Origin of the sequence: Staphylococcus sp. HMSC055C03, assembly GCF_001809385.1 — a bacterium.
In the GTDB taxonomy this organism is placed as follows: domain Bacteria; phylum Bacillota; class Bacilli; order Staphylococcales; family Staphylococcaceae; genus Staphylococcus; species Staphylococcus simulans.
The window spans coordinates 1-57,671 of record NZ_KV797493.1 but is presented as its reverse complement, the minus strand read 5'-3'; the positions used below and the strand labels follow the sequence as shown (position 1 = coordinate 57,671).

48 protein-coding genes, 1 pseudogene and 1 riboswitch (1 of these 50 running past the window's edge) are annotated in these 57,671 nt (G+C 36.7%); of the genes and pseudogenes, 31 read left to right on the top strand and 18 right to left on the bottom strand.

The genetic code is table 11. The features are described from left to right. The 5 genes from HMPREF2603_RS07070 to HMPREF2603_RS07050 form a co-directional block, all read left to right on the top strand. Positions 1-233, top strand: the 3' portion of a protein-coding gene (locus HMPREF2603_RS07070) for an acyltransferase family protein (RefSeq protein ID WP_060804418.1). It extends 868 nt beyond the left edge of the window; the window shows 233 of its 1,101 coding nt (coding positions 869-1,101); the start codon falls outside the window, past its left edge; the stop codon is at positions 231-233. Positions 234-769: 536 nt separating this feature from the next. Further along, positions 770-2,092 (top strand): APC family permease, encoded by a 1,323-nt coding sequence (locus tag HMPREF2603_RS07065; protein WP_023015557.1) that lies wholly within the window; start codon positions 770-772, stop codon positions 2,090-2,092. A 161-nt stretch (positions 2,093-2,253) separates the two neighbouring features. After that, positions 2,254-3,189 (top strand): ketopantoate reductase family protein, encoded by a 936-nt coding sequence (locus HMPREF2603_RS07060; RefSeq protein WP_023015556.1) that lies wholly within the window; start codon positions 2,254-2,256, stop codon positions 3,187-3,189. A gap of 201 nt (positions 3,190-3,390) precedes the next feature. Continuing rightward, a complete protein-coding gene (locus HMPREF2603_RS07055; RefSeq protein WP_070502026.1) occupies positions 3,391-4,878 on the top strand; it encodes an aldehyde dehydrogenase family protein in 1,488 nt (495 codons plus the stop codon). A 436-nt stretch (positions 4,879-5,314) separates the two neighbouring features. Continuing rightward, entirely contained in the window at positions 5,315-6,460 is a 1,146-nt protein-coding gene (locus HMPREF2603_RS07050; RefSeq protein WP_060804416.1) for a glycosyltransferase family 2 protein, read from the top strand. Between the two features lie 59 nt (positions 6,461-6,519). Here the strand turns inward: HMPREF2603_RS07050 and HMPREF2603_RS07045 are convergent, their stop codons facing one another. The 4 genes from HMPREF2603_RS07045 to HMPREF2603_RS07030 form a co-directional block, all read right to left on the bottom strand. Further along, a complete protein-coding gene (locus HMPREF2603_RS07045) occupies positions 6,520-6,777 on the bottom strand; it encodes a hypothetical protein (RefSeq protein WP_060804415.1) in 258 nt (85 codons plus the stop codon). A 3-nt stretch (positions 6,778-6,780) separates the two neighbouring features. Beyond that, positions 6,781-7,071, bottom strand: coding sequence for a hypothetical protein (locus HMPREF2603_RS07040; protein ID WP_060804414.1), 291 nt, complete (start codon positions 7,069-7,071; stop codon positions 6,781-6,783). A 112-nt stretch (positions 7,072-7,183) separates the two neighbouring features. Beyond that, positions 7,184-7,441 carry a hypothetical protein gene (locus HMPREF2603_RS07035; RefSeq protein ID WP_002479937.1) on the bottom strand — a complete coding sequence of 86 codons (258 nt, stop codon included), beginning with the start codon at positions 7,439-7,441 and terminating at the stop codon, positions 7,184-7,186. A 146-nt stretch (positions 7,442-7,587) separates the two neighbouring features. Next, entirely contained in the window at positions 7,588-8,955 is a 1,368-nt protein-coding gene (locus HMPREF2603_RS07030) for an FAD-dependent oxidoreductase (protein ID WP_023015553.1), read from the bottom strand. A 242-nt stretch (positions 8,956-9,197) separates the two neighbouring features. Here HMPREF2603_RS07030 and HMPREF2603_RS07025 point away from each other — a divergent pair, with 242 nt between their 5' ends. The 3 genes from HMPREF2603_RS07025 (at position 9,198) to HMPREF2603_RS07015 (ending at position 12,936) form a co-directional block, all read left to right on the top strand. After that, positions 9,198-9,929 carry an ABC transporter ATP-binding protein gene (locus HMPREF2603_RS07025; protein ID WP_023015552.1) on the top strand — a complete coding sequence of 244 codons (732 nt, stop codon included), beginning with the start codon at positions 9,198-9,200 and terminating at the stop codon, positions 9,927-9,929. Then, entirely contained in the window at positions 9,919-11,040 is a 1,122-nt protein-coding gene (locus HMPREF2603_RS07020; RefSeq protein WP_023015551.1) for an ABC transporter permease, read from the top strand. Before HMPREF2603_RS07025 ends, HMPREF2603_RS07020 begins: the two co-directional genes overlap by 11 nt. 300 nt (positions 11,041-11,340) lie before the next feature. After that, a complete protein-coding gene (locus tag HMPREF2603_RS07015; RefSeq protein ID WP_023015550.1) occupies positions 11,341-12,936 on the top strand; it encodes a xylulokinase in 1,596 nt (531 codons plus the stop codon). A 142-nt stretch (positions 12,937-13,078) separates the two neighbouring features. Here HMPREF2603_RS07015 and HMPREF2603_RS07010 read toward each other — a convergent pair whose 3' ends face one another. The 3 genes from HMPREF2603_RS07010 to HMPREF2603_RS07000 all read right to left on the bottom strand — a co-directional run bounded on the left by HMPREF2603_RS07010 (position 13,079) and on the right by HMPREF2603_RS07000 (position 18,454). After that, positions 13,079-15,469, bottom strand: a complete 2,391-nt coding sequence (locus HMPREF2603_RS07010) for a YSIRK-type signal peptide-containing protein (protein WP_070502024.1) — start codon at positions 15,467-15,469, stop codon at positions 13,079-13,081. 358 nt (positions 15,470-15,827) lie between these two features. Beyond that, positions 15,828-17,225, bottom strand: a complete 1,398-nt coding sequence (locus HMPREF2603_RS07005) for a YSIRK-type signal peptide-containing protein (protein ID WP_070502022.1) — start codon at positions 17,223-17,225, stop codon at positions 15,828-15,830. A gap of 344 nt (positions 17,226-17,569) precedes the next feature. Then, entirely contained in the window at positions 17,570-18,454 is an 885-nt protein-coding gene (locus tag HMPREF2603_RS07000; RefSeq protein WP_060804410.1) for a hypothetical protein, read from the bottom strand. Between the two features lie 266 nt (positions 18,455-18,720). Between HMPREF2603_RS07000 and HMPREF2603_RS06995 the strand changes: the two genes are divergently transcribed. The 6 genes from HMPREF2603_RS06995 (at position 18,721) to HMPREF2603_RS06970 (ending at position 26,279) form a co-directional block, all read left to right on the top strand. Further along, positions 18,721-20,100 carry an AMP-binding protein gene (locus HMPREF2603_RS06995; protein WP_070462776.1) on the top strand — a complete coding sequence of 460 codons (1,380 nt, stop codon included), beginning with the start codon at positions 18,721-18,723 and terminating at the stop codon, positions 20,098-20,100. Then, on the top strand, positions 20,097-21,248 hold the full coding sequence (locus HMPREF2603_RS06990; protein WP_060804408.1) for a thiolase family protein: 1,152 nt from the start codon (positions 20,097-20,099) through the stop codon (positions 21,246-21,248). The genes HMPREF2603_RS06995 and HMPREF2603_RS06990 overlap by 4 nt, the downstream gene beginning before the upstream one ends. Beyond that, a complete protein-coding gene (locus tag HMPREF2603_RS06985; protein ID WP_060804407.1) occupies positions 21,249-21,953 on the top strand; it encodes a hypothetical protein in 705 nt (234 codons plus the stop codon). It begins immediately after the preceding gene. Between the two features lie 486 nt (positions 21,954-22,439). Then, positions 22,440-23,675 carry an arginine deiminase gene (arcA, locus tag HMPREF2603_RS06980; protein WP_002479926.1) on the top strand — a complete coding sequence of 412 codons (1,236 nt, stop codon included), beginning with the start codon at positions 22,440-22,442 and terminating at the stop codon, positions 23,673-23,675. Between the two features lie 267 nt (positions 23,676-23,942). Continuing rightward, positions 23,943-25,367 carry an arginine-ornithine antiporter gene (gene arcD / locus HMPREF2603_RS06975; RefSeq protein ID WP_002479925.1) on the top strand — a complete coding sequence of 475 codons (1,425 nt, stop codon included), beginning with the start codon at positions 23,943-23,945 and terminating at the stop codon, positions 25,365-25,367. Positions 25,368-25,607: 240 nt separating this feature from the next. Then, positions 25,608-26,279 carry a Crp/Fnr family transcriptional regulator gene (locus tag HMPREF2603_RS06970; RefSeq protein ID WP_002479924.1) on the top strand — a complete coding sequence of 224 codons (672 nt, stop codon included), beginning with the start codon at positions 25,608-25,610 and terminating at the stop codon, positions 26,277-26,279. 81 nt (positions 26,280-26,360) lie between these two features. Here the strand turns inward: HMPREF2603_RS06970 and HMPREF2603_RS06965 are convergent, their stop codons facing one another. The 6 genes from HMPREF2603_RS06965 to HMPREF2603_RS06940 form a co-directional block, all read right to left on the bottom strand. Continuing rightward, positions 26,361-26,813 carry an arginine repressor gene (locus tag HMPREF2603_RS06965; protein WP_002479923.1) on the bottom strand — a complete coding sequence of 151 codons (453 nt, stop codon included), beginning with the start codon at positions 26,811-26,813 and terminating at the stop codon, positions 26,361-26,363. A gap of 248 nt (positions 26,814-27,061) precedes the next feature. Beyond that, positions 27,062-28,090 (bottom strand): ThiF family adenylyltransferase, encoded by a 1,029-nt coding sequence (locus HMPREF2603_RS06960; RefSeq protein WP_060804406.1) that lies wholly within the window; start codon positions 28,088-28,090, stop codon positions 27,062-27,064. Then, the gene (locus tag HMPREF2603_RS06955; protein ID WP_002479921.1) at positions 28,090-28,857 is read right to left on the bottom strand and encodes a thiazole synthase; all 768 of its coding nucleotides are present in this window, start codon (positions 28,855-28,857) and stop codon (positions 28,090-28,092) included. The genes HMPREF2603_RS06960 and HMPREF2603_RS06955 overlap by 1 nt, the downstream gene beginning before the upstream one ends. 1 nt (position 28,858) lies before the next feature. Further along, positions 28,859-29,059, bottom strand: a complete 201-nt coding sequence (thiS, locus tag HMPREF2603_RS06950) for a sulfur carrier protein ThiS (protein WP_002479920.1) — start codon at positions 29,057-29,059, stop codon at positions 28,859-28,861. Further along, positions 29,043-30,176, bottom strand: coding sequence for an NAD(P)/FAD-dependent oxidoreductase (locus HMPREF2603_RS06945; RefSeq protein ID WP_060804405.1), 1,134 nt, complete (start codon positions 30,174-30,176; stop codon positions 29,043-29,045). Before HMPREF2603_RS06945 ends, thiS begins: the two co-directional genes overlap by 17 nt. Then, the gene (locus HMPREF2603_RS06940; protein ID WP_261676374.1) at positions 30,169-30,672 is read right to left on the bottom strand and encodes a thiamine phosphate synthase; all 504 of its coding nucleotides are present in this window, start codon (positions 30,670-30,672) and stop codon (positions 30,169-30,171) included. The genes HMPREF2603_RS06945 and HMPREF2603_RS06940 overlap by 8 nt, the downstream gene beginning before the upstream one ends. A gap of 154 nt (positions 30,673-30,826) precedes the next feature. After that, a riboswitch (TPP riboswitch) is annotated at positions 30,827-30,938 on the bottom strand. Between the two features lie 275 nt (positions 30,939-31,213). On the opposite strand from HMPREF2603_RS06940, the gene HMPREF2603_RS06935 reads away from it, so the two are divergent. The 5 genes from HMPREF2603_RS06935 (at position 31,214) to HMPREF2603_RS06915 (ending at position 37,280) form a co-directional block, all read left to right on the top strand. Continuing rightward, positions 31,214-32,047 (top strand): trypsin-like serine peptidase, encoded by an 834-nt coding sequence (locus HMPREF2603_RS06935; RefSeq protein ID WP_060804403.1) that lies wholly within the window; start codon positions 31,214-31,216, stop codon positions 32,045-32,047. A 415-nt stretch (positions 32,048-32,462) separates the two neighbouring features. After that, entirely contained in the window at positions 32,463-33,011 is a 549-nt protein-coding gene (locus tag HMPREF2603_RS06930; protein WP_060804402.1) for a hypothetical protein, read from the top strand. Positions 33,012-33,207: 196 nt separating this feature from the next. After that, positions 33,208-34,362 carry an N-acetylglucosamine-6-phosphate deacetylase gene (gene nagA, locus HMPREF2603_RS06925; protein WP_060804401.1) on the top strand — a complete coding sequence of 385 codons (1,155 nt, stop codon included), beginning with the start codon at positions 33,208-33,210 and terminating at the stop codon, positions 34,360-34,362. A 339-nt stretch (positions 34,363-34,701) separates the two neighbouring features. Beyond that, positions 34,702-36,495, top strand: coding sequence for a purple acid phosphatase family protein (locus HMPREF2603_RS06920; RefSeq protein WP_070462828.1), 1,794 nt, complete (start codon positions 34,702-34,704; stop codon positions 36,493-36,495). Between the two features lie 92 nt (positions 36,496-36,587). Continuing rightward, positions 36,588-37,280, top strand: a complete 693-nt coding sequence (locus HMPREF2603_RS06915; protein ID WP_060804400.1) for a putative periplasmic lipoprotein — start codon at positions 36,588-36,590, stop codon at positions 37,278-37,280. A gap of 173 nt (positions 37,281-37,453) precedes the next feature. Here the strand turns inward: HMPREF2603_RS06915 and HMPREF2603_RS06910 are convergent, their stop codons facing one another. Next, positions 37,454-38,386, bottom strand: coding sequence for an NAD-dependent epimerase/dehydratase family protein (locus HMPREF2603_RS06910; protein WP_060804399.1), 933 nt, complete (start codon positions 38,384-38,386; stop codon positions 37,454-37,456). Between the two features lie 275 nt (positions 38,387-38,661). On the opposite strand from HMPREF2603_RS06910, the gene HMPREF2603_RS06905 reads away from it, so the two are divergent. From HMPREF2603_RS06905 to HMPREF2603_RS06895, 3 genes are read left to right on the top strand one after another with little or no spacing between them, the layout of a single operon-like run. Then, positions 38,662-39,384 carry a MerR family transcriptional regulator gene (locus HMPREF2603_RS06905; protein WP_060804398.1) on the top strand — a complete coding sequence of 241 codons (723 nt, stop codon included), beginning with the start codon at positions 38,662-38,664 and terminating at the stop codon, positions 39,382-39,384. A gap of 16 nt (positions 39,385-39,400) precedes the next feature. Beyond that, positions 39,401-40,327, top strand: coding sequence for an ABC transporter ATP-binding protein (locus HMPREF2603_RS06900; protein WP_060804397.1), 927 nt, complete (start codon positions 39,401-39,403; stop codon positions 40,325-40,327). Between the two features lies 1 nt (position 40,328). Then, positions 40,329-41,138: an ABC transporter permease subunit gene (locus tag HMPREF2603_RS06895; RefSeq protein WP_023015529.1), complete on the top strand. Its 810-nt coding sequence runs from the start codon at positions 40,329-40,331 to the stop codon at positions 41,136-41,138. Between the two features lie 72 nt (positions 41,139-41,210). Here the strand turns inward: HMPREF2603_RS06895 and HMPREF2603_RS06890 are convergent, their stop codons facing one another. From HMPREF2603_RS06890 to HMPREF2603_RS06880, 3 genes are all read right to left on the bottom strand, one after another. Next, positions 41,211-42,383: an ImmA/IrrE family metallo-endopeptidase gene (locus HMPREF2603_RS06890; RefSeq protein WP_060804396.1), complete on the bottom strand. Its 1,173-nt coding sequence runs from the start codon at positions 42,381-42,383 to the stop codon at positions 41,211-41,213. 165 nt (positions 42,384-42,548) lie between these two features. Then, a complete protein-coding gene (locus HMPREF2603_RS06885; protein ID WP_070462784.1) occupies positions 42,549-43,796 on the bottom strand; it encodes a Zn-dependent hydrolase in 1,248 nt (415 codons plus the stop codon). A 47-nt stretch (positions 43,797-43,843) separates the two neighbouring features. Beyond that, complete coding sequence (locus HMPREF2603_RS06880) at positions 43,844-45,469, bottom strand: PucR family transcriptional regulator (protein ID WP_023015526.1); 1,626 nt, start codon at positions 45,467-45,469, stop codon at positions 43,844-43,846. Between the two features lie 192 nt (positions 45,470-45,661). On the opposite strand from HMPREF2603_RS06880, the gene HMPREF2603_RS06875 reads away from it, so the two are divergent. Then, positions 45,662-47,155 (top strand): allantoin permease, encoded by a 1,494-nt coding sequence (locus tag HMPREF2603_RS06875; RefSeq protein ID WP_002479904.1) that lies wholly within the window; start codon positions 45,662-45,664, stop codon positions 47,153-47,155. Then, positions 47,145-48,506, top strand: coding sequence for an allantoinase AllB (allB, locus tag HMPREF2603_RS06870; RefSeq protein ID WP_060804394.1), 1,362 nt, complete (start codon positions 47,145-47,147; stop codon positions 48,504-48,506). Before HMPREF2603_RS06875 ends, allB begins: the two co-directional genes overlap by 11 nt. A gap of 96 nt (positions 48,507-48,602) precedes the next feature. Here the strand turns inward: allB and HMPREF2603_RS06865 are convergent, their stop codons facing one another. Then, positions 48,603-49,418: an alpha/beta hydrolase gene (locus HMPREF2603_RS06865; RefSeq protein ID WP_070462789.1), complete on the bottom strand. Its 816-nt coding sequence runs from the start codon at positions 49,416-49,418 to the stop codon at positions 48,603-48,605. Positions 49,419-49,612: 194 nt separating this feature from the next. Here HMPREF2603_RS06865 and allC point away from each other — a divergent pair, with 194 nt between their 5' ends. The 7 genes and pseudogenes from allC (at position 49,613) to HMPREF2603_RS06830 (ending at position 57,656) form a co-directional block, all read left to right on the top strand. After that, positions 49,613-50,845, top strand: a complete 1,233-nt coding sequence (gene allC / locus HMPREF2603_RS06860) for an allantoate deiminase (protein ID WP_002479901.1) — start codon at positions 49,613-49,615, stop codon at positions 50,843-50,845. 23 nt (positions 50,846-50,868) lie between these two features. Next, on the top strand, positions 50,869-51,657 hold the full coding sequence (gene allE, locus HMPREF2603_RS06855; RefSeq protein ID WP_060804392.1) for a (S)-ureidoglycine aminohydrolase: 789 nt from the start codon (positions 50,869-50,871) through the stop codon (positions 51,655-51,657). 17 nt (positions 51,658-51,674) lie between these two features. Further along, positions 51,675-52,706 carry an ureidoglycolate dehydrogenase gene (allD, locus tag HMPREF2603_RS06850; protein WP_070502020.1) on the top strand — a complete coding sequence of 344 codons (1,032 nt, stop codon included), beginning with the start codon at positions 51,675-51,677 and terminating at the stop codon, positions 52,704-52,706. 107 nt (positions 52,707-52,813) lie between these two features. After that, a pseudogene (gene allD, locus HMPREF2603_RS06845) lies at positions 52,814-53,863 on the top strand (ureidoglycolate dehydrogenase). A 15-nt stretch (positions 53,864-53,878) separates the two neighbouring features. After that, positions 53,879-55,630 carry an acyl-CoA synthetase FdrA gene (locus HMPREF2603_RS06840; RefSeq protein ID WP_060804390.1) on the top strand — a complete coding sequence of 584 codons (1,752 nt, stop codon included), beginning with the start codon at positions 53,879-53,881 and terminating at the stop codon, positions 55,628-55,630. Then, positions 55,630-56,895 (top strand): YlbE family protein, encoded by a 1,266-nt coding sequence (locus tag HMPREF2603_RS06835; protein WP_060804389.1) that lies wholly within the window; start codon positions 55,630-55,632, stop codon positions 56,893-56,895. The genes HMPREF2603_RS06840 and HMPREF2603_RS06835 overlap by 1 nt, the downstream gene beginning before the upstream one ends. Further along, positions 56,892-57,656: an oxamate carbamoyltransferase subunit AllH family protein gene (locus tag HMPREF2603_RS06830; RefSeq protein WP_070502017.1), complete on the top strand. Its 765-nt coding sequence runs from the start codon at positions 56,892-56,894 to the stop codon at positions 57,654-57,656. Before HMPREF2603_RS06835 ends, HMPREF2603_RS06830 begins: the two co-directional genes overlap by 4 nt. Positions 57,657-57,671 lie beyond the last annotated feature (15 nt).

The following is a 57,671-nucleotide window of genomic DNA, read 5'->3' as shown; positions in this document are numbered from 1 at the left end:
AAATTATTATCCAACATATTTCTAGAGGACTAGCTTCATTTGTGAAGTATCCTTTCGCATTCTTTACATTAACTACTATATTCACACTAGGTTTTTGTGTAGGCTTAGCTATCATACTATCTTTCTTCCCATACGTAAGAATAGTCGTTGGCAGAAACACACTTTATCCGATGGTGTTGAACAATTATAGTATTAAACCAGAAGAACCTAAGTCTGTTGTGGAAACTAAATAATATCATTTTAAGCATTTGCACTAAGTTGCAAATGCTTTTTTTGAGAAATAAAAGTAAAAAAATGATTTAAAAGAGGGAGAAGCAGGTAATAGAAATAAGTATGATTGATTGGGGTTATTCAGATATTTTAAGTTTGGTTTAACTACCTCAAATAAATAACAGTTTTCTTTAATACATTCAAAACACCTTTTCAAAGTTTGTTCATAAATTGTGTATATATTAAAAGAAAATGTTATTGCCCATTATGCGAGCGTGCGTTAAACTGTAACAGGAAGCTATGATTAACATTATCAAAAGGGATAAAAGTAACAGAGACAAATAAAAAGTTATTTTTTTCAGTATGTAAGCGCATTCAATAAGGAAGGGTTAAAGAAGCGGCTGAACAGTACGACAAATACAAAGATTTTTAAAATCCATGTATGTGTTGTGCGGTATGGTCTTTTATTTTTGTAATAATATTGAATGATACTGTTTTAATAATGTATAGCGTCTCTCTACTTGCTTATCACGTATGAGTAAATGGAGGATAGATAGAAATGAGTAATCAAAATGAGCTTAAACGTAATTTAGGTTTCTTCTCAGCCATTTCCATAGTTATGGGAACGGTAATCGGCGCTGGCGTATTCTTTAAAGTTTCCAGTGTCGCAGAAGTAACGGGCTCTACAAGTATGGCAATGTTGGTATGGCTGTTAGGTGGTTTAGTAACAATCTGTGCAGGATTGACTGCAGCCGAACTTGCCGCCGCAATTCCAGAGACAGGCGGACTTGTTAAATATATTGAATATACTTACGGTAACTTCTGGGGTTACTTATCAGGATGGGCGCAAGCATTTATTTATTTCCCAGCAAACGTTGCTGCTTTAGCAATTGTCTTTGCGACGCAATTTACTAACTTATTCCATATTAAAGCACATTGGATTTTGTTGATTGCATTAATAACTGCCCTAACTGTATACTTTATCAACTGCTTAGGATCTAAAGCAGGAGGTATGCTTCAGTCTATTACATTAGTAATTAAACTGATTCCAATTATCTTAATTGTAGCCGTCGGCTTCTTTGCACCTAGTAATGTAGAATTCTCACTATTCCCAATTCAATCAGGTGAGCAGCAAGGCTTCTTTACAGCCTTAGGTGCAGGTTTACTTGCGACTATGTTCGCTTATGATGGTTGGATGCACGTTGGTACAATTGCTGGTGAGTTGAAGAATCCAAAACGTGACTTACCAGGTGCAATCACTATCGGTTTAGGTGCTGTAATGGTTGTTTACCTTTTAATCAACGCAGTATTCTTAATGACATTACCAATTTCAGAAATCAGTGGTAACTTGAACGCAGCAAGTGAAGCTTCTGTTAAAATCTTCGGTAATGGCGGAGGTAAAATTGTCACAATTGGTATCATGGTATCTGTATATGGTGCTTTAAATGGTTATATGATGACAGGTATGCGTGTACCATATGCGATGGCTGAACGTGGCGGTTTACCATTCAAGAACTTCTTCTTGAAATTGACACCAGGACAAGCACCATGGGCAAGTGGTTTGGTTCAAATCGTTATTGCTTTCGTTATGATGTCTTTAGGTGCATTCGATACAATTACAAATATGTTGATCTTTGTTATCTGGACATTCTACACAATGGCTTTCGTAGCAGTAATGATTCTTAGACGTAGAGAACCAGAAATGGAACGTCCTTATAAAGTACCGCTTTATCCAATCGTACCATTAATTGCGATTGTGTCAGGTGTGTTCGTATTAATTAATACATTGTTCACTCAAACATTACTCGCATCAATTGGTATTATCATTACTTTATTAGGTATTCCAATCTATTATTATACAAAGAGAAAAGAAGCTAAATAATCTCAATCATTACGATTAGCCGGCAAAATTGCCGGCTAATTTTTCAATATAAGTTATCTCAATATTCAAAAATAACAGAATTAAGCGTTATAATATAAACAGATACAACTTTAGATACGGTAATAACTTACCGCAATACAAACATAAGGAGTACGATGAATATGAAAATTGCAGTTGCTGGTGCCGGCGCTATGGGCGGCCGTGTAGGCACACAAATTCAAAAAGCAGGTTACGACGTTACATTTATTGATAGTTGGTTACCTCACGTTGAGGCTGTACAAAAACATGGTTTTGAAATTCAAACAGAAACTGAGACTTATCAAGTAGATGCGACAATGATTAAACCTGAAGAAGTGAATGATCAATATGATTTAGTCATCATTCTTACAAAAGCAATGCAATCTGTAGAAATGTTGCAAAAGCTGAAAGATAAAGGGGCTATTACAAAAGACACAGCAGTATTGACAATGATGAACGGTTTGGGTCATGACGAACGTTTTAAACAAGTCGTACCTGAGGAACAAATATATCTTGCTGTTACAATGTGGACAGCTGGTTTAAGAGGACCGGGTAAACTATTACTTGAAGGTGTAGGTACTGTAGACTTCCAACGTGTTGATGGTAAAGAAAGTGAAAGAACAAGAGAAATTAATCAAGTCTTTGAAGACGCAGGTTTGAATCCAACAATCAGTAATCAAATTATGCAAACAGTTTGGTTAAAAGCAGCACTTAATAGTGTAGTTAATCCACTTTGTACAATTTTAGATAAACGTATCGTTGATTTTGCAGCATACGAAAATTCACGCGAAATGATTACACCAATCATACGTGAAATCGTAGAAGTAGCAGCTGCTAAAGGCGTTGAAGTAGATTTTGACACAATCGTGCATAAAATCGAAGGATCTTATCCTGTTGAAACACAAGGTTTACATCATCCTTCAATGCACCAAGACTTATATAGCGGTCGTTTAACAGAGGTTGATTACCTAAACGGTCAAGTTGAAGAATATGGTCAAGAATTTGGTATTCCAACACCAAACAATACAATGTTGAAACATTTAGTACACCAATTAGAAATGACACATGTAAAAGCATAATTAAGACTTTAAAAAGCTCTGCATGATGCAGGGCTTTTTTCATTTGAATGGATTCATAAGCACATTGTATGACTAACTTATTTAATTATGTGATAATTAATATACAACTGAAAACGCTTCACAATAGGTTTTAACAAGGTTTCTAAGCTTTTCATAAACCTTGAGCAATAAATAAATTAGCTTTAAAGGAGGCTTTTAATCATGAGTGTAAATGTAAGAGACTATATCCAAGACAGTTATGATTTATTTATTAATGGTGAGTTTGTATCGAGCGAATCAGGAGAAACAATTGACGTTTCAAACCCAGCAACAGGTGAGGTTATCACTAAAGTAGCTAAAGCAAGCGAAAAAGATGTTGATAAAGCTGTTCAAGCAGCACAAGCAGCATTCGACAGCTGGAGTAAAACACCTAAAGCAGAGCGCGTGAAATTATTACGCGAAATTGGTGACAAATTATTAGAACAAAAAGATCGTTTCGCAGTTATCGAAACATTAAATAATGGTAAACCGATTCGTGAAACATCCACAATCGATATTCCATTATCAGCACGTCATTATGAATACTTCGCAAGTGTAATTGACACAGATGAAGGTACAGTTAATGACATGAGTGAAGATGTTATGAGTATTGTACGTCATGAACCAATTGGTGTTGTAGGTGCCGTAGTAGCATGGAACTTCCCAATGTTATTATCAGCTTGGAAATTAGCACCAGCACTTGCGGCTGGTAACACAGTAGTCATCCAACCATCATCATCTACACCAGTCAGCTTAATTGAATTAGCTAAAATCTTCCAAGAAGTATTACCTAATGGTGTAGTAAACATCTTAACAGGTAAAGGTTCTGAATCAGGTAATGCAATCTTCAATCACGAAGGTGTAGATAAATTATCATTCACTGGTTCAACAGAAGTAGGTTATCAAGTTGCTGATGCTGCAGTGAAACGCTTAGTTCCTGCAACACTAGAACTTGGGGGTAAATCAGCTAACATCATCTTAGATGATGCAAACTTAGATGTTGCGGTTGAAGGAATCCAACTTGGTATCTTATTCAACCAAGGTGAAGTCTGCAGTGCTGGTTCACGCTTACTTGTACAAGAAGATATCTATGATAAATTAATGGATCGCTTAAAAGATGCATTCAGCCGTATTAAAGTAGGTGACCCTCTAGATGAAAATATTCAAATGGGTTCACAAACAGGTGAAGCACAATTAGAAAAAATCCAAAATTATGTAGATTATGCTAAAGAATCAGGTGCAGAAATCTTAGTTGGCGGTAACCGCTTAACAGATGGAGAATTATCTAAAGGTTATTTCTTCGAACCAACAATCATTGCAGTAGAAAATAATAAAAACAAACTTGCACAAGAAGAAATCTTCGGTCCTGTCTTAACAGTTATTAAAGTTAAAGATGAAGACGAAGCAATTCAAATCGCAAATGATTCTGAATATGGTTTAGCAGGTGGCGTTTTCTCTGAAAACATCAACCGTGCATTGAAAGTTGCACGTGAAGTTAGAACAGGCCGTATCTGGGTTAACACTTATAACCAAGTACCAGAAGGCGCTCCATTTGGCGGCTACAAAAAATCTGGTATTGGCCGTGAAACTTACAAAGCAGCTATCCAAAACTATCAACAAGTAAAAAACATCTATATTGATACAAGCAACCAAACTAAAGGTCTATATTAATTTAAAGCATTTAGCTTTAATAGATTATAAAGCACTTTAAAAATCAACCGCTCATTTCAAGCAGTGTCTTGGAATGGGTGGTTTTTCTATTTTGGTTACAATATTGGATTGTCTTGAATGAAAAACAGTGAAGCAACTTAGTACAATTGAATTTCATAAATTATATGGTTGTATTAGACCATATTTAAAATACAATGTATAATTATAAATGACTATGACTCAAGTTATAAGACATCATCAATGTGTAAGAATTATTTAGATTTTGTAAAGATGGCCGGTTTTATTGGAGTATGTAAAGTGAAGTATGTATAATCAAGGACAAACTTTACTTGAACATTATACAAGGTAAGTGACTGGCCATAAAAATGGGTATATATAAAGACTAACCTTTTGTTTTATTAAATCAGTAATTTTAAACATAGAACGGAGCTATAAAATGGTTAAAGTAAGAATGTTAATCCCATGTTTCAATGAAGAAGATGTTATCAATTACACATATAAAGAATTAACAAAAGTATTGGAAACTGACTCAAAGTTGCAAGGCTATGATTATGATTTGCTATTTATAGATGATGGCAGTAGTGATCAAACCATTCATCTAGTTAAGCAATATGCTTTAAAAGACTCACACGTAAAATACATTGAATTCAGTAGAAACTTTGGTAAAGAAGCTGCAATGTATGCTGGACTGGATCAAAGTAGAGATGTAGATGCAGTGATTATTTTAGATGGTGATCTACAACATCCACCTGAATTAATTCCACAAATGATTGAGAAGTATTTAGAAAATGGTACAGACCAAGTTATTGCTAAACGTAATCGTGAAGGTGAAAAAGCTACACGTAAATTTATGACGCATTGTTATTATAAGTTGGTCAATCGCTTTGTCGATGTACCAATTGAAGATGGTGTAGGTGATTTCCGTTTATTAAGTCAACGTGTCGTACGTACACTTGCTGATTTAGGAGAGACACAAAGATTCTCTAAAGGATTATTTTCTTGGGTAGGTTATAAGACAGAAACGATTGAATACGAAAACCAAGAACGCATAGCTGGGGACTCTAAGTGGTCGTTCTTTAAATTATTAGATTACGGTGTAGACGGTGTAATTTCGTTTAACAACAAGCCGTTACGTACAATTATGTACTTTGGTATGGGGATTTTTGGTATTAGTTTATTATACTTGTTAATCAATTTCTTAATGATTATCTTTAACGGTATTGACGCACCAGGTTATTTCACTACAATTTTTGCGATTTTATTCTTAGGTAGTATTCAGTTGATTTCATTAGGAGTTATTGGTGAATATATTGGACGTATTTATTATGAAGTGAAGAATCGTCCGAAATATCTTCAACAAGATTCAAATTTAAAAGAACAGTCAGCAGAAAAGAAGAAAACAGAGGAATTCGAATCAACATCTAATCAACGAGAGAAATATCCTAATATAGAACCCTTGCATCATGCGATACCAAAACCTCAAGAACCTGTATCATACAAAACGAATTTACAAGAACGAGAAGAAAGTGAATTAAAAGAAAAAGAAAAACAAGCACAACGTATCAAACAAATGAATGTATAAAATAAAGCGGCATGTTTAAGAAAGCAAAATCTTTCGTTAAACGTGCCGCTTTTATAATATTAGTCAGTTTCATCATGTGCTTTATCAGATTTGAAACCTTGAAGTACGATGAAGAATTCACCGACTACAATAAAAATAACTGCATGAGCTAATAAGATAATACCTTGCAAATTATACCCGATAATTATAATGAAGAATAAAACAGGAATGATAAACTTAGCTTTGCCACTTGCTTTTGACGCAATTACTTTTTGAAGAAGAATCGCAATAATCAGCGTAACAATCGGTACAATCCAATGCATTAAAAATGGAGACATATTTTATGACACCTCTTTCTTTTTGTCTGCTTCAGAATGTTTCTGTTTATTTTCCTCATGTCGTTTAAGTTGTTGTTCAAGGCCGAAGAGTTGAACTGCGCCTAATATAAAGAAAATAATAAAAGTTGGTAAGTTAATGATATGTGTTAAGAACAACACCAACAAAATGACTGAATATACAATCGGTACTACAAACTTATATTTTTTATTGGTATGACGCAGTATGTAGTGTTGCGTAAATAATGCGGCAATATAAAGAATGACGATACTGATAGTACTTAGAAAAGTAGCCAACGTTGCACCTTCTTTATAATATATTATTGATTATGGTTATAGTTTATCATATTGGTTGAGCTTGTTAAGACAATAAAAAACATACCTAAAATCAATTAGGTATGTGTGTAAGTCAGTCTTTGAAACCTTTAAAGTTTTTGACAGTACCGTGTGTGTATCTATAAACGTGAAACGCAGTCACAAGTACATAAAGAATGTAGACTGGAACGACGATATAGTTTGCGATGAATAAACCTGTCATCACGAGTACAGAAATTACAGGCACGATTAAATTCCAGTCGCTTTTAATACGTTTCATTAAAGAACCTTGAATTAAAATAACCGTCACGAAGAAAATTAATGATAATACCCACATTAAAACTGGAGACATATTAGACGAACCTCCTCATTTATCTATGTTTTTGAGCTTACTTTCATTCTAAAGGCAGTTGGTATGTTAAGCAAATACATGAGAAGCGGGACAGTGCCGTTTTGACACTGCCCCGCACTCTACATGATTATTAATTTAATGAGTTGTTAGAATAATTGATTGTCTTTAGGGAAGACATCATCGCCTAATGCACGTTGTGCCAAGACGTTTAGATAGTTCCATGGACGATCAAAGTTAGGTTGGAAGAAGAAGTCAACTAACGCTAAATCTTCCAATTTCCAACCCGCATTGATTGCGACTGAAATTGTATTGATAGATTCTACTAAGTCTTCTTTACTCATAATTTGACCACCTAAGATACGGTGAGAATCTTCATCATAGATAATTTTCAGATGCACAGTTGTATCATCTTGTCTGAATTTAGGACGTACAGGCACTTCGATATACGTTGCACCTAAATTACCGTCATAATTATCTTTTTCTGATTCGTGTACACCTGTTTGACCAAATTTATAATCGAATAATGATAAGCCAGATGTACCAGAAACTCTAGGCATTTTCATATCATGACCAGCCATGTTGCGTGCTGCGACATAACCTTGACGACGAGAGTTTGTCGCAAGGGCAATATAGCGTTCTTCTTCAATAGGTGCATAAGGAATCATTGTTGCGTCACCACTTGCGTAGATATCTTTTTCAGATGTTTCAAGGTGGTCGTTAATTTCAATAATACCTTTAGTACCTAATTTCACTTTACCATCTAACCATTCTGTCGCAGGTTTAACACCTACAGTAAAGATAACTGTATCGGCTTCAAATTCTCCGTTGTCTGTCACAACGCCAGTTACGTTATTATTATCATCTGCTTTTAATGCTTTCACATTTTCGTTACCTCTGAATTTTAAACCGTGTTCTTTCGCATTCTCTTCGAGAATATCAGTAAATTCTTTGTCTAGGTACGTCTTAATTAAACGATCTCCGTCATCCATCACTGTTGTATCAATACCAGCTTTAACGAAAGCTTCTGCAGCTTCAATACCGATATAACCGCCGCCGACAACGATTGCTTTTTTCGCAGATTTCATGCGTTCTTTGATTTTGCCTGCCCAGTCAGCACCACGCATGAATAACACATTATTATAGTCATTGATGCCATCAATTGGCGGTGCATTTGGTACGCCGCCTGGACTTAGGAATAATTTATCATAATCAACTTTAGATTCATTATTGTCTTTATCTTGAACTGTTACAGTTTTATTTTCAGTATCTAAGTCAGTTACTGTAGTATTCACATGAACTTTAACACCACGATCTTCTAGTGATTCCTCGCTTGCATAGTGTAGTGAATCTAAACTAGGCGCAACATCTTCTAGATAACTTTGAATACCACAGGATAAGAATGAAGGTTTATCTGCACTTTCAAACACTTCAATTTCTGCTTCTGGATCTGAAATTAATAGCGTTTCGATTGCCGCATAACCTGCGTGAGAAGTTCCGACAATTACATATTTCATAAAGAAATAGCCTCCTCTAATATAAGTTGTATTTATATATAAATAGTCTCATTATTATATTTACCCTTAAGGTTAATTGCTAGACTTACATATCAGGCTATTGTTCAAAGTTGATAAAATTGTCATATTTAAAATGTGTAATTAAGGTGTTTTAAAAAGGTGATACGTTGTTCGTAGACCAGAATGGCTTATAATGAAAGTAATATGAATATGCAATAGAGATAGGAAATGGGGGAGAAGTTATGCAAGCTGTCGCACAGTTAACACATGCATCTAAAGCGTTTAATAAGCAAACGGTGCTGGAAGATATTTCGTTGACGCTTCAACAAGGTCAAATTATGGGATTAATCGGACCGAGTGGTTCAGGCAAAACAACAGCTATTAAATGTTGGCTAGGTATGGAACAGTTAGATGGAGGAGAAGCATCTATTTATAATCATTCAATGCCAAATCGTAAAGTATTGAGCCATGTCGGTTATATGGGACAAACACTCGCTTTATATGAGAATTTAAGTGCGAAAGAGAACTTAGTATTCTTTGGTAATTTAAAAGGATTATCCGGCAAGCAATTAAACGAGGATATTAAACGCTATATGAAACTGGTCGATTTAGAAGATAAACAATCGCAAATTGTACATACATTTTCAGGCGGTATGAAACGGCGTTTATCCCTAGCAATTACTTTATTAGGGAGACCAGACTTGCTTATTTTAGATGAACCGACTGTGGGTATTGATCCGAGTCTACGTCAAAAAATCTGGCATGAACTGCGTCAACTAGCTGAACAAGGACAAACTATTTTGATGACAACACATGTCATGGATGAAGCAGAACGTTGTGATCAAGTTGGCTTATTAGTAGACGGTCATATCTTTGCGTTAGGCTCACCAAATGAATTAAAACAACAGTTTAATGCTTCAAGTATTGAAGAGGTATTCTTAAAAGCAGAGGAGGCGAAGGGTCATGAGATTTAAAGCAGTCTTAAAACGTGTCATGATTGATTTAGTTCGTGATAAACGTACGCTCGCTTTAATGTTTATCGTCCCTTTAATCATTTTGACAATTATGTTCTTTTTGTTTAATAGCGATAATGAAGAACACTTAAATATCGGCTTCTCTGAAGATGTCCCTAAATCTTTTGTTAAAGCACTGCCAAAAGATAAAGTGCAGACAGAAACTTATTCTAATTCTGAATCTGTCAAAACCTTAATCGAACAGCATGATTTAGATGCCTATGTTCAAAAAGATGATAAACAATTAGTGGTCACTTATACGAATGAGAACCCAAGTAAAACGACAGCGGTAAAACAAATGCTAGCTGGTACCCTTCAAAAAGATAAAATGCAAGCACTTGCGGGTGAAATGAAAACTATGAAAACAAAACTGGCTGAGATGCCTCAAGCAGGTAAAGCAGCTATGAAAACAAATCAAACATCAGAATTAACCTCACTTGATGCGCATTATTTATATGGAGATGCTAACAGCAGTTATTTTGATAAAATGTTTCCGATTTTAATGGGCTTCTTTGTCTTTTTATTTGTATTCTTAATTTCAGGTATTGCGTTACTAAGAGAAAGAACGACAGGTACTTTAGAACGTATACTTGCGACTTCAATCAAGCGTAGTGAAATTGTGTTCGGTTACTTAGTCGGATACGGTATCTTTGCGGTGATACAAACGTTGATTATTGTACTGTTTTCAATTTACTTATTGAAAGTTGATGTCGCAGGCAATATCTTGTGGGTACTATTAATCAATATACTGATTGCCTTTGCGGCACTTACTATGGGATTATTCGTATCCACGTTTGCGAATTCAGAGTTTCAAATGCTGCAGTTTATTCCGATTGTAGTCGTACCGCAAGTATTATTCTCTGGTATTATTCCGTTGGATAATGTGAATCGCTTTATCGCAAGTATCGGCTATTTGTTCCCATTACGGTATGCAGGGGATGCGTTGACTAAAGTTATGATTAAAGCACAAAGTATTAATACATTCTGGTTTGATATCGGTATTTTAGTTCTCTTTATTGTAATATTTACGATACTGAATATTGTAGGCTTAAAACGTTATAGAAAAGTGTGAGTGATTCATACATTGAGATCTGTTCAAAAAGGACAGGTCTCTTTTTTAGTTTTTATATACTTATCTCAATATTCATAAACATGATACTATTTACTGCGCTCGAAAATACATGAACCACCAAACACTACCAATATTTAGTAAATCACTTGTTAAAGTGTAAGAATAAACCTTAAACGTTTAAGATATTTATTGACAACGCTTTCATTGTGGATTACGATTTATGATAACGGTTACACAGTTGTATATACAACTGTTACATAAATAGAGAAAGTGAATGAATATTAGGAGAAGGTGGAAACTGTGGAAAGGATTAAGGAACAGATTGAAGCTGGAGATATCAGTGTAGGTATAGAACTTGGGTCTACACGAATCAAAACAGTCGCAGTTAATGCACAATGTGAAACAATCGCAACAGGGTCATTTGAATGGGAGAACACATTTAAAGATGGATTTTGGACGTATTCACTTAATGATGTCTGGAACGGTCTTCAAATCAGTTATCAATCGATGACGGATGAAGTAAAAGACAAGTATGGTGTAGCTATTAAACAGTTAAAGTCTTTAGGTATCAGTGGTATGATGCATGGCTATTTAGCGTTTGATGATAAAGACGATTTATTAGTACCATTTCGTACTTGGCGTAATAATAACGCACATGATGCAGCACGTAAGCTGACAGAACATTTTGGGGTGAATATTCCTGAAAGGTGGAGTATTGCGCAGTTATATGATGCGGCGATTCATGATGCACCACATACGCAACACGTTCGATATATGACGACATTATCTGGTTATGTACATTGGTATTTAACAGGTGAACGCGTTTTAGGCGTTGGAGATGCTTCAGGTATGTTTCCAATAGACCCGAAGACGCATCGCTTCAGGGAAGATTTATTAAATCAATTTAATGACCTTTATCACAAAGAAGGTTATACGCAAGATGTGTATGATGTTTTACCGAAAGTGTTGGTAGCTGGAGAAGATGCAGGTTACTTAACAGAAACAGGTGCGAAGTTGATTGATCCAAATCAAGAGTTACAAGCTGGATGCCCGATGTGTGCACCTGAAGGTGATGCGGCAACAGGTATGGTCGCAACGAAAAGTGTCGCGCCAAGAACAGGAAATATTTCTGCAGGGACAAGTATCTTCTCTATGATTGTCTTAGATCATCCATTAGAGAAATTGTATCCAGAAGTTGATTTAGTGACGACACCTGCAGGTGATGAAGTCGCAATGATTCATGCGAATAACTGCACGTCTGATATCAATGCTTGGATGGATTTATTCGCAGAAGTGCTGGATACGATGGGAGCTGCATATACGAAGGAAGACTTATTTACACGGATGTTCGAAAAGGCGCTTGAAGGGGATAAAGAACTTGGTCATTTATTATCTTATGGCTATGTTTCGGGTGAATTTATTACAGATGTGCCAAAAGGTTATCCAATGTTCATTCGCAGTGTAGAAAGCCAGTTTAATTTGGCGAATGTGATGAAAACACATATTTTCAGTGCTTTTAGTACGTTGAAAATCGGTATCGATTTATTGAAACGTAATGAAGCGTTGGAAATCGACAGTATGATTGGTCACGGCGGTATTTTTAAAACAGAAGGCGTAGCACAAAGCTTCTTAGCTGCAGCACTTGAAAGTCCGGTCAGTGTGATGCAGACAGCCAGTGAAGGCGGCGCATGGGGTATTGCGGTGCTTGCCCGTTATCATGTGGACCACCAAGGTCAAAAACTGTCAGATTACTTAGATCATCATGCATTTGGTGATGTCGAAGCATTAGTGCTTGAACCAAAAGCAGAGGATGTAGAGAGTTTCAAACAGTATATTGAGCGGTTTGAAGCGGGATTACCTTTAGAACGTCAAGCAGATACACACTTTAATTCATAAAGATAAACAAAGGAGAATATTGTGCAGACATTAGAGAGAAATAAGTCAAAATCAAAGAAACCCGGTAAGGATAACGGCCATTGACCATTTCCCTACCGGGTTTCAGTATAGGTGTTAATTTTTAGAAAGAATAAGGATTAAATTATTCGTTTTCTTTACGACGACGTGCATTTAATAAGAATAATGTACCAGCACTTGCGAATAATGAACCAGATAATAATCCGAATAATACTTGATCTTGTTCACCAGTTGCAGGTAATTGTTTTTTAGCGTCTTTAGCTTTTTGTTGAGCAGCTGCTTTGTTAGTAGTAGCTGTAGTTTGACCAGCTTTTTGACCAGTTACAACTTTATTATTTTGACCAGCTTTGTTGTCTTTTGCTTGAACTGGAGTAGTTGCAGCTTTTTGAGCAGGTTTAACATCTTTTTTAGCTGGAGCTTGTTTAGCATTTTCAGCTTGAGCTTCTTTAACGATTGCTTCTACTTCATCAGTAGCAGCTTTAGCAATTTTGTTTTTGTATTCATCTTTAGCTTTTTTAGAAAGGTTTCCTAAATTATCAACTAAAGTTTGAGCTTTTTTAATTTGTTCAGTGTGAGCATTTTTAGCTGCTGTAATTTCTTTTTTAGCAGTAACAGCATGAGCATCTTCAGCTTGAGCTTCTTTAACGATTGCTTCTACTTCATCAGTAGCAGCTTTAGCAATTCTGCTGTTGTATTCATCTTTAGCTTCTTTAGAAACATTTTCTAATTTATTAACTAGAGCTTGAGCTTGTTTAATTTGATCAGCGTGAGCTTTTTGAGCTAATTCAATTTCTTTTTTAGCGCCTTCATTATTAGCTGGAGCTTGGTTAGCATTTAATTCTTTAGCTTGAGCAACAACAGTATCAATAGCTTTGGCATCTGTACGTGCAACTTCGTTAAGTTTGCGGTGTGCAGCAGCTTTTTGTTCAGGTTTTAAGTTTTTCAAAGCTTCAACAGTATTGTGAGCTGCTTTAACTTTTTTAGCTACATCTGCTGGAAGATTAGTGTTGGCACCCGCTTCACGAACGTGTTTAGCTTGAGCATTTTCAGCATCTTTTTGTTTAGCAGCAGCAACGATGTCATTAATTTTTTGACCGTTGTTGTTTCCGCTATCTACTAAGATTTGATAGTTGAAATCTTCTTTTTGAGCATCAGTTAAGTTGTGTAAACCGTTAACTGTGTTATAAGCAACTGAAGTTAAAGTATTTAATTCTCTAACAGCTTTGTCTTTTTGTTCAACAGTGCTAGCACCAGCTTCACGAGCATGTTTAGCGTTACCATTTTGTTCGTCTAAAGATTTTGCATTAGCAACGATGTTGTTTAAGTTATGACCGTTGTTGTTACCACTGTCATGTAAGATTTGTTTGTTGAATGCATCTTTTTGTTGATCAGTTAAGTTGTGTAAGCCGTTAACTGTGTTATAAGCAACTTGAGTTAAAGTATTTAATTCTCTTGCAGCTTTTTGTTCAGCTTTAGCTTTTTGTTCTTTATCATAAGCGAATTGAGCATCTAATTGTTTAGCGTCAGCAACGATAACATTGATTCGTTCGCCGTTGTTAGTACCGCTGTCTACTTCAACTTGATGTAAGAAGCTTAATTGTTGTTTGTCAGTGATGTTTTTCAAAGAATTGATTACTTGATAAGCATCAGCAGTTTTTTGGTTTAAAGCTTTAACAGCTTTATCTTTCGCAGCAGCGTCAGCTTTAGCTTTTTGTTCTTTATCATAAGCGAATTGAGCGTCTAATTGTTTAGCGTCAGCAACGATAGCATCGATACGTTCACCGTTGTTAGTGCCGCTGTCTACTTCAACTTGATGTAAGAAGCTTAATTGTTGTTTGTCAGTGATGTTTTTCAAAGAATTGATTACTTGATAAGCATCAGCAGTTTTTTGGTTTAAAGCTTTAACAGCTTTATCTTTCGCAGCAGCGTCAGCTTTAGCTTGTTCTTTACCTGCATTTTTAGCAGTTGCAATTTTAGCATCTTCAGCTTTAGCATTTTGAACTAATCCTGCAATTTCATCAGTAGCTGCTTTAGTGATTTTTGCGCTGTATCTAGCTTTTGTAAAGTTAGAAAGATTTTCTAATTTATAAATTTCAGCTTTAGCATTAGCGATTTTTTGAGCGTGATCTTTTTTAGCTGTTTCAATAGCAACTTTTTTAGCAAGTTCTACTTGTTGGTTAACAGCTTTAGCGTCTTGTTCAGCAGCAACTTTTTTAGCAGTTGCAACTTGAGCATCTTCAGCTTTAGCGCTGTTTACAATGCCTTCAACGTCAGTAAGTTTGTTATTGCCAGCTGCAGCAGTGATTTTTGCGATATAAGCATCTTTTGTTTTGTCAGAAATATTTGGTAAATTATTTACCACGTTATAAGCGTTTTGTGTAATAGTTGTAGCATCTGGAGCATTGTCTTGAGCATTGACAGCTTGAGCTCCGCTTAAAAATACTACTGTTCCTAAAGATACAGATGCGATACCGACTGATAATTTACGTAAAGAAAATAGTTGTTTTTTCTTCATGGTGTATTTCTCCTCCTAATGTACTATGCATAGTATTGATGGTAATGTGATGGATAATATATAGATATGAATCTATTTTACACAATGGATATAGACAGCATGGTTCACTCAATTAAAATTGTTTGAAAATTTTGTAATTAGGTAGTGTAAAGTTTTATATTTATAATGACATATTGTGTCTAACGGAGAGAAAATATAAGATTTTAACGAAATTTAATCACATAATAGAACGCACTTACTATTGAAAAATACCTTCAAGCAAAGCATTTTATTAATGAAAATAAAACAACCCGATAGATATTTCTACCAGGTTGTTTGAGATAGGGGAGTTTTTATAATGTTAGATAGAAGAAAAATATTACTTACTTTCTTTACGACGTGCGTTTAATAAGAATAAAGTACCTGCGCTTGCAAATAAAGAGCCAGATAATAAACCAAATAGTACTTCGTCTGATTCACCAGTTGCTGGTAATTCTTTTGCATCAGCTTTAGGTTTCGCATTTTCTTTCGCAACTATAGCGTCTTCTGCTTTAGCTTCTGTTAAGATTGCTTCGAATTGTGCACCTTTATCTTCTTTAGCTGATTTATCGATTTGTGCGATATAAGCGTCTTTTTGTTTTTGAGTTAGATTTTCTAATTTGTTCACTGCATCATGAGCTACTTTAGTTCTCTCTTTTACTGAAGTTTTTTCATCCGCAGCTTTTTTAATATCTTTCTCTACAGCTTTTTCATCTGTTTTGTTTTCAGGTGTTTTTTCTTCTTTTACTTTACCTTCAGTTTTAGCATCTTCTTTAGGTTGTTCTTTTTGATCAGCTTTCTCTTCAGACTTGTTGTCTTCAGGTTTTGCTTCTTCTTCAGTAGCTTTATCTTCTGATTTTGAATCTTCTTGTTTTTCTTTATCGTCAGCTTTGTCTTCTTCAACTGGTGCTTGTTTAGCATCTAAAGCTTTTGCTTCAGCTAAAATAGCTTCAAATTTTTCTGTGCTGTTTTGACCACTTTCAACTAAGATTTGGTGGTTGAAGTCATCTTTTTGTGCATCTGTTAAATTAGGTAAGTTGTTAATTGTGTTATATGCATCTTGAGTTGCTTTGTTTAACGCTTCTAGTGCTTCAGGTGTTTCTTTAGCAGCTTGAGCATCAGCAGCTTTAGCTTCTGATAAAATTGCATCGAAGTCAGTGCTATTTGTACCTGCAACTTCTAAGATACGCTGATTGTATGCATCTTTTTGAGCATCTGTTAAGTTAGGTAAGTTGTTGATTGTGTTATAAGCCTCTTGAGAAGCTTGGTTGATATTTTGAGCTGCTTGCTCATTTACTTTTTGAGCTTCTGCTAAGATAGCGTCGAAGTTTGTGTTGTTAGCACCAGCTGATTCAAGAATTTGTTGGTTATATGCGTCTTTTTGCGCATCAGTTAAGCTAGGCAAGTTGTTGATAATGTTGTAAGCATCTTGAGAAGCATAGTTAATATCCTCAGCTGCTTGTGTATTATCTTGTTGAGCTTCAGCTAAAATCGCATCAAAGTTTGAGTTGTTTTGTCCGCTTTGTTCTAAGATTTGTTGATTGTACGCATCTTTCTCAGCATCTGTTAAACTCGGTAAGTTATTAATCGTGTTGTAAGCTTCTTGAGTTTTTTGATTTAAATCTTGTGTTTCAGCGCTTACTGTTTGTCCTCCGCCTAAAAAGACTAATGTCCCAAGTGATACTGAAGCAATCCCCACAGATAGCTTACGTAAAGAAAATAGTTGTTTCTTTTTCATTTTCTAATCCTCCTAATAATAAATATGCATATACTTTGATAGACTTACTAAGATGAAAAAAATATATATTGCTTATACATTTATTTTACATAATAGGTGTAGACATAAATTTTCATTTATCAGAAAAATGAATGCGCTTTTCATAAATAAAGCACACGACTTATCCACATTGTATGACACATTATGTCATCTGATGACTATATGTTTAAACGGAAAGTTAAAATGATTAAGAAAAAGTGAAAGCGTGATAGAATAAACAGAAAGTGGCTATTAATATAGGAAGAAACTCATTATAAGTTTCGACAAAAAAGCTGCATGTCCAAATTGAACATACAGCTTTCATGTTAATATTCATTTGCGCTTAGTCGAGTAAATAAGTATGTTTCTTGGAGTTTCAACAATTCTTTCATCACAATTTGATATGTACTTTCAGGTCCGACAAGCCGTGCTTGATTTCGTGCAGTGAAACAGAAGTTAATCGCATCTTCAACACACATTTTAATACGAATGACATAATACTTTTTATTAACTAATTTAATGATTTTGTGTTGGTAACGATGTCGAATCAATTCATAGAGTTCTGGCACGAGTTCAAATGTGACCCATTCTATAGAGTTATAGACGGATTGTGCATGGAAGTGGTTTGGACTGAAAGTGACAACTTTTTGTTTTAAGTCAGTAGAAAGGATTTGATCATGCATCTTATAAATTAGGTTGAATGTAAAGTTATAATATTGAATGCCGATAGGGGTAATCTCTTGGTGGTTATCAGTATATAGCTTTTGAGATTTATTGATTGCACGTGAAGCAGTCACAATATGATTGAGTTCATCGAAACGTTTGCCTACTTTCAACTTAGACAAATGTGAACGTAATTCACTTTCATGTTGCGTATGGAAAGTCGCAATCAGTAATTCTAAATAATTATAAAGATGTTGATCAATATCAGGTGAAACGGTTTCTAACAACGTCAGCAAAAAGTAAAGTGAGACTTCATGGTTTGAACTGGAACTGTCCATTTCATAAGATTCTAACTTATGATTGTAGGTAATCTCTTTACGATAACCATGCCATTCGTCTGTATCGTAAAGAAAATTCCGAATATTATCGATATCTCTTTGTATTCTCCTTGAAGAGACACCCCATTCGTTAGACAGCTCATACTTATTTACAACCTTTTGTTGAAGCAAACGCGTATAAATACTTAAAATTCTGTGAGCTTGTTCCATAAACATGCCCCCTTGTTCTCAAGATGAAAATTCATAGATAGTGAGGAAAGATTCGAGTTTATGTGAGGTTACGAAGGTCGTCCGTCCAAATCTAAACACTGTAAAATCCTCGTTCATAATTAGTATACAATAATTTTGCATACAAAAGAATAATGAATTGGATTGTGTGGTGGATAGATTATAAAGCTAACTCATTCTTTCTCAATAGCACTATGATAAAATTAAACTGCTTTGAAATAAATTTTATTAAAGGAAAGGTGGTCTGTATGTCTGATATCGTCATTCAAACCGAAGCAAGCCGATTAACAAAAGCACAATTAAATGATGTGTTGAACATAGATCGTGGCTACATTGCACAATGGGCAAACCAAACAAAAAGTATTGGTATATTAATTCAAGATCCGGCACAATTCTTGCGTGTTTATCTCGCTGTACAATCTAGCGGTTATTTACCGGTAGTGTTAGATGCGAAGTGGACGTCTGAACAACTACATCAAATTTTAAATCATTATCAGATTACACATGTGATTGCTGATAAGAAGATTGAAGGTGTTAATTCACTACGTCTTGAACAATTAAATGAAGCAGAAACACCTTCCTCACAAAAGGTGACATCACCGCCTGATGATTTATTGCACATCGGTTTTACTTCTGGTACGACAGGCATGCCAAAAGCATATTATCGCAATAGGCACTCTTGGTTAGTCAGTTATGATGCGAATGACGATATCTTAAACGCACCGCCTTCATGCGTAATTGCGCCAGGTCCAATTGCGCATTCACTGACCCTTTATGCCATGATGTATGCGTACCATTCTCATTGTCCGTGTTATATGCAGATGGATTATCATCCTGCGCAATTATTTCATCAGCTTATCGAGCATCCAAAGGCTGTCGTCTTTATTGTACCTTCGGTTTTAGAACAAATTTTACAATTAAACACTAAAAAGTTAAGAGATATCTCTGTGACATTTCTAACGTCAGGTGCGAAATTAGAACCGCATACGATTAAACGCTTTAAAGAAAGGATGCCGAAATCACAAGTTATTGAATTCTTCGGTACAAGTGAAGCGAGTTTTATTTCATATCATCACGTGACAGACTATGCGCCAAAGAATGTCGGGAAACTTTTCAAAGGCGTTAAAGTTATTTTAACTGATGACACTGGACAGAAATTGTTTGACCCTACTCAAATCGGACAGCTTCATGTACAAAGTGATATGGTCTTTTCAGGCTATGTAGATGGAGAAAGCATCTCTAATCAAGACACTATTGCGACAGGTGATTACGCAAAAATGACAGAAGATCAAGAACTGATATTAGAAGGACGCGTCAATAATAAAGTAATTGTGGGCGGAATGAATGTCTATCCTGAAGAAGTGGAACGTGTAATTTTAGAAACGACACCGATCCAACACGTTATGGTGACAGGTGAAAGGCATTATGAGTTAGGAGAAGTGTTGATTGCGTATTACCAAACAAAACAACCTATAACGATTCGAGAGATAAAACGTGATTTACGTCAATATTTAGAACGTTATAAAGTACCGATGCGCTTTATTGAAGTACCAGAAATGTTATGGACGAATAGCGGGAAAATTGCACGTAAAGAGATGGATGAACGCTATGGGAGGAAAGAAAAATGAGAGAAGCAGTCATTATTGAAGCGAAACGAACACCAATAGGCAAGTATGGCGGTATCTTTAAACATATAGAACCTGAAGCTTTACTCAAGCCACTTATCGATGAATTGATACAGCTGCATCCGTCTATCGCTTCAAATATACAAGATGTCATCATTGGTAATACAGTAGGTAACGGCGGTAATCTCGCGCGTAAATCATTACTTCATGCCGGACTCTCTTCTGATATTCCAGGTATGACAATAGATCGCCAATGCGGGTCAGGCTTAGAAGCAATCAACCTGGCATGTCGCATGATTCAAGCTGGTGCAGGAGATATTTATCTTGCAGGAGGAGTGGAATCAACAAGTCGAGCACCTTGGAAAATTCAAAAACCGCAATCGCTGTATGAGAAACACCCGCCAGAAATATATGAACGTGCGCCTTTTACCCCAGAATCTATGGGAGATCCAAGCATGTTAGAAGCAGCTGAAAATGTAGCGCAAGTTTATCAAGTTGCTCGTGAACGTCAAGATGCTTTTGCGGCACGTAGTCATCAAAAATACTTTGAACATTTATCACAAATCCAACGTGAAATCGTACCTTTAACAATCCGTGGTGAACAAGTAACACAAGATGAAGCACCCAAACAAAAGATGTCTGCACAACGTTTAGCACGATTGAAACCGCTATTTGATGCAGGCTCAGTCACTGTCGGCAATGCTTGTCCTAAAAGTGACGGTGCTGCCTTAGCGTTAGTTATGTCACGTGAAAAAGCAGAAGCACTCGGGTTAAAAGATCAATTGAAATTTATAGATGCACAGGTCTCAGGAGTCAATCCCAAATTATTAGGTATTGGACCTGTCCCTGCGACCGAACAACTATTAATGAGACATCGATTATCTATTTCAGATATAGATTGGGTCGCATTTAATGAAGCTTTCAGCTCTCAAGTACTCGCTTCTATGGACTTGCTTGGTATAGAAGAAAAACAAGTGAATCCATTTGGTGGTGCACTCGCTGAAGGACATCCATATGGCGCAAGCGGCGCAAATTTAGTCGCACGACTGATTTCTATTCTTACGTATTTCCCTGGAAATCATGCATTAGCTACAATGGGCATTGGTGGCGGATTAGGTATTACGACTTTATTTGAGAAGGTAGAGCACTAAATGAAACAGACATTTACTTGGAAATTATCGTCGCAATACGCTTCTGTTCCTTTAGATGAGTTTTATTTAACAGATATCTGGCATCGTTTTGAACCCTTTCAAGCATCAGCTGAACATTCTTTTATCTTAAGACAGAAACGTATCCATCGTTATCATTCTTTAATAGAAGGAAAGACTTATACAGCTGAACTTAAATTAATAGATCAACGGGCCCTTAAACACTTTGAGCAATCACGTTATTTACTGACAGTTACCGCAACGGATAGCGCTGATATATGGATAGAGATTGAAACAACGTTTGTTACTATGAAAGAGACATTTCATCAACAGTCCTCATCATCTGAAACACTTAACGTTCAAGAAACATTTTCTTTACCAGCCCAAGCTTTACCGTTAGAAATAAAGTGGGATGATGTTGAAACGTATTTAAAAACAGTCTCTGATTATAATCCTATTCATTGGCAAGAGGATGTGATGCCTGGAGATTTTGTGGTAATGAAAGCATTAGAGGTAGTAGCATCGCGTGATTATGAATTAAAAGATTACCGCAAGTTAGATATTAAATATAAACAGATGATAATGAAAAATGAATGGTTATACATTCAAGTGGATTCAAAAGACAGTTATACGCATATGATTGTATATAATACAGCGCATCAACAATGTATAGAGATTAAAGTAAGATATATAATGGATGATTTATAAGAAATAGGTATGAAGAAAGAGCATATTAGTAAGTGTTGAAAACCACACCGTGGTTTTCTTTTTTTATGCAGTTTGGTAAAATTTTAAAGTTTTGTAAAGAAGCGGTTATTTAATCAAATACGGGTAGAGCCACATAAGGAGGGATTTATATTGGACCTTTATGCTGGTTCTTTTTTTATGTCTCAAAATACTAAGACTGAGATGCATTGTTAAAAGGGCCACACTGACACGGTTTATGAAACATAATGTATATATTCTCTAAAAAATGAATAAAATTTTTTCTTTGGGATTTCAAGCACATTAAATTCGCTTATTATTCATAGTTTATACATGTAAACCCCATATAAATGTATTAAATATACAGAAACATGTAATGAATAAAAAGATAAGTGTGAAAAGTACAACAGTTGTAATGTGATTTAATTCACATGAGTATCGTTTGAAAGGGCTTACAATATAGATAAATAAAACAAGGAGGTTTCACAAATGAATGAACATCCAATTAAAGTAAACAGTGAGATCGGTAAATTAAAAACGGTATTACTTAAACGACCTGGTAAAGAATTAGAAAATTTAGTACCTGAGTATTTAGGAGAATTATTATTTGATGATATTCCGTATTTAAAAGTAGCACAAGAAGAGCATGACAAATTTGCACAAGTGCTACGTGACGAAGGCGTAGAAGTGCTTTATTTAGAAAAATTAGCTGCAGAAGCCATTGAAGATCCAAAAGTACGTGAACAATTTATTGAAGATGTATTAGCGGAATCTGAAGATACATTATTAGGCCATGAAGAAGAAGTAAAAGAGTTATTCGAAACATTAAATAACGAAGACTTAATCGAAAAAGTAATGGCAGGTGTTCGTAAAGAAGAGGTAAGACAAGACCATGCACACTTAGTAGAGTATGTGGACGATTCTTATCCATTCTACATGAACCCAATGCCAAACCTTTACTTCACACGTGACCCACAAGCGTCAGTAGGTAATGGTATGACAGTTAACCGTATGTTCTGGCCAGCACGTCGCAGAGAGTCTATTTTCATCACTTATATCTTAAAACATCACCCAAGATTCAAAGATGCTGATATTCCAGTATGGTTAGACAGAAACTCACCTTACAACATTGAAGGTGGAGACGAATTAGTTCTTTCTGAAGAAGTAATCGCAATCGGTATCTCTGAAAGAACATCAGCACAAGCGATTGAAAAATTAGCGCGTCAAATCTTTGCGAACCCAGACTCAAAAATTAGAAAAGTTGTTGCGATTGAAATCGCGAATACACGTGCATTCATGCACTTAGACACAGTATTCACAATGATTGACTATGATAAATTCACAATCCACTCAGCTATCGAGAAAAAAGGTGAAGACATGAATATCTTCACACTTGAACCAACTGAAGATGGCAAAGATATCACAATCACACGTACACACAACTTAAAAGAAACATTAAAAGACGCGTTGAATTTAGACCACATCGACTTCATTCCGACAGGTGACGGTGACCGCATCGTAGGACCTCGTGAACAATGGAACGACGGATCTAACACATTAACAATCCGTCCAGGTGTCGTTGTTACTTACGACCGTAACTATGTATCTAACCAATTATTACGCGACAAAGGCATTAAAGTTATCGAAGTAACAGGTAGTGAATTAGTTCGCGGACGCGGGGGCCCACGTTGCATGAGCCAACCGTTATACCGTGAAGATATCTAATTCTAAAGTATACAGTGCTTTAAGTGATAAGGATTGCATCAATAGAGGCAGTTTAGCGTCATCACTTAAAGCCTGGCTTTAGATTGAATACTGCTTTGACTTAATTTGATACCTATTCACGGCGACATGTTTGCACATGGCCTATGATTTTGGAAATAGCAAGAGGCGCAGGCCCTTTAAAACAATTAAAGCAGTATAGCGTCAAAAAATAAATAAATTGACAACACATGCTTTGAGAGAGTCTCAAGCATTAAAGGAGTTTTGAAGATGAGCGGAGAACAAAGTAAACTCAGTAAAACGGCTTTAATCGGTCTGGTCGTTGGTTCAATGATCGGCGGCGGCGCCTTTAATATTATCTCTGACATGGGCAGCAATGCCGGCGGATTAGCAATTATCATCGGATGGATCATTACAGCTGTAGGTATGATATCACTCGCATTTGTATTCCAGAACTTAACAAATAAACGTCCTGATTTAGACGGCGGTATTTACAGTTATGCACGTGCCGGTTTCGGTGACTTCGTCGGTTTCTCCAGTGCATGGGGATACTGGTTCGCAGCATTCTTAGGAAACGTTGCATATGCCACGTTGCTGATGTCAGCAGTCGGCAACTTCTTCCCGATATTTAAAGGCGGCAACACACTTCCAAGTATTATCGTAGCCTCCATTTTACTTTGGGGTGTACACTTCCTGATTCTGCGAGGCGTAGAAACAGCAACCCTAATCAACAGTATTGTCACAGTTGCCAAGTTAATTCCTATCTTCCTAGCAATTGTATGTATGATCGTCGCATTTAACTTTGACACGTTTATGGCCGGTTTTGCAGGAATGAAAGGCAACATCGCATTACCAATCAACTTCTCAAACATTATGGAACAAGTGAGAGGTACAATGTTGATTACAGTATGGGTATTCACTGGTATTGAAGGTGCGGTTGTATTCTCAGGCCGTGCGAAAACGAAGAAAGACGTGGGTACAGCTACAGTACTCGGTCTATTGATTGTATTAGTGATTTACTTCTTATTAACTGTACTTGCACAAGGTGTTATCGAACAAAATCAAATCTCTGAATTAAGCAGTCCATCAATGGCAGCCTTACTTGCTCACATCGTCGGCCCATGGGGCTCAGTTGTGACAAACATTGGTTTAATCATCTCAGTACTTGGAGCTTGGTTAGGTTGGACATTGCTTGCTGGTGAGTTACCATTCATCGTCGCAAAAGATAAAATGTTCCCGAAATGGTTTGCGAAACAAAACAAAAATGGTGCACCAGTCAACTCACTCCTAATCACAAACATCTTAGTACAACTGTTCTTAATCAGTATGTTATTTACAGATAGTGCGTATCAATTCGCATTCTCACTCGCATCCAGTGCGATATTGATTCCATATGCATTCAGTGCATTCTATCAGTTCAAATATACATTGCAGTATGATCGTAAAAGCAACCTACAAATGGCAATCGGTATTATCGCTTCTATCTATGCGGTATGGCTCATTTACGCAGCAGGCGTGGACTACTTGCTACTGACAATGTTGCTATATGTACCTGGTCTGTTCGTTTACTGGATTGTACAACGCAACAAAGGTATCAAATTCATCACAAGAGACTACATTTTAATGGGATTCATTGTCATCTTTGCCATTCTTGGTTTAATAAGATTGTTCAGTGGCGCAGTAAGTGTCTTCTAATTACTGACGCATGAAATCCTGACAACAGATAAAGAAATGGCAGCCTGCAGGACCTCGCTACATCCTGTAAGCTGCCTTTCTATCTGTATACATAAGAATGTGTGTGCGAACGCAATATGATACAATAAACACGTTGCACATGTTGAAAAAAGGGCAGATATTTCAGCTGTCTCAATTAATAAAAACTATATTTTCAACACACATTCATGAAAAAGAGAGAAAGAGATGAGGTGAACGTGTATGAGCAATAGTACTGAAGATTATCAAGCGTCGATCCAAGCATTATCGAAAATATTAGAGGTACCATCAGGGCTGCTCGTTCCTCATCTTTCTGAGATTTATGTCAGGAACTATGAAAAAGGGCAAGTGATTTATTATCAAGGATCAGAAGCGGATAGTATCTATGTATTATTAGAAGGTTATGTATCAAGAGAAATGTTGAACGAAAACGGTGACGACTATTTAATGTTGAACCGACCGATTAATATGTTTCCTTTAAATCATTTATTCCATTCTGATCATTACCATGAATCATGTACAGCGCTCACAAGCAGCTTGATTGTCAGAGTGCCTAAAAATGTCATTGAATATTTATGTAAAAATCACGAAGATACGTTTATTAAAATCTTTGATTTATTACGTACAGAAGCCAACCAAAACATTGAACGTAATATGGCTTTACTTGGTCGTAATGCCGAACAAAAGGTGATAAACACATTGCGCGTAATGTGCGAAACGGTAGGAAACGATCAAGGTGCTTATTACGAACTAGATAAGATTATGACTGTGACACTGTTAAGTGAGTTAGCAGGTGTATCAAGAGAAAAAGCCAGTCATGTGATCAGAGATTTAAGTAAACAAAATTTAGTGTTAAAGAATCATCAAACTTGGACTGTAAGTAAGTCCTTGTAGAAGAAGAGAGAAGCGGCATCCTTACTTTTGAACAAAGTAATCATGTCGCTTCTCTCTTCTCATTTATCTTTATTTAGCTCATCAAGGTTTCAATAATAAGTATTTCACATATTCTGCTTCTTCATTTGATTTCATTAACATCATAATAACATCATTACCACTGACTGTACCCAAAACATGCGGCAGCTGCATTTGGTCAATACAGTAATTGATGGTACGGGCAAATCCCGGTTCTGTTTTAATTAGGATATAGCTGTCTTTAACGATAATAGAGTTGATACTATCATCGCGATATTTCTTGAAAGCTTCACGAAAGCTGTTTGCTTCATTTTTTTCTGGTAACACATAATAAGAAGGGGCTGAGCCATTCGGAACTTTCGTCACTCTTAAATGTTGTAAATCTTTTGCGACTGTGGTCATACTGAAAATTAAATTGTATTGCTCTTCCATGATTTCAGCTAACTCACGTACTGTAGAAATCTTGTTATTCTTTAGTAGTAATTTAATTAAATCAAGACGTTTCTCTCTTTCCATATCCTCATCCCTTAAATTAATAATTATACAGTATTATTGTATTCTATAAGTTAAGTGAACTCAAATCATTTTTGCTTATTTAACAATATTATCGCAAAGTGCTTTGAATAAATGAAAGAACTTGTTTGTAAGTTAGAAGTAATATTGAGATTAAATAATTGAAGTTTTTTAATAACTGAACGCCTTATTCAGTAAAAAAGAAGTGTACACGCGTTTTAGGTGTACACTTCTTTTGTGTGGTTTTATTGTTATTTTACTGCTTTTAATAAAGTGCGATAGAGTGTTTCTGCAGTGTCTTCATCTTCAATATGATGAACATTCATGCGGCCATCTTTAAAGAGTGTGGCTTCATAACCGTCTACATTTAAAAGTTTGACGTAAGGATTCGCTTTAAGAATTTGACCTGGGAATAAGTCGGCGTTGTCAAAGTGTTCAGGTTTGAAGCGGAAGACGAATGTATCTCCGCAACTGCCTTCGATGACGTTTGATTGACGTTTCCCTAGATATTCGTAATTACTTTGTGCACAGACTGTGCAATTAGGGTTTTTGAAGCGGCTGACATCCATAGATTGTTGTTTGACTTCAAAGGGTGACACCGTAATGAGTTTGCCAGAAAAGCCTGTGCCTGATAGATAGCGCATCAACTCCGCAATCTGATAACTCACGACCTGCATAATGACAGGTGGTATCACACCATTAATTGCACAACTTTCTGCAGTTTCAGGTGTTTCTTCCATAAAACAACGTAAACAAGGACCTGTATAATCAATCGCGTAGACAGAACCTTTACCTCCAACAGCTGCACCATAAATCCAAGGTAAATTTAATTTATGACAGACTTCATTAAATAAGAAGCGAATCGCAAAATGGTCCATTCCATCTAATAAAATATCTGGATTAATATCTTGAATCATCGTTTCAATATTTGTTGAAGTGATTTCTTCATAGATAGGATCTACTTCTACATTAGAGTTAATAACTTTTAGTTTATCTGCTAATGCATAGACTTTCGGACGCATTTCTGTGACATCTGTTTCATCATAAAGTGCTTGGCGATGAAGGTTGGTTAATTCAACAATATCCATATCGACGATGGTTAATTTGCCGATACCCATACGCACAAGTTGTTCAGCTATATGACTGCCAAGGGCACCCGCACCCATGACTAATACATGTGTGTGTTCAAGGTTGTGTTGACCTTGTGCGCCAAAAGGCGCAAAGCGTGTTTGGCGGCTATAGCGTTCGTTGAAATCTGGTGTTTCTGACGGTGTAGGCATTATAAGAATCCTAAACCTTCGGTAGGGCTTGATGCTTGTGCAGTATATTTAATTGGGATACGGCCAGCTTCATAACTTAAACGACCTGCTTCAACACCAAGTTTCATTGCTTCTGCCATTTTCACTGGATCTTTAGCACGTGATACAGCAGAGTTTAATAAGATACCATCTGCGCCGAGTTCCATCGCTTGTGCCGCATCTTTCGCTGAACCAATACCTGCATCAACGATAATCGGTACATTTGAATTCTTAATAATATAGCTTAGGTTTAATGGGTTGTTGATACCACGGCCTGTACCGATAGGTGAAGCTAAAGGCATTACCGCATGAACACCTAATTCTTCTAAACGTTTGGCTAATACTGGGTCTTCAGAGATATAAGGACAAACAATGTAGCCACGTTCTAATAAAATTTTACATGTTTCATACGTTGCAATCGGATCAGGTAGTAATGTTTCATCATCACCGATAATTTCGACTTTAATCATGTCGCAAACACCTGCGTGTTTTGCGATTTCTGCGATACGAACAGCTTCTTCAACTGTTTTCGCACCAGCTGTATTAGGGAACGTAACAAAGTCTTTTAAGTTAACGTTCGCAAGGGGGTTCGGTAAGTTTTTGTCATATAGATTCATACGACGTACCGCAAATGTCAGTACGTTTGTACCTGAAGCTTCGATAGCTTTTGTTTGTACATCTTCATTTTCAAATTTTCCTGTACCGAGTAATAATCTTGATTCCATTTCATAAGGTCCAATTTTTAACATATTATCCGCCTCCAACAAATTCTAATAGTTCTAAACGATCATCTTCGCGTACGATTTGGTTTGCGAAATCTTCACGTTGTATTAAGTTTTGGTTATGTTCTGCGATGACACGTTTTTTGTCGAGTTCTAAATGATCTAAAATATCTTGAATTGTGACTTCAGTATCGAATGTGAACGGATCACCATTAATGATGCACTTCATGTTTTTCCCTCCTTAATTCAAATTGAAAGGGTTCGAGTGCTTGTGGACGATGTCCAGTCGCAACCCATTCGGCCATTAATTCACCGATAACAGGTGATAATAAAATACCATTACGGTAATGGCCAGTGATAATCCATAATCCTTCTTGTACTTCATCCATAATCGGCTGTTCTTCTTTAGTCCATGGACGAATACCTGACCAGTATTTGAGTTCTTTGCTTCCCGCAAGTTCAGGTACACGCTTAATTGCTTCTTCTAATAACCATGTTTTACCTTGTTCAGATACACCGACAGAGTAATCATCAAAGTAGCTTGTTGCGCCGATTAAGAAACGATGCGGAGGTTTAGGTACGATATAACAGCCGTTGGTCATAAATAACGTTTGTTTTAAATCTAAGTCTTCATTTTCAACGAGCAAGACTTCGCCTTTAACACCGCTGACTGCTTCTTGAATGTCTGGTTGTTCTGAGACATTGCCAGCCCAAGCACCTGTGGCTTCAATTACTTTATGTGCTTTTGTTAAAGTGCGACGTCCGTTACGCTCTGCCTCAATATCATAACCTTCACCGACACGATGAATTGCGGTTACGTTCGTGTGTGAGAAACGATCAATATTTGGTGCGTTTTCGAGTGAAGCATGAAGCGCCTTAGTATAATGATTAGCATTGATTTGATGGTCGTGCGGCACAAACATCATGGCTTCTGTACTTTTAACTAAATGATTGGTCAGTAATGCTAAATCAGTATCTGATAAGTCTTGAACATCCTCATCATGTGAATGAAGAAATGCATATTGTTGTTTCAATGACGGGACATCTTCTGTTTGAGTGGCTAACTTAATCAGGCCATTTTGTTGGTACTGAATATCAATACCTGTTTCTGAAAATAAGTCTGTACTTAATGCGTTGAACTTAGCACGGGATGTAAGTGCTAAACGAAAGAGGGGGCTATCCTCTTTAAATTCATTTTGTGCACCTAACATACCGCCTGCTTTATAAGAGGCATGTTTGCCTTCGATATCACGGTCGATTAATGCGATAGATAAACCACTGTCTTTTAAATGTCTTGCGATAGACATTCCGATGACGCCTGCTCCGATAATGGCTAAATCATACATAATGTTCACCTTCCTTGAGGGTGCGAAGTGTTTGTATATCATGTTGTAAGAAGAAAGAAATGGCTGCGATACCACTAAAACCATGCGGCACTTGTGATAAGGTATTTTCGTTAATACCGCCAAGTGCGATGATAGGCATATCTACTTGTAAGGCATCTGATATTTCAGATGGCGTACGTGGCGGTAAACCTGGTTTAGAACCGGTCTCGAAAAGATGACCGAATAACACAAAATCTAAGTGATGATTTTTAGCGGATTGAATTGTATCTTTATGATGTGTAGACATGCTGACACATACATCTGGATACTTGTTTTTGAATTCAAAGGCACGCTCGTCCATCTCTTTAAAATGAATACGCTTTAAATCAAAATTTTCAAATAGTTTTATATTGGAATGCGCAGTGATTTTAGCTTTAGGAAATCCAGCATCTAGTAAGCGTTGAATTTCTGTAGCTGTAGTTGCTTGGTCAGTACGTACAATTAAACAGTCAATCACAGGCGCTATTTCAACATATTGAGCTATGGTTGTTTTTGTGAGTTCATATGGCGTTATCGCGACCCACACGATGGATTCACCTTCTTTAATCAATAAGTCGCAAGAAAAGCGAAATAAAAAAACGCTATTTCCATATAAGAAAATAGCGCATTAAACGTACAATACGCCACTTTCCTACGCTAGTATAAACTAGATCAGGTTCCAAGAATTTCCTTATCATACATAAGGATCTCAGCCTGTAGGAACAGGCACTTCCAGTGGACTTATTGAAATTATTTGATTCATAGTATTTCAGGAAGTCATCATATTCAATACTTTAACTAATCGTGTAGCGAGGCGTTAACGTATTGGACTGACTTTTTCATTCTTGAAATATAACTTCCTTCTATATACAAACACATCATAAATCACTTGCATTAAAATTGCAATAGCGAATCGCTTTCATTGTAGGTTTTTACTGCTTACAAGTAAGACTATTGAAACAAGCAAATACAGCCGTCAATATGTGTGATACAATGAGAAAAAACATAAGGGGATATACATGAAACATATATTCAAAAGTGCAGTTGTATCACTTGCGGTTGTGGCTAGTTTAACTTTAACAAATACAGAAACGTTAGCAGCAGGTAGCTATTATTATAATGGGATGACGGATTATAATGCGTCTAAAGCTTATCCTAAAACAAAGCGAATTTCTAATAATGATGTACAAATTAAACACATCGCAAATGCATACAAAGGAAAATATAAAGCAGTAGGACGTATTAGTAATAAAGATGGTTGGAAAGGTAGAGGTAAAGACAGTATGGGGACAGGGACTGTTATAGGACCTTATACATTAATTACCAATGCACACGTGATAGATGATGCCAAAGGTGCGGCAGCTAATCCTAAATATATTACGTTTGATTTAAATCGCGATGGTAAGGCAAAAACTTATACTTTCCACGCAACAAAAGTAGTTAAAGTACCTCAAGCCGATGTCGCATTAGTCTATACCAAAGAAAAGCTGACGAACTACACACCAGCATTACCTCTTGCGTCGAATTCACAAATCAACAACTTAACTTATAATCGCAATCTCTATTCAGTAGGTTATCCATGGCAAAATGGAGATAATACAAAATCCTACTGGAGTAAATTAAAATTCATACAAAAATCTTCAAACGGCACAGAACTACAAACCAAAGATAAATTCCGTGCAGGTGCTTCAGGATCAGTCATGGTTGATGGTAATTATCGTATCTATGGATTACGCACATACGGCTATAACCTCTGGGGTACATCACCTTATAATTACGCCAAAGTTGAAATGGCAGGCGGAGAAGCGTTAAATGGATCAACAGGAAGTTTTGTGAGAAGTCATATTAGATAGACTTTAAATACAATCTCTTTAAAAGTGTGAAATGAGTCGCACGGATTAGGGAGATTGTGTTTTTTGTTTTTATTTACCTAGTTTGATTCAATTTCGTAAAAAAAGATGACAATTATTTTACCTAAATAGTAAAATTAAAATTCAAGTTGTATATGGAATTAAGAATTGAACCGTAGTATAATTATATTAATAAATATCTAGGGGAACTAGTGAGTGCTTCAGTGTTTAAATATAAGGAAGGGCGGTATCAACTATGAAAAAATCTTTAAAATATCTACATCATATGCCTTATTTTGCTGGGGTTCAGCCGTCTTAGCGTAATGACTTTATAACTATTCAGTGAAGTTATAAATAAGTAATTAATAATCGAGGACGCTTAAAAATATAAATCTATACTTCAAAGGAGAACATCAAGATGACTACGGCAGATAATAATTTAGTTCCTAAGTATAATGAGGAAAAAGGTAATGAAATTTTTCCAGTGAAAACACCATTAGAAAGATTAACAGCTATTGAAAATAAATTTGAAATTTTAGCACTTGACGTTAAAAATATCCAAATAGAACAAGCAAGAACAACCCAACATTTAAGTAACATACAAGAAAATTTTAAAATAGAATCCGAAAATGTAAAAGAAAGATTTAATGGAGTAAATCAACGCTTCGAACAGGTGAATCAACGCTTTGACCAAGTAGATAAACGTATTGATCAAGTAGATAAGCGTTTTGAACAGGTAGACAAGCGTTTTGAACAAGTAGACAAACGATTAAAAGAGATGAATAATGAAACGAATCAAAACTTTAGTGAAGTTAAACAAGCAATAAATAAATTAGATGAGAAGTTTGAATCTAAATTAGAAAACAAGTTTTGTACATGGAAAAAAGAAATGATAACTACCATTACAATATCTTGTACTATAATCGGAGTCATTGTATCGTTGTTCAATTTTTATATCGTTCATTAATTAGTACTTTAAAAATTAAAGATTTAGAAAGCAGTAAACATCATGAGTGTAAGACAAAAACATTGAGTGATACGGCAGAAGTCTGACAGGCTTCTGCTTTTTTTGATGTTTTGTTATGAAATTAATTTTCAAGTTTGGGGCGCTGTTATGTGTTAAAATACCAATGGTATATATTATGAATAAAGAAGGTTAGAAAATGACTGAATATGTAGTGACAAACGGTAAAGTTTATACAGAAACAGGTGTCTTAGATAAAGGTTATGTGAAAATTTCTGATGGCAAAATTTCAGAGGTTGGTCATGGTGATTATCAAGGAGATCTAGAAGTAGTGGATGCACAAGGACAATATGTTTTACCTGGGTTTATTGATATTCATATTCATGGCGGGTACGGACAAGATGCGATGGATGCTTCGTTTGACGGATTGAAACATCTAGCTGAATCGTTACTTTCTGAAGGTACTACATCTTTCCTTGCGACAACAATGACACAATCAGTGGAAAACATCGATCGTGCCTTAGAAAATATTGTGGAATATAAAGCAGTTCAAGATAAAGAAAATGCGGCTGAAATTGCAGGGGTTCATTTAGAAGGTCCGTTTATTTCAGAACATAAAGTAGGCGCCCAAAACCCTAAATATGTACAACGTCCTTCAGTAGATGCGATTGAACACTTCCAAGAGAAAGCTGACGGAAATATTAAAGTGATTACCTTTGCCCCAGAAGTAGAAGGTGCAAAAGAAGTTCTAGAAAAATTATCCGACCAAATTATCTTTTCTATGGGTCATACTGTTGCGACATTTGATGAAGTGAATGAAGCAGTAGAACATGGCGCAAAACATGTCACACATCTTTATAATGCAGGAACACCATTTGAACATCGTGCGCCTGGACAATTTGGTGCGGCATGGACCAACGACGGTATCCATACAGAACTAATCGCAGATGGTATTCATTCACATCCAGCATCAGTTAAAATCGCTTATACAATGAAAGGCAATAAACGATTTTACTTAATTACAGATGCGATGCGCGCAAAAGGTATGTCGGATGGCGAGTATGATTTAGGCGGACAAAACGTTATTGTCAAAGGCTCAGAAGCACGATTAGAATCAGGTGCTTTAGCTGGCAGTATCTTAAAAATGAATGACGGCTTACGCAATATGCTTACATTCACTGGTGCATCACTCGAAGAAATGTGGCGTGTAACAAGCCTAAATCAAGCCATTGCGTTAGGTATAGACGCTCATAAAGGCAGCATTAAAGAAGGCAAAGATGCAGACTTAGTCTTATTAGATCAAGACATGCATGTCAAAACAACAATTAAAAACGGTCAAGTTCATAACTATTAATTTATAGTTAGAGGCACTCGTATTTAAAACGGGTGCTTTTTTTATTTGTATTTTTGGTGTCTACAATTAGATATATAACGGCGTATAATAATGTGTTTCATTATAAAAATCACATATAGTATACCCATGTATAGTTGTTTTAGTTATTGTTTATACTTTTGTTTAAATAGAATTTACAAACCAAACACCAACTTAATAATAGCTTAAAGATTGCTTGCTACAATTTGTGTTGAGAGGAAGTAAAGGTCTATTGAAGACAGATATCACGGTGTCTTTTAATTTTGGGACTTCCTTTAAATTTCAACCTATTTTGGAGGTAGCGCATTGAAGAATATCAAGATGACTAAGATTGTAGCAGGAAGTATGGCAAGTTTAATGCTCTTATTATCAACAGGGGCAGCACAAGCAGATGCCAGCGGCCAACCAGCGCCACAAGCAGCACCGCAAGCGCAACAAGCACATCAACAACAACAAGGTATTAAATTATTAAATAAGAAACCAAAAGTAGCACCTGTTAAAAAGAAAAACAGTCCGAACCGTATTATGACAAACTTTAATGGTGATACTAAAACAGAAATGGGCTTCAACTGGTTTACAACAGATAAAGCTGAAGCACCACAAGTTTGGGTCTCAACTTCAAAGAATATGAAAGACGCGAAAACATTCACAGCTAAAGCAGAACAAGTGGACTCTCAATACATAGAAAGAGATCATTCAGGCCACTTCATTTTCGCTGATGTGGAGAAAGATGATAATGGTGAGCCAGTCAAAGATGAAAATGGCAAACCAAAAATTAAAGGTTATTACACAGATAAAGGTGCAGGCGGTCCAGAATGGACAAGCGGTGATCAACACGGTAAAGCATCTTTAATGAACGTGAAAGAATATAACTATAAAGCACAAGCAACAGGTTTAAAACCAAATACAACATACTACTACAAAGTTGGTAGTAAAAAAGGCAAACAAAGCCAAGTCGGTACATTCAGAACATCTGGTAACGCAGGTGATCCATTCAAATTCGTACAATATACGGATACACAAAATGCTTACTGGAACGAACATGTACGTAACGAAGCGAAATTCGGTGCAAACACAATCGCTGAAGCAATTAAAACAGCAGGTAATCCAAACTTCGCATTGCATACAGGTGACTTTGTAGAGAACTCACAAGTTGAAGATGAGTGGAATGACATTTATGACCAATCTCGTCCATCATTCATGTCTTTACCAGTTGCGGCAGCAGCAGGTAACCATGATGAATATGCATTCGATGAGAAAGACAAAAAGTTATTAGATCGTTTCAACCGTCACGTGAACGTACCTAAAGCGAATAACGCAGTCAACGGTGGTTCATACTACTCATTTGACTACAACGGTGCACACATGGTTGTTGCAAATACAAATGACAACAAAAAAGGTGAAGACAATCCAGAAGGTAAAGCCATTGGTAAAAAACAAATGGAATGGATTAAACAAGATATCAAAAAAGCACGTGAAAACGGCTCAAAATGGGTTATCTTAAACTTGCATAAACCAATGTACTCTAAGTCTTATCATGCTTTAGAAGATGAAGACATTAAGAAATTACGTGAAGAATTAACGAAAGAAATCGATGATTTAGATGTGGATTTAGTATTACAAGGACATGACCACGTACTCGCTAGAACTAAAATGTTACAACATACTTCAACAAAAAATAGCTTCGTAAACGCTAAAATTGAAGATGCAAAACAAGTTAAAGGTGAAGATGGTGTCACATACTACGATAATCCAAAAGGTTCAGTTTACGTGTTGCCAAACACAGGTGGTACAAAAGCTTATGATGATATCTACAGCAAACCATTAGAACATATCAAGAAAATTCGTCCGAAATTGAGCTGGTTAACTGAAGCACAACGTCAAGAATACAACAACTTATTCGCAGTAGGTGAACAACCTCAAAAAACAGATGCGTTTAACGATAGCCATGAAAATAACCGTGACTCATCAGCTCAAAACTTCTCAGTTTATGAAGTGAAAGGCGACAAATTGATTGTGAAAATCTATCAATTAAACGGTGACATCAGTAAAGGCGAACAAAGAACAGTTAAGTTAATCGACCAATTCGGTATTTCAAAAACTGACAAAAAATAATAACTGTTGATAGCTTTAATTAAGTCATTTGACTCAGGTAGGGACTCGTAAATCATACGAGTCCTATACCTTTATACATAGGAGGCAACAAAATGAAGAAATTTTTAACATATACTGCGGCAGTCGCAAGCTTGAGCTTATTATTAACAGGATGCAGCGATCAACAAGAGAAAAAGACAAGTGACGCTAAAGCACAGACACAACAAAATCAACCAGCCTCAAGTTCTAAAGACATTAAAATAAACAAAGAGAAATTATCTAGTCAAGAACAAGCAAAAATAAAAGAAGAAGTGATGAAGTGGGCAGACAAACGTGCTAATCAACAAGGTTTAGCAGCTTCTAACCGTTATTTTGGAGCAGGGGAAATTTCAACAGGAGACTGGTATGCGATGACACCTAAAGGTGAGCTGCAAGTCAGTAATCAAAATGAACCAGGCCCTAAAGCTTTTGAACGTCATAATTTAGTAGGTGTGGTATTTTATCACTCTAACCAAGGTGTAACAGGATTTGATGAGAAAGCGAAAGATTTATCTAATATAGAAGGTTATCGTAATGTGGCAGATTTAAATCAACCTATCACAAAATACTTATTTGCAGATGACGGTAAAGTTTACGAATGCCAATTTAAACCGAGTCAACAAGTAACATTGTCTTCAGGGTTCGCGCCAAAAGACCATAATGACAAAGATCCTAACTTGAGACCAGACGAGTTATTTAAACCGACTGAAGATGAAACTGCGACAGAATTAATGAATCACTTGATTAAGCAATACGGTAAACAATGATGTACAAATATGTGCATAAGCTTTAATAATTTTGTTTAATTTGTACATATTTAAAATAAGAAAGTCATAGTAATATACAGAATAGAAGTTGAATTCTTATAAGTACCCTAATGAATTGAAATGCTAAAATTCCCAAGCGAACGATTGCCGCTTGGGAATTTTTTATTTTAAAGTTAATTTTTATTATATTCTAGATACTCCGCAATACCTTTAGATACAGGATATTCAGGTTGATAACCTAATGCTTTTAACGGTGTCACATCTGAACGAGAATATTTAATGTCACCTGCACGTTCATCTTCAAATGAATAATGAACCTCATATCCGAAGTAGTCAGAAAAGGCTTTGAAAACAGTTAGTAAATCTGTTTCATCTCCAGTACCCGCATTATAAATCTTTCCGTTTGTTTCTTCTTTTTCTAACACAATCCAAATTGCTTGAAGTAAATCTTTGATGTAAATAAAGTCACGTGTTTGTTTGCCGTCACCAAAGAAAGTAAAGTCAGCTTTGTTTAAGAATTTTTGATTTAAAATTGATAATACCCCTGAGTAGTCTGACTCTGGATTTTGTCTTGGACCATAAACGTTGAAGAAACGTAAAGAAACAGTCGGCAAGTTATAGAGTGAATGATAAATCTTTGTATACTGTTCACTTGCGAATTTTTGTACTGCATAAGGTGATAAAGGATTAATTTTGGAATCTGTTGATTTTGGTAAATCTGGCAAATCACCATAAATTGCGGCAGATGAAGCAAATAAGAATTTTTTCAAATTCGGGTTATGTTGACGGTTTGCCTCTAATAAATGAATCGTTGAATCAATATTGTCCCCATTAGATTCAACTGGTTTGCCCACAGTTTCTACGACACTGACCATTGCGGCTAAATGAAAGACGTAATCGAATTGATGCACTTTCACAAGTTCTTCGAGTAATTCAAAGTCTTTCACGTCATTTTGATAAAAATGATCTTCATCTATAAAAGGAATATTGTCTCGTTTACCTGTAGAGAGGTTATCTACGACAAACACTTCTCCACCTTCGTTGTTAAATTTCTCTGCGATGTGCGAACCGATAAAACCAGCGCCCCCTGTAATCAATACTTTCATAATAAGTACCTTCCTTGTTAGAAAATTAATGTCTTATATCTATTTTAATATGTATACGTCTAAAGTGTAGCATTATACTTTAAAAGTTGAAAGACAAAAGACATGTTAAACTATTAAAATTATGTAAAGGGACAAAACGCTGTCATGACAATGTTTATAAGACATACGGCAGACTGACTTTACACTAATTTAATAATAAAGTGCTTGCTAGTAACGCAACGTTATAGCGTAAGCTAAGAGTGTAGAGAAATTAAAGAGGCAAGGAGGAAGTTTAAATGGAATATTCAACAGGTGAATTAGCCAAAGCTTGTGAAGTATCTGTCAGAACAGTCCAATATTATGACCAAAAAGGATTGCTAAAACCAAGTCGTGTTGAACATAATCGCAGAGTATATAGTGAAGCAGATAAAACCCAATTAGAAAGTATTGTTTTATTAAAAAGCATGGGCGTTTCGCTTCAAGAGATTCATCATATATTAAATGAATCAGAAGATACAGCGACATTAAAAGTTTTGTTGAAAAAGAAAGAAGTTGAATTAGAAAAAGCTTTAACTCAAACGAAACAAAAATTAGAACGTCTTCAAAAGCTAGATGAGCTTGTAGGAGATGACAGCACAGGTTTACTAGATAATGCGCATCATTTTGAACAATTATCATCACGTATGGACCAAATGAGTCAGATTCGTCGTAATATGTTAATAACTGGTATTGCTATTGGTAGTTATCAAGTTAGTGCTTTAGTACGTGCACTAACTAAAAAAGATTGGAAAATTTTGGCGAAAGCCATTCCATTCAGAGTGCTTGTTGCGGCAGGGTTAACAGCGTATTACTACCAAAATGTCAGTTACGTTTGTCCAAATTGTCAAACAGTCTTCAAACCTAAATTAAGTCACATGATTTTCGCTAATCATACTTTCAAAACGCGCAAACTCACATGTCCAAATTGCAGTGAAACACATTATTGTATTGAGGTAGCGGATAACAATAAGTTGATTTGAAGAGAGGAAGATCATCATGATTGCGAAAGTTGAACATTTATCTAAAAGTTTTGGAGATGTGGAAGTTATAAAGGATATTTCGTTTGAGTTAGAAACAGGAAAAATTCATGCGATACTTGGTCCGAATGGTTCCGGTAAAACAACAACCATAAAATTGATGACCGGTTTGTTGAAACCGGATAAAGGTGTGGTCACCTTATTTGATCAATCTTTAGACCAACCGCACTTCAATGAAGTACGACAAGCTATGGCTGTCCAAAATGATGGGGCTTTATATGAAAATTTAACTGTTGCTCAAAATTTAAAGTTTTGGGCGCAGTTGTATGGTTTAGATACAACTGATTTTAATCAAAACAGTACTTATTTATTAAAAGTGTTTGATATTGAAGCACATATGCAAGCCAAAGCAGGTGCTTTAAGTAAAGGTATGAAACAAAAGGTATTGTTAATTCGAGCGATGATGACAAACCCTAAATTATTAATATTAGATGAACCAACTTCAGGGTTGGATCCTATTGCTTCAGAACGCTTTATTGAATTACTTAAACAGATGGCTAAAAAGCAAGGAACTACCATTTTAATGTGTACGCACCAACTTCAAGGTTTAGAAAAAATTGCGGATAATATTTTCATTATGAAAAAAGGAACGTTTATTGCGCAAGGGACAGTATCACAATTGATACAAACAGAATGGCCGGGACATGAATTTCATTTAAAAGTGTCAGACGTTCAAGAAGCAGAACGTCTTTTAAGTCAAGCATCTATTGATCTAGTTTCTTTCTATGAGGTTAGAGATGATCAATTGATTGTGAAAGTGGATGCATATAAGGACATTTCTGAAGTTATTACTATTTTAGTAAAAGAAAATATAAAGGTTTATGAAGTTACACAATATCAACATGCGTTACAAGAACTCTATGAGAAAAAAGTAGGTGGTTTATAAGATGAATACACATCGTATCAAAGCATTGGTTAAAAAAGAATTGTTAGAAATGATGTATGATAAGTCGACGTTATATCCTATGCTTTTCATCGCTGTCTTTTTCAGCGTCATACTGCCGAATATCTTGATTATTTTCAGTACGAAAGTTGATTTAGTTAATTTGCCGAGTGAATTTGAAAAATCGATTCACCAGTTAAATACACTTAATTTACCTGTTCATGCATCACCTGAACATATTTTAATTTATATAGTATTGATGTATTTCTTAATGCCACTCTTTCTTTTGATGCCTGTCATTATTTCTAATGCTTCTGCGAGTTATAGCTTTGTGGGAGAAAAAGAACACAAAACGTTAGAGGGATTGTTGTATACACCATTATCAGATAAAGAAATGTTGTTAGGAAAAGTTATCGCATCTTTTATACCTTCCATCGTCATCACATATGGCGCCATTGTACTCTATGGTATAACAGTGAATTTATTTGGTTGGAAACAATTCCATCAATTAATTTTTCCTAATGGAGCATGGCTCTCTTTAATTCTGTTGATTATACCATCAATGACTTTCCTTTCGATATGTCTCGTGATGATGGTTGCGAATAAGGCAAAGAGTATGAAGTCGGCTCAAAGTGTTGCGTTATTCTTAGTTGTACCGATTATCGGTTTAATCATTTCTCAAGCTTCAGGTATTATGCTGTTAGGTTATCAAATCATCTTAATCGCAGGTTTCGTCTTAATTATCTTAGACATCATTATATTCTTATTACTTGTGAAGTCATTTAATAGGGATAAAATGGTTTCGAAATTATAAATGTGTAAATACAAAATAACCAGTGCGAAGAACTCGTACTGGTTATTTTGTATGAAAAATATTCAATGGTTTTTAACGGTTATCAGTAGCTTCTATGAAATTGTATTTTAAAATTTCTTTAGATTCTTTTTTAATGAATTTATCAAATAAGCTTTGATTGATATTGGCTAACTGTGTTAAAAATTCAGGTTCTACTTTTAAGATGTCTAACAATTTTTGCGGTGTAATGAGTTTTCTTACAAACATGTATTCTAAATGAGCGGTTATTTTAATTGGATGTCTGCGTGCCAGGGTATCATCTAAAGGTTCAACCGCTTCATAATTCTTTTCATGAATCGCATGACAAAAAGCAATATATTCTTCAAATGTGAGTAATCCTAACTCATAAGCACGCTGACCCATGGCTTTGATAGATACATACCACTTCTGTTTTAATGGTGTGTAATCATCTGGATTAGACAAGTTAGACACCTTCTTTAGATCTTCCTTAAATGCTTGTTCAGGCAATAGGAATGAAGCGGCGAAGATATTTGCTTCAGGTTCTATATCTTGAAATTCTTCATAAGTGAGTAAATCAAATTGAATATGCTTATGTAACAGTAAATGACCTAATTCATGCGCAACATCAAACACGCTTTTTACCGCAAAATCATTGTTGTGGTTTAGAACAATATAAGGCATACCTTTTTCAGACCAAAAACTGAAAGGTTTCGCTTCGTTATTGATATTTGACTCGCATATACATAAACCTGCTTTTTCTAACATGAATAGCAACCTTAGGTTCGACGGTTCTTTTATAAGTAATGCGCGTGCTTTTTCAGCAGCGTTTTTAATAAAATTAATTTGGCTATTAGCTTGATCATAAAGGTGTTCTATTTCAGCCGTGACGTCTAAAACCTGTTTAAAAGGTGATTTGACGAATCTTGATTGGAATTCTACAAAGTTCGCTAGATATATGGATTGGTAAAATTGTTGGGTGTGTGTATGAAAGTCATAGTTGCTTATAGAAACATGGCCACGTTGTACTGTATTGGTTCTAGAAAAGATTGTATGTTCGGCTGTTAGATAACTGGTTCTTACTTTGAAAAATTGACTTAAAGTTAAAGTGAGATTGAAATCAAAAGGTGCATGCTTATTCTCGCATTGTCTTAATTGATATTCACTTATATTTAAGTGTTTAGCTAAAGCTTTGTAACTATAACCGTGTAATTGACTTAAGCGGGCGAGTTGTTTTCCAATATTCATAGATGTTGTGTGCTCCTCGTATAGTTATGTAATTATGACTGGCTTCTGCTGGAGATGGAAAGTTGTTTGCTATTTATTATTTTATTATACATAAAACCCGAGAGGAAACATGAATTTTTCTCTCGGGTTTGTTTTAAGTGTTTGATATTCGGTTCGTTGTTGTATTTATTGTAGTTTGACGTCTGCTTTTGCCACTTCAATCACTGTATCTATAAGTGTTTGAATACCTTTTTCAATTTCTTCTGGTTCAACAGACTCTTTAGGTGAGTGGCTGATACCGTCTTTACATGGAATGAACAACATGCTGGTAGGGCAGATTAATGCCATGTTCATGGAATCATGACCGGCGCCGCTGAACATGAAACGGTAACTGTAGTCATGTTGTTCGCACACTTGTTTAGTAATTTGGGCAATTTCTGCATTCAGACCCACAGGCATATCTTGTCCTAAGTCTTTAACCTCAGCTTGTATATTACGACGTTTTGTAATCTCTGAAATGGCTTGTTGTACCTCAGTCGCAACTTGTTCACGTGATTCTAATTCTTTACCTCGAATATCAATCAATAATGTTACATCGCCAGGGATAGCATTCATGATATTAGGGAAGGCATCTAAATGACCGACTGTCGCAACGACCCCTGCTTTATGGTAATGTTGTGCGATGGCTTCAACTTGTAAGATGATTTCTGATGCGGCAGTTAAAGCGTCATAACGCATCGGCATAGGTGTTGATCCGGAATGACTTGTTTCACCTGTTAATTTAACTTTAAAACGGTGAGGTGCTGCGATATGTGTCACAATCCCAATGTCTTTGTGTTTGTTTTGTAAGATAGGTCCTTGTTCGATATGCAGTTCTAAGAAGGCCTTTAAATCTCCTTGATGATAGAAATCTTGTTCTGAAGGTAAGCTTTGTTTTAAAGTGTCGACCAATTGGAATAGCGTTTTGCCTTCATTATCTTTAATTTCTTTCATATCGTCTTGAGACAAGTTGCCTGTAATGTATTTACTGCCGAGTGTCGCAGTGTTGAAACGTGCAGATTCTTCTGCCGTAAATGCGACGATTTCAATTGGGTGATCTGTTTCAATTTGGTGTTCGTTTAAATGCATCATGAGTTGTAATGCAGCTACAACACCAAGTAAGCCGTCGTAACGTCCGCCATCTTTTACGGTATCGATATGTGATCCGATCATAACGGGCGGTAAGTTAGGTTTTTTACCTTCTCTTCTTGCGATGACGTTGCCGAAGTAGTCGAAGCGGACATCTAATCCCGCTTCTTGGCACAACATTGAGAATTTCAATGCGGCTAAGCGTTCAGCGTGACGAAAGGCAATGCGGTTTGTGCCGCCTGTTTCTGTATTAAAACCATAGTTATTAAAAGTGTCTAAATGAGACATGACAGTATCTAAATTCATGGAGCTCCCCCTGTTTGATTAATGATTGATAGATAGTTATAACGTTATTATTGATCGAAGAGTATTTCTTCTGATGCATATAATGCGAGACGGATATTTAGTGAGTTGAACGGATCTTCAACCGTGCAACCTAATATTTCTTCACAATTTTTAATTCGATATTTTACAGTGTTACGGTGAATGAACATTTTCTTCGCAGTTTTGGTAATATCACATTGATAATCCATGTACATTTTAAGCGTATCTTTTAACTCTTCATCCTTTTTCGTTTTAGGATAGGCTAGGTCACCTAAAGTATGTTGAATGAAAGGTTTCAATTTACTTGGTGGCAACAGCTGTAAGAGTTCTTTCATACTCTTTGATTGATAGAAGTTCATGAATGCTTTACGTGCTTTATCTAAGCCGCTTTCATAAGCTTCGTTCGCTTCCATAAAGGACGTTGATAATTGAGAGAATTCTGTGACTCTATTACCAATCCCGAATGAAATACTGCTGTCGAAGAACTCATGGTATTCTTGTTGAATATGTTTTAAGTAATTTAAATAATATTCATGTTTAGATTGTAGTAAAATCGCAAATCTGCGATTACTTGGCATACTGTAAACACTGATACGTGAATCTAAATCTGTGAGTTTGTGTATGAGCCATGTGTAAACGAATTGATAACGCTCTTCAACGTACTGACTGTTTTCTAAATTATCCATCGGGTCAATGGCACAGATAATGACTTGATAATAATCGGAAGGGTAAATACCGTATTGTTCAAATAAAATCGGATGATTATGAACAGATAAAGATTGATCAGAACGATTCGTAATCAGGGATTCAAAGAAACGATTGATATCTGAGTGTTCAGCTTCTTCAATCTTTTTATTTTTATATATCGCAAAGCTCAATGTTGAGACAATTTGTTCAATCGTTAATAAACTGAAAGGATAAGACAGCTTATTGATATCTGACACCATTAAATAATATGGGAAATAAGCATAGGCTTGTACTTTGAAAATCGCCACGTCATTAGTGAACTTCGTTTGATTGCGAGTAATTGTATTAGCGTTTTCTGAACGTAAGTATTCTAAAAAGTAACGGATATGTTGTTGTTTCAACAAATTATTCTGTTGGTAATGCCAGCTTTGAGAATCAACCATATAGAATGGGTTGAATAACAGAACGGGTACGCCTAAAATACGGCTCATTCTTTCTATCATTGTTTCGACACCGAAACCCTTAATCAGCATATCGTTCAGTTCTTCTTGAATATTCAAAGCGTAGTTTAATTTAGCTGTTTGTTCATCTGAAATATAAGTTGAAATTTGTCTTGTGATTTCCCCTAAATTCCACTCTTCAGAGATTTCTATCAATGGAAATTCTAATTCGTTTGCGTAATCAATCACTTCTTGATTGATATGTTTTAAATAACGAGACGTTTTAATACCTAACCCCGCGGTATCAATATCATTTAATTCTTTAATCATTTGTTTCAAGCCTGCTTGATTATCCCGAAATAATAACCCCGTCGTGAGTATAAATGACTCTTTAGCAGTGTAGTCTTTAATATCAATATTTTCTGTGATGTCTAAGTGGCGAACTTCTCTATGTAAATCTCCTTGATTATTAATGAGTTTTAATCCAGCAAAACTGGGTGCAGCGAGTATATTCTGCAACGTCGGCATTTAATCACCTTCCTTATAACTTTGTTTCTGAAATAAATTTTAACATGAAATGACATAATTTGTTCGAAATCGATAATTTTATAAAAAATTACTGTCAAACTGCACAAAGAAAAACGTTTCCAGTAACTGTAAAATTTTAAGTAAAGATTATACGTATAGTCATATTTATTCCAACTCAAAGGAGATATAGAAATGACGAAACAGGGGCAAGCGCAAAGCGGCATTCATGATGCGGCTTTCTTCGAACGCAGAGGCTATAACAAGGATGTTATGCCTAAAACAGACAGCCAAAGAAATATATCAACATTCAACTTCTTCACCCTTTGGATGGGTGCTGTCCATAACATTCCTAACTATACTGCCGTAGGCGGATTTTTGCTACTAGGGCTTTCGCCGTTACAAGTAATTTTCGCATTGATCTTCAGTTCATTTATTATTGCGACATTACTTGCGGTTAACGGTTATGCTGGTTCTAAATACGGCATTCCATTTGCCATGCAGTTACGTCAAACGTATGGTGACATCGGGGCAAAACTTCCTGGTGTGTTACGTGGTGTAATTGCGGGTATTGGTTGGTTCGGATTACAAACCTTCGCAGGCTCACAGGCATTACTCATTTTGCTTATTAAAATCTTCCCGGGGTTCGAGCATTTTGGTAATGGAACGACAATTTTAGGCATCACGATACCTGGTTTAATCGCATTTTTAGTATTCTGGGCTATTAACTTTGCGATTGGTATCGGCGGCGGTGAGACACTAAATAAATTCACTGCAGTTTTAAACCCGTTAATTTACATTGTATTCGGCGGTATGGCAATCTGGGGCTTCATGGTTGCCGGCGGCTGGGACAACATCATGCATTATGAAATCACAACAAAATCAAGTGGTATTATTTATCCAGCTATTTTATCATTCATCCTAATTTTCAACTCAATGATGGGTGTTTGGGCTGGACCAGGAGCAAGTGTTTCTGACTTTACACAAAAAGCAGTTTCAACACGTGCACAAATTGTAGGACAAGTTTCAGGTATTGTTGTTGCACACTTATTATTCGCATTCAGTAGTGTGTTCATCATTATTGGTGGTTCTATCTTCTTAGGTCACCAAGAATGGAATATCTTAACAATTATCAATAACTGGGATAATATCTGGACGATTTTAATCGCCACAGGTGTATTATTGATGACTACAATTTCAACGAACGCGACAAGTAATATCATTCCAGCAGCATATCAATTAAGTGTATTGATGCCGAAGTTGATTAACTATCGTCGTGGTGTAATTTTAGCTTCTGTTGTGAGTGTTCTGATTATGCCTTGGAAATTAATGGAAAATGAAGATAGTATTTTCGTTTTCTTAAATATGATCGGTGCAATTTTAGGGCCGGTTGCAGGTGTATTAATCGTACATTTCTACTTAATCAACAGATGTAAAGTCGACATCGAGAGATTGTATTTTGATACAAATAATCCAAATCATGGCGGATTAAGGTTTAACTTCTCTGCTTATGTGGCTACAATTCTTGGTGTTGTTGTTTCACTATTAGGTTTCATTCCGAAATTCCAAGTCATTTCTGACTTCTCATGGTTTATCGGATTTTTCATCGCAGGCATTTCTTATATCATTTTATACGTGTTAGAAAAGAAATTTAGAAAGGATAAAGGAGAGAAAGCTAATGAAATATGATTTATTGATTAAAAATGGTCGTGTCATTTTAGACGAAGGCGAACAAGAAGTAGAAGTAGCTGTTAAAGACGGAAAAATCGCAGCAATTGGTCATGACTTAGGTGACGCAGAAAAAGTTATCGATGCAAAAGGACAAGTCGTTGCACCAGGTATGGTAGATGCACACGTGCATATTACAGAACCAGGCGGCGGCTACCGTGACGAGTGGGAAGGCTACGAAACAGGATTGAAAGGTGCTGCAAAAGGCGGCGTTACTACAATCGTTGAAATGCCTTTAAACCAAGTACCAGCAACAACTGATAGAGCGTCAATCCAAGAAAAATTTGATGCAGGTAAAGGTAAATTATCAGCTGACGTTGCAAGTTATGGCGGTTTAGTGCCTTATAACTTAGATGGTGGTATCCAAGAATTAGACGAAGAAGGCGTTGTGGCTTACAAAGCGTTCTTAGCTACTTGTGGTGACCGTTCAATCGATGGCGACTTCGAAAACGTAGATGACTATTCACTTTACGAAGGTATGAAACAAATTGCGAAAACAGGTAAAATCTTATCTGTACACGCAGAAAACGCTGATATTACAGACCGTTTAGGCGAAATCGCTTATAAAAACGGCGAAAAATCATTGGCAGCTTACGTAGATTCAAGACCTGTATTCACAGAAGTTGAACCTATCCGCAAATTGATCTTATTCGCAAAAGAAACTGGCTGCCGTTTACACATCGTACACGTTGCATGTGAAGAAGGCGTGGATGAAGTTATTAAAGCACAACAAGAAGGTGTGGACGTAACATGTGAAACTTGTACACACTATCTATACTTCTACAAAGAAGAATTAGATGACATTGGTCCAGTTGTTAAATGTTCACCACCAATCCGTGAAGAATCACGCTTACCAGGTATGTGGGAACGTGTTATCAATGGTGACATCAACTTCGTAACATCTGACCACTCACCAAGTACACCTGACTTAAAAGATACTGACAACGCATTTGAAGCTTGGGGCGGTATCGCAGGTATCCAAAATAACGTGGATATCTTATTCGACGAAAGTGTTCAAAAACGTGACTTATCACTTAAACGTTTCGCTGAAATTATTGCGACTGAACCTGCAAAACGTTTCGGCTTAGACAACAAAGGTAGTATTGCAGTTGGTAAAGATGCAGACTTCGTCTTCATCAAACCAGAATCTTCATACACATTACAAGCTGAAGATTTAGAATACCGCAATAAACTAAGCCCATATGTAGGTCGTACAATTAACGCACAAGTTGCGAAAACAATTTTACGCGGTGAAGAAACTTACAGTCTTGAAGACGGTGTTTCTAATGACTTCCGTGGTGAATTTATCTAAGTCTTGGTTAAATTCAAATAAGTATGCATGCTGTATCACAGCATTAATATAAAAAAGGCCTCCGAACCATTTCAGTTCGGAGGTCTTTTGTCACATTTAAACAAGATTTAATAAGAATGTTTTAGCTTGTTGGTAGATATCTAAATTAAAGTCATTCACTTCGCGATCAAAATCGTGATCTTTGTTATCGAAAGCGATGAATTTAGTTTCTGGAATATTACGGTCTAAATGTTGAGCTTCACCGAAAGGCACATCTGGATCTTGTTTACCATGCACAATAAATGTAGGTGGAAATGCTTTAAGTGTTTTAGGCGCAATGTTAAAGGCAGCATCTGTAGATTGTTGAATGCCTAGTAACTTCAGCCATTCGTTTTGTCCGCGTGCATAAAGGTAAATGAGATAACGTGTCTGTAAATCACCTTGTGTTAAAGGTTCTGTTTGAATCATATTATTTAACAGTTCTGGTGTGATTTGTTGAGACATGGCTTTGTATTGTGGATTCGCACGTAAGAATTGCGGTACGTGGAAACGGCTATAACCATAGAAATCAAGAATACCTTGGACATCGCGTTTAGATGCAACAATTAAAGATAAGAATGATCCTGCTGAACGACCGAATAAGAAAATCGGCAAGTCAGGATGATTAGCTTTGACATCATCGAATTGTGTTAATGCATCATTCATAATTGTATCGATATTGCTTTCAGGTGCTAAACGATAATCTGCTGAAATCATTGTGAAATCTTCAGTTAACAAATCAACGTAGGCCTGTGGTAAATCATCAGGTTGACCGAAAATTAAGCCGCCACCATGAAAGTAAAGAATGATACCTTTAGGTTCATTTTGAGCGGGTGTAATGAGTTGCGTTAATTGAAATTGGTCTTGGGTTGTGATGTGTTTTGTTTCTGACAACAAAAGAACCTCCTTTGGTTATGTTAGATTGCTTTAAATTGTTCATATTTACCCAAAATAATTATCGCAAATCTTATATCTATCGTATTTGTACAAAATGAATAAATACGAGGATGTTAATTGTCGGAATTGTGGATGTAGTAACAAAAGTAAACATTTATAATAGATGATGAGATGAAAAGGAGTTGTTGAATATGAACATCCGTTCCTCTTTTGAAGCTTTAGATAAGCAGTTTACCGCATATGGCGGTTTGATTGGCGGAGGAATTACACGCTTGCTTTATTCAGATGAATGGCAGCAAGCCGTGCATGCTTTAAAAGAAACATTAGAATCAGCTGGATTTGACGCAACTTTCGACGACATCGGCAACTTAACAGGTCGTTTAGAAGGCAGTAAATATCCAGATGAAAAAATTGTTTCAGGTTCTCATATTGACACAGTCGTTGAAGGCGGTCATTTAGACGGTCAATACGGAATCTTAGCTGCTGTGACAGCAATGAAGGCACTTAAAGAAGAACACGGCCAACCGCTTCGTTCTCTAGAAGTCCTTGCCTTAGCTGAAGAAGAAGGCAGCCGTTTCCCATTCGCATTCTGGGGCAGTAAAAACTACTTCAATCTTGTAGACAAATCAGAAGTTGAAGAGATTGCAGACGCAGAAGGTGTGCGTTTTGAAGATGCGATGAGAGACTCTGGCTTTGACTACAGAAAACAAGACCAAAACCACGATGACATCAAAGCCTTTGTTGAAGTGCATATCGAGCAGGGGAAAGTGCTTGAAACTGAAAACAAAGCAATTGGTGTAGTGAATGGAATTGTCGGTCAAAAACGTTACACAGTTACATTAAAAGGTGAAGCGAACCACGCAGGTACAACACCGATGGGCTTAAGAAAAGACGCAGTTGTAGGATTTAGTGAGATTGCTTCTAAATTAACACAACGCGCTAGAGAAATCGGCGATCCGTTAGTACTGACTTTCGGCCGTGTTGATCCTGTACCGAACACAGTTAACGTAGTTCCAGGTGAAATTGTCTTCAGTATTGATACACGTCATATTGACCAAGACGCATTGAATCAATTCGCTGACGAAATCACAGAAACAATCAAATCAGTATCTGAGTCAGAAGGCTTAGAGTACGATATTGATTTATGGATGGACGAAGCCCCAGTATTAATGGACAAAGGTTTAGTAGATAGAATCGAAAAATCAGCTGACCAAATAGTGGGTAAAGAACAATATAAAGTCATGGCATCAGGTGCCGGACACGATTCGCAAATCTTTGCGAAATTTGTTCCGACAGCAATGTTGTTCACGCCATCTATCAACGGCATCAGTCATAACGTTGAAGAAGAAACAAACATCGAAGACTTAGTAAAAGGAATCGAAGTATTAAAAGACGTTTTATATGAATTAGCTTACAAAGAATAATTAATGTAAAGGAGTTTTTAATAATGGGTTACTTAAATCACAATCAAGGTTATAGAGAAGGTTTATTAGAAACAAGAGCAGTTATCAAAAAAGACAATTACGCAGTTATCGTTCCAGACGGTTTAGTAAATAACGTAGTACCAGGATTCGAAGATTGCGACGTTACTATTTTAGGTTCACCACGTTTAGGTGCACGTTTCGTTGACTACCTAGTTACATTGAAAGACCAAGGCGGCAACACTCAAGGCTTCGGCGGAGACGGTATCCAAACATTCATCTATGTTGTATACGGAAACATCAATGCGTATGCTGGCGATGAAAAATATGAATTATCACAAGGCGGTTACTTATACGTACCAGCTGATCAAGTGATGAAATTCGAAAACAACAACAATAACGAAGACAGCCGCGTATTCTTATACAAAAAACGTTACCAACCACTTGAAGATCACAAACCAGAAGTTGTGACAGGCAATGTTAATGACCTTAAAGCAGAACCATATGAAGGTATGAAAGAAGTATTAGTTCAAGACTTATTACCAAAAGATATCGCATATGACATGAACATTCACATCTTATCATTCGAACCAGGTGCTTCACATGGTTATGTTGAAACACACGTACAAGAACACGGTGCTTACGTATTAAGCGGTCGCGGTATGTACAACCTAGACAACGAATGGTTACCAGTAGACAAAGGTGACTATATCTTCATGGGTGCTTATGCTCCACAAGCAACTTATGCTATCGGCTTAGAAGAACCATTCGCATATATCTACTCTAAAGATGCTAACCGTGACATCGAACTATAAGAGAGGGTTTCTAAATCATGAGTGAAGAGAATTTAGTTTATGTTGGCTATGATGAGTTACGCCAATTATTTAAAGAAAAGCTTATGCTTGCAGGCATGCCTGACAAGTATGCAGACAAAGTCGCTGAGCTGATGGTATTCGCAGACGCACGTGGTATCCATTCACATGGTGCCGTGCGCTTGCGCTACTATGCAGAACGTACAGCAAAAGGCGGATTCAACTTAGAACCAGAAATTAAATTTGAAAAAACAGGCAAATCTACAGGTATTTATCACGCAGATAATACAGTGGGTCATTACGCAGCTTACCATGCGATGGAAGAAGCGATTCAAATGGCGAAAGAAAACGGTATTGCTGCAGTAGGTGTCAAAGAAATGGGACATAGCGGTGCGATTGGTTACTACACACAAATGGCTGGTAAACATGGTTTAGTGTCATTAAGTGTCTGCCAATCAGATCCGATGGTTGTACCGTTCGGAGGAACAAAACCTTACTTCGGTACCAACCCGATTGCATTTGGTACACCTCGTAAAGACGGCAAGCCAATTGTCTTTGATATGGCTACAACTGTACAAGCGTGGGGTAAAATCTTAGACGCACGTTCAAAATATCATTCAATCCCAGATACTTGGGCAGTGGATGATAAAGGTGAACCGACGACAGACCCTTATAAAGTCAGCGCATTGTTGCCTGCAGCTGGACCGAAAGGTTACGGCTTGCTGATGATGGTAGATATTCTATCAGGCAGCTTGCTTGGCTTACCATTTGGTCAGCATGTGTCTTCAATGTATGAAGATTACAGTGCGTACCGTCGTCTGGGCCAATTCCATTTAGTGATCAATCCAAGTTACTTTGGTGACGAGGAACAATTCTTATCACAAATGGAACGAATGGTTCAAGAACTTCATGACATCGATCCTGCGAAAGGCTTTGACCAAGTCTACTATCCAGGTGAAATTCAAGAAGATGTGGAAGCAAAATACGACGAAACAGGTATTCCAATTCCACAATCTATCTATGATTACATGAAGTCAGAACAAGTTTACTAATTCAATTGAATGAGCGGTGCTGGTCATTGCACCGGCACCGCTCTTTATTTAGTTTTGCAGACTAATAAATTGCAAGAATCTTCAAAAAAGTCAGGAGGGTTTTAGTGATGCGTGTTACAAAAAAAGAACTTTATGAGTTAATGAAAAATAAATTGATGAAAGCAGGTTTGCAAGAAGATGCAGCTGCTGACGTCTCAGATGTTTTACCATTCGCAGACCATCGCGGGATTCATTCTCATGGTGCAGTACGTGTTGAATATTACGCAGAGCGTATTGCCAAGGGTGGTATTAATGCTCATCCGAATTACGAGTTTGAAAAAACAGGTCCATCTTCTGCAGTGTTCCACGGCGACAATGGCCCAGGACACCAAGCAGCAAAACAAGCTATGGACAAAGCGATTGAAATGGCGAAAGAAAATGGTATCGCAGTTGTGGGTGTGAAAAACATCAGCCACAGTGGTGCGTTAGGCTATTTCGTTGAAATGGCAGCAGACCAAGATATGGTCGGCATCAGTATGTGACAATCTGACCCAATGGTTGTACCATTCGGCGGAACTGAACCATATTTCGGTACGAACCCGATCGCTTTCAGTGCGCCGACAAATGATGATCGTGTGATCACATTTGATATGGCAACAACTGTACAAGCATGGGGCAAAGTGTTAGATGCACGTTCAAAAGGTCAATCTATCCCAGATACATGGGCAGTAGATGAAAACGGTGAACCTACTACAGATTCAAGAGCAGTACACGCTTTAGTATCTGTTGCAGGACCTAAAGGTTACGGCTTGATGATGATGGTAGACATTTTATCAGGTAGCTTGCTTGGTTTACCATTTGGCGGCCACGTGTCATCTATGTACAAAGATTTAACAAAAGGCAGAGATTTAGGCCAATTACACGTTGTAATTAATCCGGCTTACTTCACTGACCCTAAACAGTTCAAACAACAACTTTCAACAATGATTGATGAGTTGAAAGCACAACCAGCTGCGAAAGGTTATGGCGAAGTTTACTACCCAGGTGAACGTGGACGTTTACGTAGTGAACGCTATGACAAAGATGGTATTGAAATTGTAGATGACATCTATGACTACTTGAAGTCAGATGATGTGCATTACGACCGTTATCACGGTAAAAACAGATTTGCAGAATAATAATGGAGGACTATTATGTTATATACAATCATTAAAGAGAATACGTATCAAGACTCTATTGTATTGATGTTGTTATCAAACAAATTATCAGCAATGGACGGCGTTAATAAAGTATCAATTATGAGGGGTACACCCGCAAACAAAGACATCTTCAGAGCTTCAGGCTTCGATTCACCTGAACTAGATGAAGCAAAACCAAATGACATTGTCATCATGATCGATACAGATGATGAATCAATGGTTGATGAAGTGAATCAACAAGTTGAAGATGAATTAAAAGGTAAAGCGGAAGACGATAAAGCTGAATCAACACAAGAAGTTTCTAACTGGAACCAAGCGTTAGATAAAGCTACTAACCCTAATCTTGCGTTAATTTCAGTGCCTGGTCAATATGCGGCTATGGAAGCTGAAACTGCATTAAGAAACAACTTGCATGTATTCATGTTCAGTGACAACGTACCTAAAGATGATGAAGTACGTTTGAAAGAAATGGCACATGACAAAGGTTTACTTGTAATGGGTCCTGACTGTGGTACAGGTATTATCCATTCATTACCATTAGCTTTCACTAACATCGTTAACAAAGGTGACATTGGTATCGTAGGTGCTTCAGGTACTGGTATCCAAGAAGTCACTACAATTGTTGACCGTGAAGGTAAAGGTGTAACTAACGCAATTGGTACAGGCGGCCGTGACTTATCAACAGAAGTCGGCGCAATCACAATGATGGACAGTATCAAAGCGTTAGCACAAGATCCAGCTGTTAAAGTCATTACAGTTGTTTCAAAACCACCAGCTAAAGAAGTAGAAGAAAAAGTATTGAACTTGCTTCGTAATATCGACAAACCAGTTGTGACATTATTCTTAGGTCACAAACCAGAATACACTGAAGCAAATATTTACCATGCATACACACTAGAAGAAGCTGCACGCGTATCAGTTCAACTTTCTAATGGTGAAAAACCTGAATTCAAACCAGCAACAAAAGAAATCAAAGCAACATTGAAAGATGGCCAAGACGGTATCAAAGGTTACTACTCAGGTGGTACATTAGCAAGCGAAGCAGCAATGCTTGTAAAAGATGCGTTCGACGGCTTAAAAGATGAAACTACAGAAGGTTTCACTTACAAAGCTGGCAACCATGAAATCATTGACTTAGGTGATGACATGTATACACAAGGTCGTCCTCACCCAATGATCGACCCAGGTAAACGTATCGAAAAATTACAAGAAGCTGCAAATGATGAAAACACTGCAGTAATCATGTTAGATAACGTAATCGGTTACGGCAGTCATGATGATATGGCAGGTCAATTAGCACCAGCTATCGAAGATATCATCAGCGAAGCAAAAGCAAATGGTCGTGACATTGCTGTATTAGCAACTGTTGTTGGTACAGAACACGATCCACAAAACTATGAACAACAAATCAAAACATTAGAAGAAGCAGGTGCACAAATCTGCGAAACAAACGATCAAATGGTACGTTCAGCAATCGAATTAACAGGTCATAAAGCTGAACAACCAGAATTGAAAGAAGAGTCATTCGACGCAACTTCAGTTGACTTATCTGTAGACGATAAGATTCTTCAATTAATCAACACAACTCCAAGCGTTATCAACGTTGGACTAAAAAGCTTTGCGACTGCAATTGATGAAAGCGGCGCAGACGTTGTGCAATTCAACTGGAGACCAGTTGCTGGCGGAGACGAAAAGCTAATGAAAGTATTACAATTCTTAAACAACTATGAAGGAGAGTCTGTATAATGGGTTACCAAACAATTGATGAAGCAAACCAAGCTGTCATAGATAAAATGATCGCAGCAGCACCATTCCTAGTTGACGTGGTACCTGCGAAAGATAAAATTCCTGAATTGAAAGAGCATGTTTTACTACATGCGGGTCCACCGATTAAATATGAAAACATGACTGATCCAATGAAAGGTGCATGTATCGGTGCGATCTTATTCGAAGAATGGGCAAATGATGAAGATGCAGCACGTGAATTATTAGAAAACGATAAAATCGAATTCATTCCTTGTCATCACGTGAATGCAGTAGGACCAATGGGCGGTATCACTTCAATGAACATGCCTGTATTGGTTGTTGAAAACAGAGAAAGCGGCAACGAAGCTTATTGCCAAATGAACGAAGGTATCGGCGCAGTATTACGTTTCGGTGCTTACAATGAAACAGTTGTTAACCGTCTACACTGGATGAAAGACGTATTAGGTCCAGTATTAGGTAAAGCTGTTCGTCAAATGGAAGACGGCTTAAACGTTAACGTTTTAATTGCGAAAGCAATCGCAATGGGAGACGAATTCCACCAACGTAACATTGCAGCTTCACTTGCATTCTTAAAAGAAGTTGCGCCAATCATCTCTGAATTAGAAGATGTTGGACCAGAAAAACGTACAGAAGTTATTCAGTTCTTAGCAGACACTGACCAATTCTTCTTAAACGTTGCCATGGCAACAGGTAAAGCAATGATGGACGCAGCTCGTGAAATTCAACACGGTACAATCGTTACAGCAATGTGCCGTAACGGTGAAAACTTCGGTATCCGTATCGCTGGTATGGGTGACGAATGGTTCACAGCACCTGTAAATACACCACAAGGTTTATATTTCACAGGTTATTCATCAGACGATGCTAACCCTGATATCGGTGACTCAGCAATCACTGAAACAATCGGTGGCGGCGGTATGGCAATGATCGCAGCACCTGCAGTTACACGTTTCGTAGGTAGCGGCGGCTTTGCAGATGCCTTAGCAACTTCAGACGAAATGACTGAAATTTGTATTGGTGAGAACCCTAACTTCTCTATCCCGACTTGGGACTTTAAAGGTGCTTGCTTAGGTATCGATGCACGCTTAGTAGTTGAAAAAGGTATTACACCAGTGATCAACACAGGTATTGCACACAAAATTGCCGGCTTCGGTCAAATTGGTGCAGGTACAGTGCATCCACCAATCGAATGCTTCGAAAAAGCAATCACAGCTTATGCTGAAAAATTAGGATTTAATGGATGATTCTCACAGCACAAGCCATTGGCGCAAGTGCAAGCAGAATCTTGAATCATACAACAGAACTTAAAGTACACAGTTGCTTTAAAAAAGGTTTTAATGTGGTGGATAAAGATGACAATCTCATCTTTATCGGTACCACTGAAAATGGGATGTTCCCATTTGGCGTTGTAGTTGATGCATACACTAGAGATCGATTACTACAATCGATTCAGGTGGGTCAAACGTTAAAAGCACATCCACGTGCTTTAGCGTTTGATCGCAATCTACAACTAAATATCAATGTGAATGTATTTAAAGCGAGTCAAAATTTTGAAGCCATTCATTTGAATCAATTAAAGGAGAGTATCCAAGCATTTGATTTTTGTGAATATGCTGACGGTGACTTTAACCCTGCTAAAATGCAATCGATTTATGATGCATTGTCAAACCCACATGGAGATGCGAAGACTGAATTACGCTATTTAATAGGTCGAGGACAAGGTTTGACGCCATCAGGCGATGATATGTTAGTCGGGATGTTGTTTGTTCACTTTATTAGACCGTTTATTCAGCCGCAGCATTTAACAGAAATTGAACAGCTGGTGGATGAACCTTTAACGACATTGGTCAGCCAAACCTTTTTAAAGTATGCCGTTAAACGTATTTTTAGTTCTAAATTAACTGATTTGATGGAAGACGCCTCTAAGTCGACGTTAGAAAAACTTCTCCAAGTAGGCTCATCATCAGGTAAAGACACACTTTATGGGGTTCTGTTGCAAAGTTGAATTTATAGTATAATT

Excerpts from the sequence above, each read along its gene's own strand:
- HMPREF2603_RS07065 (WP_023015557.1), top strand. The coding sequence starts at position 770 with ATGAGTAATCAAAATGAGCTTAAACGTAATTTAGGTTTCTTCTCAGCC.
- HMPREF2603_RS07060 (WP_023015556.1), top strand. The coding sequence starts at position 2,254 with ATGAAAATTGCAGTTGCTGGTGCCGGCGCTATGGGCGGCCGTGTAGGC.
- HMPREF2603_RS07055 (WP_070502026.1), top strand. The coding sequence starts at position 3,391 with ATGAGTGTAAATGTAAGAGACTATATCCAAGACAGTTATGATTTATTT.
- HMPREF2603_RS07050 (WP_060804416.1), top strand. The coding sequence starts at position 5,315 with ATGGTTAAAGTAAGAATGTTAATCCCATGTTTCAATGAAGAAGATGTT.
- HMPREF2603_RS07045 (WP_060804415.1), bottom strand. The coding sequence starts at position 6,777 with ATGTCTCCATTTTTAATGCATTGGATTGTACCGATTGTTACGCTGATT.
- HMPREF2603_RS07035 (WP_002479937.1), bottom strand. The coding sequence starts at position 7,441 with ATGTCTCCAGTTTTAATGTGGGTATTATCATTAATTTTCTTCGTGACG.
- HMPREF2603_RS07030 (WP_023015553.1), bottom strand. The coding sequence starts at position 8,955 with ATGAAATATGTAATTGTCGGAACTTCTCACGCAGGTTATGCGGCAATC.
- HMPREF2603_RS07025 (WP_023015552.1), top strand. The coding sequence starts at position 9,198 with ATGCAAGCTGTCGCACAGTTAACACATGCATCTAAAGCGTTTAATAAG.
- HMPREF2603_RS07020 (WP_023015551.1), top strand. The coding sequence starts at position 9,919 with ATGAGATTTAAAGCAGTCTTAAAACGTGTCATGATTGATTTAGTTCGT.
- HMPREF2603_RS07010 (WP_070502024.1), bottom strand. The coding sequence starts at position 15,469 with ATGAAGAAAAAACAACTATTTTCTTTACGTAAATTATCAGTCGGTATC.
- HMPREF2603_RS07005 (WP_070502022.1), bottom strand. The coding sequence starts at position 17,225 with ATGAAAAAGAAACAACTATTTTCTTTACGTAAGCTATCTGTGGGGATT.
- HMPREF2603_RS07000 (WP_060804410.1), bottom strand. The coding sequence starts at position 18,454 with ATGGAACAAGCTCACAGAATTTTAAGTATTTATACGCGTTTGCTTCAA.
- HMPREF2603_RS06995 (WP_070462776.1), top strand. The coding sequence starts at position 18,721 with ATGTCTGATATCGTCATTCAAACCGAAGCAAGCCGATTAACAAAAGCA.
- HMPREF2603_RS06990 (WP_060804408.1), top strand. The coding sequence starts at position 20,097 with ATGAGAGAAGCAGTCATTATTGAAGCGAAACGAACACCAATAGGCAAG.
- HMPREF2603_RS06985 (WP_060804407.1), top strand. The coding sequence starts at position 21,249 with ATGAAACAGACATTTACTTGGAAATTATCGTCGCAATACGCTTCTGTT.
- arcA (WP_002479926.1), top strand. The coding sequence starts at position 22,440 with ATGAATGAACATCCAATTAAAGTAAACAGTGAGATCGGTAAATTAAAA.
- arcD (WP_002479925.1), top strand. The coding sequence starts at position 23,943 with ATGAGCGGAGAACAAAGTAAACTCAGTAAAACGGCTTTAATCGGTCTG.
- HMPREF2603_RS06970 (WP_002479924.1), top strand. The coding sequence starts at position 25,608 with ATGAGCAATAGTACTGAAGATTATCAAGCGTCGATCCAAGCATTATCG.
- HMPREF2603_RS06965 (WP_002479923.1), bottom strand. The coding sequence starts at position 26,813 with ATGGAAAGAGAGAAACGTCTTGATTTAATTAAATTACTACTAAAGAAT.
- HMPREF2603_RS06960 (WP_060804406.1), bottom strand. The coding sequence starts at position 28,090 with ATGCCTACACCGTCAGAAACACCAGATTTCAACGAACGCTATAGCCGC.
- HMPREF2603_RS06955 (WP_002479921.1), bottom strand. The coding sequence starts at position 28,857 with ATGTTAAAAATTGGACCTTATGAAATGGAATCAAGATTATTACTCGGT.
- thiS (WP_002479920.1), bottom strand. The coding sequence starts at position 29,059 with ATGAAGTGCATCATTAATGGTGATCCGTTCACATTCGATACTGAAGTC.
- HMPREF2603_RS06945 (WP_060804405.1), bottom strand. The coding sequence starts at position 30,176 with ATGTATGATTTAGCCATTATCGGAGCAGGCGTCATCGGAATGTCTATC.
- HMPREF2603_RS06935 (WP_060804403.1), top strand. The coding sequence starts at position 31,214 with ATGAAACATATATTCAAAAGTGCAGTTGTATCACTTGCGGTTGTGGCT.
- HMPREF2603_RS06930 (WP_060804402.1), top strand. The coding sequence starts at position 32,463 with ATGACTACGGCAGATAATAATTTAGTTCCTAAGTATAATGAGGAAAAA.
- nagA (WP_060804401.1), top strand. The coding sequence starts at position 33,208 with ATGACTGAATATGTAGTGACAAACGGTAAAGTTTATACAGAAACAGGT.
- HMPREF2603_RS06920 (WP_070462828.1), top strand. The coding sequence starts at position 34,702 with ATGACTAAGATTGTAGCAGGAAGTATGGCAAGTTTAATGCTCTTATTA.
- HMPREF2603_RS06915 (WP_060804400.1), top strand. The coding sequence starts at position 36,588 with ATGAAGAAATTTTTAACATATACTGCGGCAGTCGCAAGCTTGAGCTTA.
- HMPREF2603_RS06910 (WP_060804399.1), bottom strand. The coding sequence starts at position 38,386 with ATGAAAGTATTGATTACAGGGGGCGCTGGTTTTATCGGTTCGCACATC.
- HMPREF2603_RS06905 (WP_060804398.1), top strand. The coding sequence starts at position 38,662 with ATGGAATATTCAACAGGTGAATTAGCCAAAGCTTGTGAAGTATCTGTC.
- HMPREF2603_RS06900 (WP_060804397.1), top strand. The coding sequence starts at position 39,401 with ATGATTGCGAAAGTTGAACATTTATCTAAAAGTTTTGGAGATGTGGAA.
- HMPREF2603_RS06895 (WP_023015529.1), top strand. The coding sequence starts at position 40,329 with ATGAATACACATCGTATCAAAGCATTGGTTAAAAAAGAATTGTTAGAA.
- HMPREF2603_RS06890 (WP_060804396.1), bottom strand. The coding sequence starts at position 42,383 with ATGAATATTGGAAAACAACTCGCCCGCTTAAGTCAATTACACGGTTAT.
- HMPREF2603_RS06885 (WP_070462784.1), bottom strand. The coding sequence starts at position 43,796 with ATGAATTTAGATACTGTCATGTCTCATTTAGACACTTTTAATAACTAT.
- HMPREF2603_RS06880 (WP_023015526.1), bottom strand. The coding sequence starts at position 45,469 with ATGCCGACGTTGCAGAATATACTCGCTGCACCCAGTTTTGCTGGATTA.
- HMPREF2603_RS06875 (WP_002479904.1), top strand. The coding sequence starts at position 45,662 with ATGACGAAACAGGGGCAAGCGCAAAGCGGCATTCATGATGCGGCTTTC.
- allB (WP_060804394.1), top strand. The coding sequence starts at position 47,145 with ATGAAATATGATTTATTGATTAAAAATGGTCGTGTCATTTTAGACGAA.
- allC (WP_002479901.1), top strand. The coding sequence starts at position 49,613 with ATGAACATCCGTTCCTCTTTTGAAGCTTTAGATAAGCAGTTTACCGCA.
- allE (WP_060804392.1), top strand. The coding sequence starts at position 50,869 with ATGGGTTACTTAAATCACAATCAAGGTTATAGAGAAGGTTTATTAGAA.
- allD (WP_070502020.1), top strand. The coding sequence starts at position 51,675 with ATGAGTGAAGAGAATTTAGTTTATGTTGGCTATGATGAGTTACGCCAA.
- HMPREF2603_RS06840 (WP_060804390.1), top strand. The coding sequence starts at position 53,879 with ATGTTATATACAATCATTAAAGAGAATACGTATCAAGACTCTATTGTA.
- HMPREF2603_RS06835 (WP_060804389.1), top strand. The coding sequence starts at position 55,630 with ATGGGTTACCAAACAATTGATGAAGCAAACCAAGCTGTCATAGATAAA.
- HMPREF2603_RS06830 (WP_070502017.1), top strand. The coding sequence starts at position 56,892 with ATGATTCTCACAGCACAAGCCATTGGCGCAAGTGCAAGCAGAATCTTG.